Source organism: Pseudoalteromonas sp. SG44-1 (assembly GCF_014164315.1).
In the GTDB taxonomy this organism is placed as follows: domain Bacteria; phylum Pseudomonadota; class Gammaproteobacteria; order Enterobacterales; family Alteromonadaceae; genus Pseudoalteromonas; species Pseudoalteromonas rhizosphaerae.
The window spans coordinates 1-57,671 of the sequence record NZ_JACJEW010000021.1; the positions used below are offsets into that span (position 1 = coordinate 1).

The 57,671-nt window shown below is 40.7% G+C and carries 46 protein-coding genes (1 of these 46 running past the window's edge); 16 read left to right on the plus strand and 30 right to left on the minus strand.

Annotation, left to right across the window (positions count from 1 at the left end; genetic code table 11):
• Positions 1-692: 692 nt before the first annotated feature.
• Positions 693-1,550 (minus strand): tetratricopeptide repeat protein, encoded by an 858-nt coding sequence (locus tag H5187_RS11305; protein WP_145241107.1) that lies wholly within the window; start codon positions 1,548-1,550, stop codon positions 693-695.
• Positions 1,551-1,650: 100 nt separating this feature from the next.
• On the opposite strand from H5187_RS11305, the gene H5187_RS11310 reads away from it, so the two are divergent.
• Positions 1,651-2,961: a M20 family metallopeptidase gene (locus tag H5187_RS11310; RefSeq protein ID WP_182797885.1), complete on the plus strand. Its 1,311-nt coding sequence runs from the start codon at positions 1,651-1,653 to the stop codon at positions 2,959-2,961.
• Positions 2,962-2,977: 16 nt separating this feature from the next.
• Here the strand turns inward: H5187_RS11310 and H5187_RS11315 are convergent, their stop codons facing one another.
• From H5187_RS11315 to pomA, 4 genes are all read right to left on the minus strand, one after another.
• Positions 2,978-4,888 (minus strand): DNA topoisomerase III, encoded by a 1,911-nt coding sequence (locus H5187_RS11315; RefSeq protein ID WP_182761548.1) that lies wholly within the window; start codon positions 4,886-4,888, stop codon positions 2,978-2,980.
• Positions 4,889-4,960: 72 nt separating this feature from the next.
• Positions 4,961-5,443, minus strand: a complete 483-nt coding sequence (locus H5187_RS11320; protein WP_149981193.1) for a hypothetical protein — start codon at positions 5,441-5,443, stop codon at positions 4,961-4,963.
• Positions 5,444-5,590: 147 nt separating this feature from the next.
• A complete protein-coding gene (locus H5187_RS11325; protein WP_145241115.1) occupies positions 5,591-6,511 on the minus strand; it encodes a flagellar motor protein MotB in 921 nt (306 codons plus the stop codon).
• Positions 6,512-6,513: 2 nt separating this feature from the next.
• Entirely contained in the window at positions 6,514-7,281 is a 768-nt protein-coding gene (gene pomA / locus H5187_RS11330) for a flagellar motor protein PomA (protein ID WP_145241117.1), read from the minus strand.
• Between the two features lie 301 nt (positions 7,282-7,582).
• Between pomA and H5187_RS11335 the strand changes: the two genes are divergently transcribed.
• The 4 genes from H5187_RS11335 to H5187_RS11350 all read left to right on the plus strand — a co-directional run bounded on the left by H5187_RS11335 (position 7,583) and on the right by H5187_RS11350 (position 13,246).
• Positions 7,583-7,825, plus strand: a complete 243-nt coding sequence (locus tag H5187_RS11335) for an exodeoxyribonuclease VII small subunit (protein ID WP_145241119.1) — start codon at positions 7,583-7,585, stop codon at positions 7,823-7,825.
• Positions 7,826-7,828: 3 nt separating this feature from the next.
• Complete coding sequence (ispA, locus tag H5187_RS11340) at positions 7,829-8,716, plus strand: (2E,6E)-farnesyl diphosphate synthase (protein WP_182718318.1); 888 nt, start codon at positions 7,829-7,831, stop codon at positions 8,714-8,716.
• A gap of 105 nt (positions 8,717-8,821) precedes the next feature.
• Positions 8,822-10,687: a 1-deoxy-D-xylulose-5-phosphate synthase gene (gene dxs / locus H5187_RS11345; protein WP_145241123.1), complete on the plus strand. Its 1,866-nt coding sequence runs from the start codon at positions 8,822-8,824 to the stop codon at positions 10,685-10,687.
• A gap of 396 nt (positions 10,688-11,083) precedes the next feature.
• Entirely contained in the window at positions 11,084-13,246 is a 2,163-nt protein-coding gene (locus H5187_RS11350; RefSeq protein ID WP_179959160.1) for a hypothetical protein, read from the plus strand.
• Positions 13,247-13,370: 124 nt separating this feature from the next.
• Here H5187_RS11350 and H5187_RS11355 read toward each other — a convergent pair whose 3' ends face one another.
• The 14 genes from H5187_RS11355 to H5187_RS11420 form a co-directional block, all read right to left on the minus strand.
• The gene (locus H5187_RS11355; protein WP_149981195.1) at positions 13,371-16,457 is read right to left on the minus strand and encodes a ligand-binding sensor domain-containing diguanylate cyclase; all 3,087 of its coding nucleotides are present in this window, start codon (positions 16,455-16,457) and stop codon (positions 13,371-13,373) included.
• A gap of 29 nt (positions 16,458-16,486) precedes the next feature.
• Positions 16,487-16,972 (minus strand): phosphatidylglycerophosphatase A, encoded by a 486-nt coding sequence (locus H5187_RS11360; protein ID WP_145241127.1) that lies wholly within the window; start codon positions 16,970-16,972, stop codon positions 16,487-16,489.
• Complete coding sequence (gene thiL / locus H5187_RS11365) at positions 16,969-17,943, minus strand: thiamine-phosphate kinase (protein ID WP_182739780.1); 975 nt, start codon at positions 17,941-17,943, stop codon at positions 16,969-16,971. The genes H5187_RS11360 and thiL overlap by 4 nt, the downstream gene beginning before the upstream one ends.
• Positions 17,944-17,987: 44 nt before the next feature.
• On the minus strand, positions 17,988-18,398 hold the full coding sequence (nusB, locus tag H5187_RS11370) for a transcription antitermination factor NusB (protein ID WP_145241131.1): 411 nt from the start codon (positions 18,396-18,398) through the stop codon (positions 17,988-17,990).
• A 15-nt stretch (positions 18,399-18,413) separates the two neighbouring features.
• Positions 18,414-18,878, minus strand: coding sequence for a 6,7-dimethyl-8-ribityllumazine synthase (gene ribE, locus H5187_RS11375; RefSeq protein ID WP_145241133.1), 465 nt, complete (start codon positions 18,876-18,878; stop codon positions 18,414-18,416).
• 101 nt (positions 18,879-18,979) lie between these two features.
• A complete protein-coding gene (gene ribBA, locus H5187_RS11380; RefSeq protein WP_145241135.1) occupies positions 18,980-20,092 on the minus strand; it encodes a bifunctional 3,4-dihydroxy-2-butanone-4-phosphate synthase/GTP cyclohydrolase II in 1,113 nt (370 codons plus the stop codon).
• A 29-nt stretch (positions 20,093-20,121) separates the two neighbouring features.
• On the minus strand, positions 20,122-20,775 hold the full coding sequence (locus H5187_RS11385; RefSeq protein WP_182718316.1) for a riboflavin synthase: 654 nt from the start codon (positions 20,773-20,775) through the stop codon (positions 20,122-20,124).
• Between the two features lie 12 nt (positions 20,776-20,787).
• Positions 20,788-21,930: a bifunctional diaminohydroxyphosphoribosylaminopyrimidine deaminase/5-amino-6-(5-phosphoribosylamino)uracil reductase RibD gene (ribD, locus tag H5187_RS11390; protein WP_182797886.1), complete on the minus strand. Its 1,143-nt coding sequence runs from the start codon at positions 21,928-21,930 to the stop codon at positions 20,788-20,790.
• A gap of 1 nt (position 21,931) precedes the next feature.
• A complete protein-coding gene (nrdR, locus tag H5187_RS11395; protein ID WP_016708083.1) occupies positions 21,932-22,381 on the minus strand; it encodes a transcriptional regulator NrdR in 450 nt (149 codons plus the stop codon).
• 102 nt (positions 22,382-22,483) lie between these two features.
• On the minus strand, positions 22,484-23,740 hold the full coding sequence (gene glyA, locus H5187_RS11400) for a serine hydroxymethyltransferase (protein ID WP_145241140.1): 1,257 nt from the start codon (positions 23,738-23,740) through the stop codon (positions 22,484-22,486).
• 735 nt (positions 23,741-24,475) lie between these two features.
• Positions 24,476-25,759: a threonine synthase gene (thrC, locus tag H5187_RS11405; RefSeq protein WP_182794703.1), complete on the minus strand. Its 1,284-nt coding sequence runs from the start codon at positions 25,757-25,759 to the stop codon at positions 24,476-24,478.
• A gap of 18 nt (positions 25,760-25,777) precedes the next feature.
• Entirely contained in the window at positions 25,778-26,704 is a 927-nt protein-coding gene (gene thrB, locus H5187_RS11410; RefSeq protein WP_182797887.1) for a homoserine kinase, read from the minus strand.
• 9 nt (positions 26,705-26,713) lie between these two features.
• Positions 26,714-29,131: a bifunctional aspartate kinase/homoserine dehydrogenase I gene (thrA, locus tag H5187_RS11415; RefSeq protein WP_182718312.1), complete on the minus strand. Its 2,418-nt coding sequence runs from the start codon at positions 29,129-29,131 to the stop codon at positions 26,714-26,716.
• 230 nt (positions 29,132-29,361) lie between these two features.
• Positions 29,362-29,727 carry a response regulator gene (locus H5187_RS11420; RefSeq protein ID WP_179959161.1) on the minus strand — a complete coding sequence of 122 codons (366 nt, stop codon included), beginning with the start codon at positions 29,725-29,727 and terminating at the stop codon, positions 29,362-29,364.
• Positions 29,728-30,008: 281 nt separating this feature from the next.
• Between H5187_RS11420 and H5187_RS11425 the strand changes: the two genes are divergently transcribed.
• On the plus strand, positions 30,009-31,772 hold the full coding sequence (locus H5187_RS11425) for a HAMP domain-containing sensor histidine kinase (protein WP_182797888.1): 1,764 nt from the start codon (positions 30,009-30,011) through the stop codon (positions 31,770-31,772).
• 121 nt (positions 31,773-31,893) lie between these two features.
• Complete coding sequence (gene rdgC, locus H5187_RS11430; RefSeq protein WP_145241151.1) at positions 31,894-32,805, plus strand: recombination-associated protein RdgC; 912 nt, start codon at positions 31,894-31,896, stop codon at positions 32,803-32,805.
• A 66-nt stretch (positions 32,806-32,871) separates the two neighbouring features.
• Here rdgC and H5187_RS11435 read toward each other — a convergent pair whose 3' ends face one another.
• The gene (locus H5187_RS11435) at positions 32,872-33,711 is read right to left on the minus strand and encodes an HDOD domain-containing protein (protein ID WP_149981203.1); all 840 of its coding nucleotides are present in this window, start codon (positions 33,709-33,711) and stop codon (positions 32,872-32,874) included.
• A 283-nt stretch (positions 33,712-33,994) separates the two neighbouring features.
• Here H5187_RS11435 and H5187_RS11440 point away from each other — a divergent pair, with 283 nt between their 5' ends.
• The gene (locus tag H5187_RS11440; RefSeq protein ID WP_149981204.1) at positions 33,995-35,695 is read left to right on the plus strand and encodes a dipeptidyl-peptidase 3 family protein; all 1,701 of its coding nucleotides are present in this window, start codon (positions 33,995-33,997) and stop codon (positions 35,693-35,695) included.
• A 96-nt stretch (positions 35,696-35,791) separates the two neighbouring features.
• Here H5187_RS11440 and H5187_RS11445 read toward each other — a convergent pair whose 3' ends face one another.
• Together H5187_RS11445 and H5187_RS11450 are read right to left on the minus strand one after the other, a co-directional pair.
• On the minus strand, positions 35,792-36,505 hold the full coding sequence (locus H5187_RS11445) for an ABC transporter substrate-binding protein (RefSeq protein ID WP_182797889.1): 714 nt from the start codon (positions 36,503-36,505) through the stop codon (positions 35,792-35,794).
• 135 nt (positions 36,506-36,640) lie between these two features.
• Positions 36,641-37,036 carry an HIT domain-containing protein gene (locus H5187_RS11450; protein ID WP_182718309.1) on the minus strand — a complete coding sequence of 132 codons (396 nt, stop codon included), beginning with the start codon at positions 37,034-37,036 and terminating at the stop codon, positions 36,641-36,643.
• A 116-nt stretch (positions 37,037-37,152) separates the two neighbouring features.
• Between H5187_RS11450 and H5187_RS11455 the strand changes: the two genes are divergently transcribed.
• Together H5187_RS11455 and H5187_RS11460 are read left to right on the plus strand one after the other, a co-directional pair.
• Positions 37,153-39,378, plus strand: coding sequence for a S9 family peptidase (locus H5187_RS11455; RefSeq protein WP_182718308.1), 2,226 nt, complete (start codon positions 37,153-37,155; stop codon positions 39,376-39,378).
• A 188-nt stretch (positions 39,379-39,566) separates the two neighbouring features.
• Entirely contained in the window at positions 39,567-41,204 is a 1,638-nt protein-coding gene (locus H5187_RS11460) for a methyl-accepting chemotaxis protein (RefSeq protein ID WP_182797890.1), read from the plus strand.
• A gap of 70 nt (positions 41,205-41,274) precedes the next feature.
• Here the strand turns inward: H5187_RS11460 and H5187_RS11465 are convergent, their stop codons facing one another.
• From H5187_RS11465 to H5187_RS11475, 3 genes are all read right to left on the minus strand, one after another.
• A complete protein-coding gene (locus H5187_RS11465; protein WP_182718306.1) occupies positions 41,275-42,798 on the minus strand; it encodes a leucyl aminopeptidase family protein in 1,524 nt (507 codons plus the stop codon).
• A gap of 175 nt (positions 42,799-42,973) precedes the next feature.
• Positions 42,974-44,026 (minus strand): DNA polymerase IV, encoded by a 1,053-nt coding sequence (dinB, locus tag H5187_RS11470; protein WP_182739787.1) that lies wholly within the window; start codon positions 44,024-44,026, stop codon positions 42,974-42,976.
• Positions 44,027-44,092: 66 nt separating this feature from the next.
• Positions 44,093-44,296 carry a hypothetical protein gene (locus H5187_RS11475; protein ID WP_259398497.1) on the minus strand — a complete coding sequence of 68 codons (204 nt, stop codon included), beginning with the start codon at positions 44,294-44,296 and terminating at the stop codon, positions 44,093-44,095.
• 146 nt (positions 44,297-44,442) lie between these two features.
• On the opposite strand from H5187_RS11475, the gene H5187_RS11480 reads away from it, so the two are divergent.
• The 3 genes from H5187_RS11480 to H5187_RS11490 all read left to right on the plus strand — a co-directional run bounded on the left by H5187_RS11480 (position 44,443) and on the right by H5187_RS11490 (position 47,093).
• On the plus strand, positions 44,443-44,874 hold the full coding sequence (locus tag H5187_RS11480; RefSeq protein ID WP_182718304.1) for a thioesterase family protein: 432 nt from the start codon (positions 44,443-44,445) through the stop codon (positions 44,872-44,874).
• A 15-nt stretch (positions 44,875-44,889) separates the two neighbouring features.
• Positions 44,890-45,942, plus strand: a complete 1,053-nt coding sequence (locus tag H5187_RS11485) for an aldo/keto reductase (protein ID WP_149981211.1) — start codon at positions 44,890-44,892, stop codon at positions 45,940-45,942.
• Between the two features lie 209 nt (positions 45,943-46,151).
• Positions 46,152-47,093, plus strand: a complete 942-nt coding sequence (locus H5187_RS11490) for an ABC transporter substrate-binding protein (RefSeq protein WP_182761539.1) — start codon at positions 46,152-46,154, stop codon at positions 47,091-47,093.
• Here the strand turns inward: H5187_RS11490 and H5187_RS11495 are convergent.
• The 3 genes from H5187_RS11495 to H5187_RS11505 form a co-directional block, all read right to left on the minus strand.
• The gene (locus tag H5187_RS11495) at positions 47,032-47,628 is read right to left on the minus strand and encodes a fumarylacetoacetate hydrolase family protein (protein WP_182784172.1); all 597 of its coding nucleotides are present in this window, start codon (positions 47,626-47,628) and stop codon (positions 47,032-47,034) included. The two genes, H5187_RS11490 and H5187_RS11495, sit on opposite strands and share 62 nt — an antisense overlap.
• Before the next feature lie 121 nt (positions 47,629-47,749).
• Complete coding sequence (locus tag H5187_RS11500; RefSeq protein WP_182784170.1) at positions 47,750-50,257, minus strand: exo 1,3/1,4-beta-D-glucan glucohydrolase; 2,508 nt, start codon at positions 50,255-50,257, stop codon at positions 47,750-47,752.
• 16 nt (positions 50,258-50,273) lie between these two features.
• Positions 50,274-51,488, minus strand: a complete 1,215-nt coding sequence (locus tag H5187_RS11505; protein WP_259398498.1) for a sugar MFS transporter — start codon at positions 51,486-51,488, stop codon at positions 50,274-50,276.
• A 278-nt stretch (positions 51,489-51,766) separates the two neighbouring features.
• Between H5187_RS11505 and H5187_RS11510 the strand changes: the two genes are divergently transcribed.
• The 3 genes from H5187_RS11510 to H5187_RS11520 are packed head-to-tail and all read left to right on the plus strand — an operon-like array spanning position 51,767 to position 55,481.
• A complete protein-coding gene (locus H5187_RS11510) occupies positions 51,767-53,113 on the plus strand; it encodes a GH1 family beta-glucosidase (protein WP_182784168.1) in 1,347 nt (448 codons plus the stop codon).
• 20 nt (positions 53,114-53,133) lie between these two features.
• A complete protein-coding gene (locus H5187_RS11515) occupies positions 53,134-54,465 on the plus strand; it encodes a glycoside-pentoside-hexuronide (GPH):cation symporter (RefSeq protein ID WP_182784166.1) in 1,332 nt (443 codons plus the stop codon).
• A gap of 11 nt (positions 54,466-54,476) precedes the next feature.
• Positions 54,477-55,481 carry a LacI family DNA-binding transcriptional regulator gene (locus H5187_RS11520; RefSeq protein ID WP_182718297.1) on the plus strand — a complete coding sequence of 335 codons (1,005 nt, stop codon included), beginning with the start codon at positions 54,477-54,479 and terminating at the stop codon, positions 55,479-55,481.
• On the opposite strand, the gene H5187_RS11525 is transcribed toward H5187_RS11520, so the two are convergent.
• Together H5187_RS11525 and H5187_RS11530 are read right to left on the minus strand one after the other, a co-directional pair.
• Entirely contained in the window at positions 55,468-57,429 is a 1,962-nt protein-coding gene (locus H5187_RS11525) for a hybrid sensor histidine kinase/response regulator (protein ID WP_182718296.1), read from the minus strand. The genes H5187_RS11520 and H5187_RS11525 overlap by 14 nt on opposite strands.
• Before the next feature lie 19 nt (positions 57,430-57,448).
• Positions 57,449-57,671, minus strand: partial view of a response regulator gene (locus H5187_RS11530; RefSeq protein ID WP_145241192.1) — the end only. 239 nt of this gene lie beyond the right edge of the window; the window shows 223 of its 462 coding nt (coding positions 240-462); its start codon lies off the right edge, out of view; the stop codon is at positions 57,449-57,451.

The following is a 57,671-nucleotide window of genomic DNA, read 5'->3' on the forward strand; positions in this document are numbered from 1 at the left end:
CCGCCAGCGTTCAATCTGAGCCATGATCAAACTCTTCAATTAAAAGTTTTTTGTCTTTCGACAGCTCAATGAATTCTGAATTTATTTAATATCTTTCGATATTGAATTGACTGTGCCGAAGCAACCTATAAATAAGTTACTTCTGTTGGTCACTCAGCTTCTCTTTCGAGAAATCACATTGAGACTCTAAATTTTTTGCCTTGCTTAGCGAACTAAGCTCGGCTGTTAGAACTCAATCTGTACGAGTGCCCACACAGATGATTGCTTTATATTGTTAAAGAACGTTGCGGTTAAAGTTAAACTTTATCTCGCTAGGGCTGCGCATACTACGCTTTCCTATTTTTTTGTCAACACTTAATTTTAAACTTTCTTAAAAATCTAAACTTAAGTTTTACTCGACTAACTGATTAACTCTTGCAGCTTAAGCGTTGCTGTCTGCCGTCTCAGTGGGGTCGCATTATAGGGCGCGGCGAATTTTACGCAAGCGTTTTTTAAAGAAAACTTGAAATAAAGTGCTGTTCGTTCAATTTACGCGCTAAACACGCTAAAACCCCTAGTCAACTGTACAAAATAACAACGACTTTTCCCTGAAAGGATCTTCAGTATTATCTATTATCGATATTTCGCAAGTTTTTGGCATAAAAAAAGCGCCATTAACTTCGGCGCTTTCCATAAAACAAAATAAAAAAGTGTTAATAGAGGATACTGTAAAGCTTTCTTCTATATTTAGCCGCTAAACTATCACCATCCGGTAAAGAGGCAATAATAGCTAAATAACTTACCTTGGCATCGGCAAAATTCAAATCTTTTTTCAACACTGTAAATAGTAACTCTAACGCTTGCTCTTTTTTGCCTGCTTGGTCGTATGCTGCACTTAGTTCAACTTTTAACTCAAGATCGTTAGGATACTTTTCAACTTTCGCTTGTAATGCTTTTAGCTCTGGCGATTCTTGTGCTTGAAGTGCTTGTGCGCACTTTGCTTGAATATTTGTAAAGTATGCATCTTGCTCATTTTCATTTACTGAAGCTAACAAAGCTTGCGCGTCATCCAGTTTATGAATTTGAATGCATATATCTGCCAATACTAATTTTATACGCGCATTTGTATTGTCTAATTCGTAAGCCTGCTTGGCAAAATTAAACGCTTGATTTAAATCCTGAGCGATCAGTGCTTGCTTGGCTTGTTCTAACAACATTTCATGAGGCTGCGGTAAATGTTTACTTAATGCTTCTCTGATTTGAGTCTCAGCTTGTGCACCGGCTAACACATCAACAGGTGCTGAGTCTTTTAATAGCACTAAGGTTGGTAATGTTTGTAGTCCAACTTGCTGTGCTAGTTGTGCTGCGAGTGCTTGCTCTAAATCACAATCTAATGTGGCAACTAATATATAGTCACCATAATCTTTGGCTATTGTCTGTAAAATAGCGGCTTGAGATTGACACTCTGGACTTTGTGCTGAAAAGAAACTTAACAGGACTAGTTTTTGTTGTGATGTTTCACCCAGCACTTGTTGAAGATTTTGCGGATTAACATTTACCATATTATTCATTGCTATTGATTGCCATATCAGACTATTTAGGGTTTTATATGGAGGCAAACATAATAATTACAAGCCCAGAATCACAAGCCATAAATCAAAAAGGTCTTTTATGAAATTTCATAGTCTATACGCTGCACTTATACTGCTTAGTCCATTAGCAAGCTCAACAACCTTGGAGCTGAAGTTAGATAAAACGATGCCTGCCATTGAAAAGTTTTACTTAGATTTACACCAGTCCCCAGAACTTTCATACCATGAGCAAGAAACGGGAGAAAAGCTTGCCACCAAATTACGTGCGCTTGGCTATGAGGTGACCGACAATGTGGGTGGCTTTGGTGTAGTAGGCTTATATAAAAATGGTGATGGCCCGACAATAATGATCCGTACTGATACAGACGGCTTACCAATCATAGAACAAACTGGTAAATCATATGCTTCAACAGTCACTGTTATGAATGATGAAGGAGCAAACGTTGGTGTGATGCACGGATGTGGTCATGATATTCATATGAGTTCATTTATTGGTACTGCGCAACAATTAATGCTACATAAAGATTCATGGCAAGGAACCTTAATGATGGTGGCACAACCTGCAGAAGAGGTGGGAGGCGGTGCAAAAGCGATGCTCAAAGAAGGTTTATTTAGTAAATATCCGACTCCTGATCACGTTATCGCTTTGCATGTTAGTGCGAGTGTTCCTGCAGGACAAGTCAGTATGAAAAATGAGTACACCATGGCCAGTGTGGATTCAGTAGATATTACGGTTAAAGGTAAAGGTGGTCATGGTGCTTACCCACATATGACTATTGACCCTGTTGTTATCGCATCACGGATCGTGTTGGCACTGCAAACAATTACCAGTCGCGAATTATCACCTCTTGAACCCTCAGTAATTACAGTGGGTTCAATTCACGGTGGAGCTAAACATAATGTAATTTCGAATGAAGTAAAGCTACAGCTGACACTTAGAAGTTATAATCCTAAAATTCGCGAGCAACAAATTGCAGCAATAAAACGTATAACTAAAGGCATTGCATTAAGTGCAGGATTGGATGAAAGCTTAATACCTGTGGTTTATGTACATGAAGATGAGTCAATCCCATCTACATATAACGACCCTGCACAAACTAATATTGTACGTAGTGCGATTAGCTCGGCGATTGGACAAAGTAATGTGCTTGAAACCGAAGCGGTTATGGCAGGGGAAGATTTTGGTTTATATGGCCGCACAGATAAAAACATCCCTATCACCTTATTTTGGTTAGGTGGTGTAGAGCAAGCTCAATATCAAGCGGCACAAACATCAGGGGCAACTTTACCTTCACTACATTCAAGTAAATTTGCACCTGACTATAAAGTTGCAATCCCCACAGGTATCACTGCAATGAGTAACGCTGCGGTGGCTTTGTTTAATCAATAATCTTAGCAATGGATGACTAAGTCGATTTTGTTTTTGGTTTAGTTTTTCTTGTAAAACGCCGCTTTTGCGGCGTTTTTGGTAATTGTGCAAATACGTTGCTATCACAATTTTTGGCAAGTTCCACAAAAGCCGCTAAATCCACTAATAAAGGATTTAAAAATTGTTGATAACTCATTTGTTGTTCTGCTATGTCGCCCAACGATGCTTCCCATTTTGCGGTTAGGTCTGGGCTGGCTAAACCATGCGGTAACGCACTGATCAATGCTTTACCTGTATCGGTTGCTAAAATGAGTTTACCTTGACGTCTTAAAAATTGTCTTCTAAATAATAACTCTAAAATACCCGCTCTGGTTGCTTCGGTTCCTAAGCCATCTGTTTCTTTGAGTATTTTTTTGATTTCTGGATCTTTAACGTACCGACTAATACCTGTCATTGCACTAAGCAGCGTTGCATCATTGAAATGAGCTGGCGGGCTGGTCATTTTATCAATTACTTCACCGCGTTCACACTGCAACTGTTGCCCTTTAATTAATGGCGGCAATATCTGCTCATCTTTTAATGCGGTTTTTCCCATTAACGCTTTAAAGCCTAAACTTACATCTTGTTTTGCGTTGGCTTTAAAAATACCACCATTAATTGTTATTTCAGCCTTTGTTTCATTATAAATGTAGTCTGGATAAAACTGGATCAGATAATGACGGCTAATAAGACCATACACTTTACCTTCTTCAACGCTCAAACTTGCTGACTTTTGCTGCTTAGCGGTAGGAATAATGGCATGATGCGCAGCTACCTTAGCGTCGTTAAAACACTTACTGCGTTTACTCACATCTGCGCCTTGGCAATGAGTGTCATTTTGCCCGCCATTGATGGCAATTGCCTTTATTATACTGGCTGCTTCTTGGTGATGATCTTTGGGCAAGTAACGATTGTCTGAACGTGGATAGGTAATTAGCTTGTGACGCTCATATAAATTTTGACAAATATCCAATACCTTTTGTGCAGGCATTGAAAAAGCTTTCGCAGCATCAATTTGTAACGCTGACAAATTATACGGCAAAGGTGCTTGTTGCTTTTTCTGCTTTTGTTCAAGCGCCGTAACTTCACCTGATTGATTAGAAATTCGCGACGCAACATTCTCAGCAAGGCCTCGATGGAGCACTCGCCCCTCTTCATCTTGATAAGGTTCACACGCTTTGCTTGGTTGCCACTTTGCTGTAAACGGCTCTTTATTTTCGGTACTTAAATGAGCTAATACTTCATAAAAAGGTTTTGGCACAAAATTAGCAATCTCGTTATCACGCTGGACAACCAATCCTAATATCGGTGTTTGTACACGCCCTACTGATAATACATTACCAAACCCTGCTTTTTGACCTGCAAGCGTATAGGCGCGCGTTAAATTCATACCAAACAGCCAATCAGCTCGCGAACGCGCCAAAGCAGATACACTAAGTGGAATAAATTCACGGTTAGAGCGAACGTTTTGCAGCGACTTTTTAACCGCGCTAACATTCAAATCACTGATCAATAAACGTTGAATTTGCTGTTTTTTGGCTTGGCTAAGTTTAACTTGCTCAATCACCTCATCAACAAGTAATTGCCCTTCTCGGTCTGGATCACCAGCATGAACAAGTTGATCAGCTTGTTTGATTAACTTTTTAAGTACCGTAAGTTGCTTACGAGTTTTAGATTTTGCTTTTAACTGCCATTGCTGTGGGATAATCGGTAAGTCATCAAAGCGCCATTTTTTATATTGCTCATTATAATCATCAGGCTCTGCCTGCTCGAGCAAGTGACCTATACACCAAGAAACACAATCGCCATTAGCCACTTCAATATAGCCATCATGTTTTTTATGAGGCTTTGGTAGCGCATCAGCAATGGCACGACCTAAAGATGGCTTCTCGGCTATATAAAGTTTCATAGGGCACTATCAACAACTGGTTATTTACACAGTAGTTTAGCACACGTAATTTAATCTACAAATAGTTAATGATTAGCTCTTTAAACTGCGATTTTTTCGCATAAATAAATACAACAGAGGAAGGTAGCACACAACGACAGTGCCAATATTGATTAAAGGTAATAACGTTTTATATAGCATAGTGCTATACGATAAATCCCAAAGGTGGCGATCCACTAATCTAAATAATTGTAAGATAGGCGCACTAATTACAACCAACTGACCGATCACACTTTGCCAAAGATACACTTTATCTTTAATAGCCCAGTAAGCAATCAAAGCCATCCAAGCAATATCATTAAAAGCCCAAACTACATAACGCCAAATATAAGGGTCATCTAACTCTCTAAGGCTTGAATAAATCACAGCGCCATACAAGAAGAAAACAGCTGTAATCAAGACAAAGCGTAATGCCAACCAATCCTTACGTATGTAAAATACAAAAATAGCTGGGAGTAAAAATAACACCCAGCTATATTCAAGTATAAAAATTAAATTGTTCACCCAATTAGGCATTGACGTTACTTAACATTCTTCTCTTCATCATCGCCACCAGAACCATTGCCCGGCATATAGCTATATTTATCAACGTTTTTCATCAGACACTCCGTTACACTTGTTAAAAAACTACTTTAAGCTAAATTAGGTACTTTGCCAAGCATCTTAACGAACATCTATCGGATCTGATTCCTTAGCCTTGCCTTGCATTATTGAAATTTCCACGCGGCGATTACGTCGTCTATCCGCATCAGAATCATTTGGAACAAGTGGTCGAGTTTCGGCATGACCGACAACAACCATTCTGGTTTTATCAAAGCCTTGCGCTTTTTGCATTTCAGTTGCAACCGCAACTGCACGCTTCGATGATAAGTCCCAGTTATTGGTATACAGCTCATTCGAAACTTGAAAATCATCAGTATGACCAGACACCGTAATTTCACCTGGCACATCTTTTAGTAACGCAGCTATATCACGAATGATTGGTTTAAACTTAGGTTGTAAAAATGCACTCCCAGATGGAAATGAACCATTTTCACGAATACGAATAATAATTTGCTGACCTAATGATTCCAACTCAACAGCACCATCCATGATTTGTTGTTCCAATTGCTGGGCTATCTTTTTAACTAACTCATTAACCTGCTCTTGATCAGCTGCAGAAATAGATTGTTCTGATGCTTGTTGTTGCGCTGTACTTTGTGACTCACCGCCACGCTTATTACCGCGTTGCTCTTGACGACCGCCAGCTGAGCTTTCATCACCAGCCTGAAACTCAAGCATTTGCTGGGTCATTTCGACAGTTTGCTGTTGAATGGTTTCGATTGGAGTAGGTTCAGGTTTACCTGGGGTGAACTCCATCGCGATAACGGATGTTCCTTTGGGAATATCTTTTACTTCTATTTTATTTTGTACACCAAAGGCAAACTTCATTGAGCCTGCGATTTGTTTAAATTTAAGTACATCCATTTCTGAAAACGCGAGTAAAAGTACAAAGAAGCACATCAATAGTGACATCAAATCCGCGAAGGTACCCATCCATGCTGGTAACCCGGGTGGTGGACACTTGCACTCTTGATCTGACATGCTTACTCCTCAGTATCCACTTTTCGTTTTGATTCAGCGAGGTAGTTTTTCAAAATACCTTCGATGACTTTTGGATTTTGGCCATCTTGTATACCTAATACCGCATCTAAAATTAGCCGCTGATTCATTGCTTCTTCGTCTTTACGCAATTCCAATTTTACTTGGATAGGAATTGCCACCACGTTTGCTAAAAACGCACCATATAATGTTGTTAAAAGCGCTACCGCCATCGCAGGACCAATCGCTTTAGGGTCATCCATATTCGACAACATCGCAACTAGACCAATCAAAGTACCTATCATACCCATCGCAGGCGCAATATCGGCAAGCGCTTTAAACAAACCGGCCCCCGATTCATGACGAGTAGAAGTAAGAGAAATATCTTTTTGCAAGGTGGCACGAACAACATCAGCGTCATGACCGTCAACAAGCATATCAACCCCTTTACGCATAAACGCATTGGGTATTTCTGCTTCCTCAAGTGCTAAAAATCCGCCTTTACGGGCCGAGTCTGCAAGTTCAACTGCTTTTTCGATAAGCTCTTCAGGTGACTCTATTTTGAACATGAAGGCTTTAGCCGCGACTTTACCGATACCGAGGAATTGACTCATCGTATAGTTTGATAACACTATAAAAATCGAACCACCGAAAACAATAACCACCGATGGCGTGTTATAAAACATAGCCACTTCGCCGCCACTACTTAGTACCATTGACATAGCAATAAGACCAATAGCTCCGAGAATACCTATAATGGTTGCTAAATCCACTTACCCCTCCAGAGGAATCGATGCTTTGTTGCTACCAGCAACAAATTTTTATTATTAACAGCTTATCGGCAATCTATTGAATTACTTAAACCATTTAATGAAAAAAATGAAATGAAAGTTTTCAACCCTGTTTAGCATTTTAAGCTACCATTGATAACCTGCAAGGCTTAAGTAAAGGTATAAATAATTAAAAGTGGCAAGAAAACAATTAATTATTCAAAAAAAATGCATCACCCTTTGACCTAGTTTAGCATTCCCCCTAAAATTGGCCTCACATTTCTATCATCTAAGTTAAATCAGTATGGCGACGAAAAAACCAGAGAACCTAAGCTTCGAGCAAGCGCTTGATGAATTATCCTTAATCGTCACAGAAATGGAGCAAGGAGAGCTTTCCCTTGAGCAATCATTAAAACAGTTTGAACGCGGTATTGCTTTAGCCGGCGCATCTTCAAGTAAGTTACAACAAGCTGAACAAAAAGTAGCTATTTTAATGGGTAGTGATAGTCAGTCACCACTTACTAACTTTGATAATGATTTGGAATAACGGGTGTTAATAACAGAGCAAATAAAATGTGCTCAACAAGATGTTGAAGCCACTCTCAATCGGTATTTTGAGCAACCGCTCGATACCGAGCACAGCATCAAACAAGCCACCCACTACAGCGTTTTAAATGGCGGTAAACGATTACGACCATTTTTAGTGTATGCCACGGGAAAAATGCTTGGCGCAAATAAACAAGATTTAGACGTGTTGGCTGCTGCTATTGAATGTATTCATAGTTATTCGTTAGTTCATGATGATTTACCCGCGATGGATGACGACGACCTGCGACGTGGTAGACCGACTTGCCATATTGTCTATGGCGAAGCTCATGCTATTTTAGCCGGTGATGCGCTGCAAACATTAGCGTTTGATTTAATTGCTAACCATTCATTTAACGTTCCTGCACAGCAACAGTTAAAAATGATTGCAGCACTTGCCAAAGCATCGGGTATTGAAGGTATGGTCGGTGGTCAAGCACTGGATATTGCAGCGACTGACAAATTAGTCAATTTAGCTGAGCTCGAACGTATCCATAAATTAAAAACAGGTGCTTTGTTAAATTGTGCAATTACTTTAGGTGCATTATGCGCAGCTGATACAAATCAACAAACATTATTACAATTAAAACAGTTTGGTGATGCAATTGGGCTGGCTTTTCAGGTGCAAGACGATATTCTTGATATCGAAGGTGATACCCAAGTCTTAGGTAAACCACAAGGCTCCGATGTTGCAGCAAATAAAGCGACCTACCCTGCTCTACTTGGGCTTACAGGTGCAAAACAAAAAGCACAATCATTACTAAAATGCGCACTCGATGCGTTAGCAGCAATAGATGCTGACACTTCTGAGCTAGAAAACTTGGCAAAATATATTGTTGAACGCGATTATTAATTCTAGGCTCTAGCTTGAGCAAGTAATGATGTACAAAATAACTAAAGAATCAGAGTAATATTACGCTATAATGACCTCTGGTTAGCGAAGGATGTATTAAAAATCATGACACTTGATAGTAGCAAGTATCCATTATTAGGTTTGGTTGACGAACCAGCCCAGTTGCGTGATTTAGCGCAAGACAAATTACCTGCTTTTAGTAATGAGTTACGTGATTACTTACTAAACTCAGTCTCGCAAAGTAGTGGTCACTTAGCATCAGGTTTAGGCACAGTTGAGCTTACTGTAGCGCTTCATTATGTATATAACACCCCTGAAGATCGCTTAGTATGGGATGTAGGCCATCAAGCATACCCACATAAAATTCTCACAGGGCGCCGTGATCAAATGCACACGATCCGCCAAAAAGACGGTTTACATCCGTTTCCATTTCGTGAAGAAAGCCACTACGACACTTTTAGTGTTGGCCATTCAAGCACCTCGATTTCTGCTGCTTTAGGCATGTCAATTGCGGCGCAAAAAGAAGGCAAAGGACGAAAAACAGTAGCGGTTATTGGTGATGGTGCGATTACCGCGGGCATGGCGTTTGAAGCAATGAATCACTTAGGTGATGTTAAATCTGACATGCTGATCATATTAAACGATAACGAAATGTCGATTTCTGAAAATGTCGGTGCACTAACTAATCATTTCGCTCGTATCTTATCAGGCAGTTTTTACACTAACATTCGTGAAGGTAGTAAAAAGCTGCTATCTGGCGTGCCACCAGTAAAAGAATTAGCCAGCCGCATGGAAGAGCACTTAAAAGGCATGGTTATCCCAGGCACCTTTTTTGAAGAGTTAGGCTTAAATTACATTGGCCCAATTGATGGTCATGATGTAAACATGTTGGTTGATACACTGCGCAATATGCGTAACCTAAAAGGGCCGCAGTTACTGCATATCAAAACCCAGAAAGGTAAAGGCTATAAACCAGCAGAAGCAGATCCAATAGGCTATCACGGCGTACCTAAGTTCGACCCTGCGATTTCCAGCCTACCAAAATCAAAACCAGGCGCTGCGACTTTTTCTAAAGTATTTGGCGATTGGTTGTGTGACATGGCAAGTCAAGATGAAAAGCTTATGGCAATCACCCCGGCTATGCGTGAAGGCTCAGGCATGGTGCGTTTTTCAAAAGAATACCCTGAGCAATATTTTGATGTTGCCATTGCCGAGCAACACGCGGTTACTTTAGCCGCAGGTTTTGCCTGCGAAGGCTTAAAACCAGTTGTCGCTATTTATTCAAGCTTTTTACAACGTGCCTACGATCAGCTTATTCACGATGTTGCTCTGCAAAACTTACCCGTGTTATTTGCAATTGACCGTGCTGGTATTGTTGGTGCTGATGGCGAAACTCATCAAGGCGCATACGATTTAAGCTTTATCCGTTGTATCCCCAATATGATTATCATGGCACCGAGTGATACTAATGAATGTCGTCAAATGCTGTACACTGGTTATCGTTGTAACAGCCCTGTTGCAGTTCGTTATCCTCGTGGTAGTGCTGGCACAACTGAAATCTGCGAGCAAATGACTGAGCTTGAAATTGGTAAAGGTCGTGTGATTAAACAAGGCGCTAAAATCGCAGTTTTATCCTTTGGTACTTTACTTGAAAACGCTCAACTGGCAGTCAATGAATTAAATGCTAGCCTCGTTGATATGCGTTTTGTTAAACCTCTTGATAGCGCACTAATCGACACTTTATTAGCCGATCATGACGTCATTGTAACCCTTGAAGATAACGCGATTGTTGGTGGTGCAGGCTCTGCTGTTAATGAATATTTAGCAGCTATAAAAGCAACAGTAAGCATCCTTAATTTAGGTATTCCTGATGAGTTCATCAAGCATGGCACGCAAGAACAAATGCATGATGAAATGGGCTTAGGCTCACAAGGTATACTCGATAGCATAAAAAACTTTATTACTAAGTAACCAAAGTTTAAGTTAATAAAATAACAAAGGAGCGTAGGCTCCTTTGTTATTTATTTTCAAACATTTAAAAAAATCTCACTTTTTTTCAACTTTCTTGCATCCAATTATTTCCCTGCCACGTTTATTCACTGAGGTTAGCTCGTGAGCAAAGTGTTCACGCTTTTATATAATACCAATCGACTTAAATATTTAGCCTTTCTAGCGTGCTAAATAAAGCGCTAACGGCGTTATGAATTTTTCATGTAGAACAACTACATATAAAAATTTATGCCTTGTTATCACTCTATTTATCCGTCGCTATAAATGACTAACAACTTAACACGATTGGTATAAGCTGTTTTAAGCCAAGCTCTTTGTATGTTCACATTTGATGGAATATTTAAGAAGGTACAAGTTATGAAAACGTTAAAATCAGGCGAAAGCACCAAATCTATTCACGCACAATTAATGACCAGTAAACTTTGTTTGTCTGCGCTTACTCTAGCAATTTTGATTGGCTTAACCGGCTGTAGTGGCGATGATGGAAAAGATGGCGCTGTAGGCCCGCAAGGTGAAATGGGCATGGACGGCGTCGATGGTAGTAATGGCGCTGATGGGACAAATGGTAGCGATGGCACGAATGGATCAGATGGTACTCCAGGATTTGCAGCAGCAACTTTTATTTTGGCTAATAATGGTGCTGATAATGCAGGCACCGTTGATTTGATTAATCAAAATGCTGCAAAGTTAAAAACATTTAATAGTGGTGCAAATGAAGGTGTTGCATTTGATAGCTTAGGTAATTTAATTCAAGCCAGCGATTCTGGTAATGGCGCTCTTAGCACCGTTTGCCAAGTATTAAGCCGTGCCGATGGGGGTATGTTTGACAGTAATCGTGATCGTACCATTACCGGCAGCAACACTACGTTAGTCAATCCCAAAGGTATTCATATATCAAATAAGCGCGGACTCATTTTTGCCGCTGACTTTAATGCCATGCAGATCACTGTCTTTGGTGCTACCGCCGCAGGAAATGCAGCGCCTTTAGCTAGTACAGTTACAGACGCAAAACCGTGGGATGTAACATACGATGATATAAACGATCGCTTATATGTGGCACTCACTAATGGTGATGTTGCAGTATACGATAATTATGTAGATGGTGGCTTTACCGCTATGGCAACTCGTACAATCACACCCAGTGATGCAAGCGGTAACAAAGTTTCCGTTAATATTCATGGTATCGTTTATGATGCTGATACAAATAAATTAGTACTTTCTGACGTCGGCAGTGCCAGTGATGCAACCGACGGCGCATTATTTGTGATCAACAACGCATCCCTTGCTACTGGCAATACCACGGTTGCTCGCAGTATCGCTGGCCCTGCTACTATGCTTGGTAACCCTGTGGATATCAGCCTGACTGGTAGCGACTTACGCGTTGCAGAAAAATCTAATGATGCAATTCTGGTATTTAGCAATATCTTTAATGGCGTCAGTGGTGACATTAGTCCAGATAGCGTCACCGCAACGATTAAGCCAGAGTCAATAACCGCAACAGTGATGCATAATGATATGCCTGATGTATCTGACAGTTATATGACTAATATGCCATTGATGGGTATTGCTGTAAGTAGTAATCCAAGCGCGGCAGGCCCTACAACAGGACAAATTTCACGTCTAAATGCACAGTTAACAAGTGAAATTGGCAGTTATAATGCAAGTCAAACAATCGAAAGTGTTGCCTTTGATAAAGCCGGTAACAGCTATGCGAGCTTTGATAACAGCACAACCTCTGTAGGTGGAATTGTTATTTCCAATAAAGTCGCGATGCACCGTGATGGCGAGGTATTTACACTAAGCCAAGATTCTATCATCAGCGGCAGTAATACCGGCCTAATCTCGCCAAAAGGTATTGATGTAGCATCAGACAGTGGGATGATTTTTGTCGCTGAAAACAATGCCACAACACCGGGAATATTAATATTCTCAACATGTACTACGGGTGATGTAACGCCCCTTTTGACGCTCACAGCAAGCGGTGGTGCACGTCCATGGGATGTTGACTATGATGTCACTACTGATAGAGCATTTGTGGCATTAACCAATGGGACTATTGCTGTTTTTGATGAAGTTAAAAGCAAGCTAATGGCGGGTATGAGCACTGTAACCGGGGAAGATCGCTTAATTACACCCGCAACAGCAGGAGTCGCATTCCCAGCCCCTACCAATATACATGGCATTGATTACGATCCACTAAGTGACTCATTAATTGTCTCAGATGTAGGCAGTGCCGCTGACGCCACTGATGGTAAATTATTTGTATTAAATAATGCAGGAACCGGATCAGGTTTGAACAATGTCAGTGTCAATATCGCCGGACCTGCAACCATGCTCGGTAATCCTGTCGATATTATGTTTACCGGCAATCATTTATACGTAGCCGAAAAATCAAATGGCTTAGTCATGCGGTTTGATAATATTCTCAATAGCCCCAGCGGTGATATTGCAGCCAGCGTAAGCTACTCATTCACAGCTCCTGAGTCTGTTGCTATTTTACCAAGCTGGCTAAATCGCTAACCATCAAGGACAGTTAAATTAACTGCCTTTAGTTGGCCTCCCAATGCCTTAACTTTTCGAGTTAAGGCATTTCTTATCTTTAACTAACAGCAGTCTTAGAATAAGCAAACGCATAATTAGCCAATTAGCGCATCCACACTTTGATATCTGCTAAACCATTAGCTTGTAATACACTCAGTTGTTGCTCAACATTGTTGGTTTGCTCAAACTCAAAGGCATCTAATTGTTCATCAAAGGTGATGTTTGCAACACCATCGCCACCGCGCTTTTTAACTTGATGTAGCGCGATATCCGCTAAGTTGACAGAGGTTTCCCAACCAATAACCTGACCACCTAATAATGGTAATGGGTAAAATGAAAAGCCAATCGATGCGGTCAAGTTTATACTGTCACCACTGGGCAACTTAAATGTGTGATCAGCGATTACTTTACATAGCTGCGCAACATAACTATCGATTGCAGTGCGTTTAAAGTCACGTAGCAGTAACAAGAATTCATCACCACTCCAACGGGCAACATAATCAGATCCTTGGGTACGAGAGTTAAGCAATGCAGCCATTTGCTGCAAACAACTATCACCACCAATCGGTCCATAAGCGTCATTAATGCGGCTAAAATTATCAAAATTAATGATTAGCAACACCAAGGATTTTCCCTGCGCTTGTAATGATTGTGAGTTACGCTGAAAGTGCTCTATATCTTTTGGTAGTTGATCAAATAAGAAGCGACGACTTCTCAGCCCAGTAAGCTCATCTGAGTGACTCATAAGCTTTAGCTGTGAGTTAACTTGATTTAGCTTATCATTAGCTTGTCGCAGCTCCCCGGTGCGCTCCGTGATCAGACTTTCAAGCGCGGTTTGCTTACGGCGCTCTTGCTTTCTAAATACCCAAAACACTAAATAAAATAATAAAATAAAACTACCAGTGATCAACAACCGAAAATAAATTGTTTCATCAAACCGTCTTGGTACCACAAATGAATATTCCGTACGTTGCGCCTTCTGCCAGCCTTCACCTTGTCGTTTAGCCTCAAGTTGAAACAAAAATGCACCAGGCGGTAAATTGGTATAAATAGCTTCACGACGGGTATTAGCATAACGCCAATCGCTGTCTAAACCAGTTAAACGATAGCGAAACTCAATACTGGTCGGTGCATAATAGTCTATCGCTGTATATTTAAGGGTGATATCACGTTCATCGATTTCTAATTCAGGATTACGCCCTAATGCAGCTGTTGCAAGTTTACGTATCCCAGTATTTAAACTCTCAACCTTTGGCTGTAATGGTTTAACGCCAAACAGCTCAATATCCTTAGGGATCTCCACGACCCCCTGTAGGCTCGGATACCACATTGAATTACCTAACTCCGCCACAGCGTCATGGCCAAGGCCGGTACAACACTGGCTGGCCTTACCGTCAAGTTGACGATCGTATGACGAAATAACCTGCTCTACTTTTAAGCTTTCAATATCGGTACTAAACTGTTCAACCGGCATTCGGTAGACACCTTTCATGGTACTAACCCATATGCGCTTGAGCTTTTCATCATAACGTAAACTAAAAATAGAACCGTAAGGTAAGCCATTGGTAGCATCTAACTGACGCCAATGCCCTTGTGTGCTTCGATAAAATAAACCATCATTTAATGAGCCGATTAATATACCAACTCCATCAATGTTTAAGATGCTTGTAACATAAGCACCTTCAAGACTCGTTTGATCGCCAATTTTTTCAATACCACGATCGGTAAAGTAGTAAGCGCCTTTGCTAGTGCCAATTAAACCAAAATTAGCTTCATCAACGACATAAGTAATAAACTTACTGCCTAAAAATGCGTTATAAGCAAATGGGGTTAAACCACCGTAACTAAGCCGATACATACCCCGGCCAGTACCAAGCCAAAAGCCTCCTTTGCTGGAGCGACTAATCGCAAACACCGGGTTATCTTTTAAAGCGCGTCCAGGGACAGTGAACAAGGTGTTGTTTTCATAAATATACACACCACGTCCAGTGGCGATATATAAACGTGAGCCATCAAACTGTAAATCATGCACGGCTGCACGTCCGTATTGATTACTTGGGATTTGATTGATAAAGTTTTTATCTAAATCAAAGTAGCCTACACCACTGCGGTTAGCGACCCACAATCTCCCATCGGGCGCTTGGCTAATGGCCATAACCGCTTCGGTCATTTGTGATATAGCTGAGTGACGTTCTATTCGGCCTTCGTGCGCAAGCCATAATCCTTCACTAAAACTCGCAAGCCAAATATTATTATCATTATCGCGATATAAATCAGCAAACCAAATACTTTGGTCAAGTTGGCTCGGTTCAACCCATTGCCAATCGCCGGAGTTGTCTCGAAACAGTAAGCGCCCATAGGTCGAAATCCACAGTGCTCCATTTGAGTCACTCATAAATTTATAAACCGCTGAGTTATTCGCATTGGGCAGTGGAAAGGGCCTTAACTCGTCATCTAAATCTAAAAAGTAAGCACCGAGCTCTGACGCTAAATATAAGTTGCCTTCCAGCCATGCTAAATCGTGAATAATCGTTTGTGCTAAACGCTCAGGTATAGATACCTTAGCAGTTAGTTCTAAGCGTAATTTTGCAAAATCAGAGGAGGAATTAGTTAACCGTAGCAAGTATCGTTCATTCACCAGCCAGATCCCTTCTGGCGATAATGCCAGCTGACTGACAGTACCAACAATCTGCTTTACTGAACTGGCACTCATCACAGGGACTAGTAAGTCATGCACTGCGCTGACATTGATCTGATTGCGAGATACAAAGTACAGGCCATTCGCTGCTATCCAAATACTGCCTTTCGCATCTTCGATAACATCGCGTACAGGGCCTTTTACACTAAACTCTTGCGCTGCCATAGTGGTGGGATCGATGACCACAATACCATCTTTAGTACCAATCCATAAATAGCCTTCGCTATCGACTAGTAATTTATTAATGCCGTTACTGGGTAAGAAATTACTATTTAAGGTGTTGTAATTAGTGAATGTATTGCCATCAAAGCGACTGAGGCCAAACTGAGTTCCCAGCCACATATAGCCTTGCTTATCTTGCACGACACTTTTAAGTGACTGCGATGGTAAGCCATTTTGCATATTCCATTGTTTTACAACATAGTCGGTAATTGACGCCTTACTTGGCATACTGCAGAACAGCACAATAATAACCAATAAAAATCGCATCATAACGTCAATACCTCGTTGCAAAACTAAGGTTAAAAGGGCAAATAACCCATTTTAAACAATGCCTGAACACAAATTAAAGAAAATATACCAGCTAAAACATCATCCGCCATAATACCTACACCACCATGAACCCGCTTATCAAGAAAGCGAATAGGACCTGGTTTAGCGATATCAAAAAAACGAAATAACAAAAAACCCACTAACAAAGACTGCCAACTTAATGCAGCTCCGATCATGGTAATGTAAAATCCGGCAACTTCATCCCATACAATCGCGGGATGATCATGTACTCCCAGATCATCAGCGGTTTTGCCACATGCCCATATACCAAAAATACTAATAACTACCGCAAATACAATTTGTAACCACAGCGGGAAATACATAGTAGTAAAAATAAACGGTAGCGCAGCAAAGGTACCAAACGTACCCGGCGCTTTAGGCGCTAACCCTAAACCAAAGCCCAAACCAAAAAATTGATGAGGGCGCTTTAAATTAAATAATGCAGGTTTATTCAAACCGACTCCTTGGTGAAGTGTTCAAAACCAGCATCATCATATGCTAATTTTTCGCCATCGAGCATCAGCTCAACCTCGCCTTCACCACTTTTTATTTGTCCAATGCAGGCTGCATCTACACCATACTGGCGCAATTTCATTTCCAGCATACTTTTATTGCTATCAGGTACCGTAAATAACAACTCATAGTCATCGCCATAATTGAGGATAAACGGCAGTTGTTGATCTCGTTCTAAAGTAGCACGCAATGCATCCGAGGTTGGTATTTTATTCACATCAATACAAGCGCTAACTTGCGACAGAGCTAAAATATGCCCAAGATCTGCCAATAGACCATCTGAGATATCAATCGCTGATGATGCTAAACCGCGTAATACTTGCCCCGCAGCAACACGCGGAGTTGGGTAATCAAATCGTTGATTAACGTACCTTAAGTGCTCTGGAGCAATCTTAATCTCTTGCTTACGAGCTTCAATCGCAAGCCCGGCATCACCTAGCGGCCCTGTAACATAAACCCAGTCACCTACTTTAGCACCGCTTCGGCGCAGTGCTTTACCTGCAGGCACTGTACCTTTAGCACAAATAGTAATTGTTAACGGCCCTTGCGTGGTATCGCCACCAATGATTTGCACATTAAAATACTCTGCGATTTCATGCATGCCTTCGGTGAATTCTTCCAGCCACTCAACATCAATATTTGGCAACGTTAAAGCAACCGAAACCCACGTAGGCTCAGCCCCCATAGCAGCTAAATCACTTAAGTTTACGGCAAGAGCACGATGGCCTAATGCACGCGGATCGATGTCATCAAAAAAGTGTACGCCTGCTACCAGTGTATCGGTGGTAATCGCTAACTGACAATTTTCAGGAACAGTAACCAATGCACAATCGTCACCAATCCCTAAATTAACATCGCGACGAATTATGCCACGACCTTTAAAGTAGCGATTTATTAATTCAAATTCCTTCATACACAAAAAAGCCGGCCTATGCCGGCTCTCCTTTTACGGTCGCATTACTTACGTAAATGCTTTACCGCTTTATCAAGTACACCATTAACAAATTTATGGCTGTCTTCAGCGCCAAATATCTTAGCAAGCTCAATACCTTCGTTGATAGCAACTTTATAAGGTACATCTTCACGGAATTTCAGCTCATAGCTGCTTAAACGTAAAATAGCGCGTTCAACTTGGTCTAACTCGTTAAATGGACGAGTTAAATGTGGCGATACTGCTTCGTCTAGTTGCTTATGATTTATAGCAACACCACGCGAAAGATCTTTAAAGTATTCAACATCAATTTTAGTCACATCGTTTTCGATCAACATTTGTTGTTCGATATCGGCAATGGCATTGCCACTTAATTGCCAAGAATAAACGGCTTGAAGTGCTAAGATACGTGCTTTACGTCTTGCTGCTGGTTTCACAAAAATTCCTTAAACTTAAATTTTATCTAACACATTAACCATTTCAAGTGCGCCTAAAGCAGCTTCGCCGCCTTTGTTGCCCATTTTAGTGCCAGCGCGTTCAATCGCTTGCTCAATGCTTTCAGTGGTTAATACGCCAAATGCAATCGGGATATCATACTCAAGCGACACTTGCGCTAAGCCTTTATTTGATTCGCCAGCGACAAGATCAAAATGTGGTGTACCACCTCTGATCACAACGCCTAAAGCGATGATTGCATCATACTCTTTTTTTGCTGCAACGCGTTTCGCCGCTAAAGGTAATTCTACCGCACCTGGTACATAAACTACGGTAATATCATCATCAGATACACCACCAGTACGTTTTAATTCATCAACAGCACCAGCTAATAGGCTGCTACCAATAAAGTCATTAAAACGAGAAATAACGATAGCGAATTTCTTGCCAGGAGCGTATTTATTACCTTCAATAATTTTCATTCGATAACCCTAAAAAATAAGTTCAAGCGGTTGCGATTGCGCAAAAATTGCTGCGTATCATACCATATAAATAAAATAATAGCCTAGTTTAAGCGTTGTGCTTATTGTGGCTCTACGTAGTCAACCACTTCTAAGTGAAAGCCCGATAACGCATGGTACTTTTTAGGCAAGCTCATCAAACGCATTTTTTCAATGCCCAAGTCAGCTAAAATTTGTGACCCTACGCCTACGGTGCGTGAAGTACCTTGGAATTTACGATGCGCGACCGTCTCACCAGCATCTTCTGCAGCAAACGCTTTGACTGTCGCTTCTAGTTCTTCGGTGCATTCTTGCTTACCTAGAATAACTAACACACCTTGATGCTTTGCAATATAAGCCATCGCATCTGACAAGCCCCAGCTTCTATCGGCACTGCGATCAGATAACAAAATATCATTGAAGGTACTTTTTAAATGAACCCGTACTAAGGTTGGTTCATTCGTTTTAACCTCACCATTTAACAGCGCATAATGTAACTGGCCGTCAATGGTATCTTTATAAGTAACTAAATCAAACTCACCATGTACGGTTGGCAACTTACATTTTGCCACTTGCTCAATGGTGGTTTCATTCATGTTACGGTATTCAATTAAATCAGCAATAGTGCCAATTTTGATATTATGTTGCTCAGCAAATACTTCTAAATCAGGACGACGCGCCATGGTGCCATCAGCATTAAGAATTTCCACAATTACTGATGAAGGCTCTAAACCGGCTAAGCGGGCTAAATCACAACCGGCTTCAGTGTGACCGGCACGCGTTAATACGCCACCTGGTTGTGCCATAATAGGAAAGATATGCCCAGGTTGAACGATATCACTTGGTACAGCACCTTTGGCAATCGCAGCTTGCACAGTACGAGCGCGATCAGCAGCAGAAATCCCCGTAGTCACACCTTTCGATGCTTCAATCGACATCGTAAAGTTAGTCGAAAATGCCGCACCATTGTTTTTTACCATTAATGGTAAATCAAGTTGCTCACAGCGCTCTTGAGTCATTGTTAGGCAAATTAAGCCGCGACCATGAGTGGCCATAAAATTGATCGCTTCAGCACTAATGTGCTCGGCTGCGATAATTAAATCGCCTTCATTTTCTCTGTCTTCATCATCCATTAAAATAACCATTTTACCGGCTTTAATGTCATCAATAATTTCTTGTGCGCTGTGTAAATTCATAATCTGCTCGTGTAAGTTGTGGAGTGCGTTTATTTAATAAAACCGGCTTGGGCGAGTAAACTCATCGAAATATCTGAACTAGCTGGCTGCTCTGCCCCTTTGATCAAACGCTCTAAATAACGCGCGATTTGATCTACTTCTAAGTTCACTTGCGTGCCTACTTTAAAATCAGCAATAGTTGTTTGCTCACTAGTGTGCGGCACAATTGTCAGTTTAAATTTATTATCTGCTACTGCATTTACTGTTAGGCTAATACCATCAATGCATACCGAGCCTTTATAAGGAATATATTTCATTAGTTCTACATCGGTGCTTAACCAGTACTCAACGGCACGCGCATTAGGCGTAATTGCGGTAATAGTCGCGATGCCATCAACATGCCCTGAAACTAAGTGACCACCTAAACGAGATACTGGCTGCATGGCTTTCTCAAGGTTTACAGTTTGCCCTTGTTTATAGTGAGCAAATCCCGTTAAACTGATCGTCTCATTTGATAAGTCAGCGCTAAATCCATCACTGTGCTTGGCCACAACCGTTAAGCAAACCCCATTAGTTGCAATGCTATCGCCTAAATTTACATCGGCCATATCAAGGTTATTACTTTTAATGCGGATAGCTAAATCGCCTTGCTTTTGTTGTAACTCGCTAATAGTGCCCGTCGCTTCGATGATCCCAGTAAACATAGTGGTTACTCTTTAATTATTTGGTTTAGATGAGGCTTTGCGTGGTGTCGCCGTGATACGAATATCGTCACCGATACACACACACTCATTAATTGATAAATTAACAACGTCTTGCATACTTGTCAGCTCTGTAAAGTTTAGTAAGCTTTTGCCGTCATTCCCTAACAACTTCGGCGCCAGATAAACAATATATTCATCAATTAAATTACATTCAGTCATTTGGCCCGCTAAGGTTGCCCCTGCCTCTAACCAAATATGATTAAACTGTTGCTGCGCTAGAAGTTTCATGGCAGCCACTAAATCAACTTTATTATTTTTTTCTGGTACTACAATATGGCTTACGTAATGAGGCCATTGCTGTGATTTATCAAGTTCAGTGGTAATAATAATTACTTCACTGGCAATGCTAAATAATGCTAGCTCAGGTGTTAAACGATTTTGTGAATCAATAATAATACGTACAGGTTGGCGTACAGGTAATTGCGTTGGTAACGGCTCTGGCAGCTCATCAACACGAACATTGAGTTTTGCATTATCAACTAATACTGTGTCCGCGCCGGTTAAAATAGCGCAGCTTTGTGCGCGCTGTAGTTGCACATCTTGGCGAGCCTTAGGGCCAGTTATCCACTTACTTTGACCGTTTTTAAGTGCCGTTTTACCATCAAGGCTTGCGGCCATTTTGCAGGTAATAAATGGCATACCTTGCTCCATGCGCTTTAAAAAGCCACGGTTTAACAGCCTTGCTTGTTGTTCTAACAAACCTGACGCAACCTCAATGCCCGCGTCCGCTAAAATAGCTAAACCTTTACCGGCCACCTGCGGGTTTGGATCAACCATAGCAGCAATTACTTTTACCACGCCAGCAGCTTTTAAACCTTCGGCACACGGCGGTGTGCGACCAAAATGGCTACAAGGTTCAAGCGTGACATAAGCAGTTGCACCAAAGGCTTGGCTACCCGCCATTGCTAATGCATTCACTTCAGCATGGCCTTGGCCGGCAACTTGATGAAAACCTTCACCAACAATAACGTCATTTTTTACTAATACACAGCCAACGTTTGGGTTTGGGGTGGTAGTAAAGCATCCTTGTTTGGCAAGCTCAATCGCTCGGGTCATATAAGAGAAATCTTGTTCGCTAAACTGATATTGGTTCATATCACTCTCCCAAACGGGCAATTTCTTCACCAAATTCACGAATATCTTCGAATGAACGGTATACCGATGCAAATCTGACGTAAGCGACTTTATCGAGTTTTTTCAGCGCTTCCATAATGCATTCGCCAATCAGGTGACTGGAAATCTCACGCTCGCCGGTGGCACGTAATTGCGATTTAATAATATTGACCACTTCATCAACTTGCTCGGTACTGACGGGGCGTTTTTCTAATGCACGGTGTAGACCATTAAGGAGTTTATCTTCATTGAAAGGTTCACGGCTACCGTCTTGTTTGATCACCCGAGGCATTACAAGTTCTGCGCCTTCAAAGGTAGTAAAGCGTTCATGACATTCATTGCATTCACGGCGTCGCCTTACTTGGTGGCCACCTCCCACTAAACGCGAGTCAATCACTTTGGTATCTTTTGCGGTGCAAAATGGACAATGCATAGGTATCAGCTTCCGTTAAAAACAAAAAAGGCCGCTTTTAGGCGGCCTTTATAATAGCAAAAAACTAAGCTATTGTGATCTAAATTACTGTTTGTAACTCAATTAAGCGTAAACAGGTAATTTTTTACAGATTGCTTTAACTTTCTCTTTTACTTGTGCTTGTACTGACTCATCGTTGATGTTGTCTAGTACGTCACAGATCCAGCCAGCAAGCTCTTTAGACTCTGCTTCTTTAAAACCACGGCGTGTGATTGCCGGTGAACCAATACGTAAACCAGACGTTACAAACGGTGAACGTGGGTCATTTGGTACTGAGTTTTTATTTACGGTGATATTAGCATTACCTAAAGCCGCATCTGCGTCTTTACCAGTGATGTCTTTATCAATTAGATCAAGTAAGAACAAGTGGTTTTCTGTTTTATCAGATACGATCTTATAACCGCGCTCTTGCATTACTGCAACCATAGCTTTAGCATTTTTCACAACTTGAGTTTGGTATACTTTAAACTCTGGTTGTAATGCTTCTTTAAATGCCACTGCTTTGGCAGCGATAATGTGACATAAAGGACCACCTTGACCACCAGGGAATACTGCACTGTTAAGCTTTTTATAAATAGCTTCGTCGCCACAAGCAGAAATAATCAAACCACCACGAGGGCCAGCTAATGTCTTATGCGTAGTTGTAGTAACAACGTGTGCATGTGGTACTGGGCTTGGGTAAACACCAGCAGCAATAAGACCTGCAACGTGAGCCATATCAACAAACAAGTAAGCGCCTACTTTGTCAGCGATTTCACGGAATTTAGCCCAATCAACAATACCTGAGTATGCTGAGAAACCACCGATGATCATTTTTGGTTTGTGCTCAAGTGCAAGTGCTTCAACTTGTGCGTAATCAATCTCGCCAGTCGCTTCGTCAAGTCCGTATTGGATTGCGTTATAAAGCTTACCAGAGAAGCTTACATGTGAACCATGCGTTAAGTGACCACCATGAGCTAAGCTCATACCTAACACTGTATCGCCAGCATCTAATAAAGCTAAGAACACAGCAGCATTTGCTTGTGAACCTGCGTGAGGCTGAACGTTAGCATAATCTGAACCAAACAATTCGTTTGCACGGTCAATCGCTAGTTGTTCAACCACGTCAACATGCTCACAACCACCGTAGTAACGCTTGCCCGGATAACCTTCAGCATATTTGTTTGTTAGCTGTGAACCCTGCGCTTCTAGTACGCGTGGGCTACAGTAGTTCTCAGATGCGATAAGCTCGATGTGTTCTTCTTGGCGAGCAGTCTCTTTAGTGATTGCTTCAAATAACTCTGGATCGAAATCCGAAATATTCATGCTACGTTCTAACATGGGGGCTCCTAGGGCAACGTGTATGGTATTTTGAAGGCTGAATTATACGCTGAAAACGTCAATTTGCCTATGGTGTAAAGATGAACATATTTAAACAGGGATTGAATTTAATTCACAGTGTTTTTGTAATGATATTTTTTTATTAAAGCATCAGAAATTTTAATGAATAAAAGCAAATAACATTTACATTATTTATACCTTAATCTGTTGCATTCGCGATTGTTTACACTATTATGATACCAATGTAATCATGGATGATGAACTAATTTACTATGCTAGCTAAACCTATCTACGAATCAATTCCTTATTGTTATGTCATTGTTGGCGGACTTTGCATTTTACTTTTCAGCACTGTTTTACCAACAGCCATTGGTATTTTTTTATTCTTCAATGGTGCCAATATTTGGCGATTACGCTCAAATTCACGGCGTAAAGATCATAAAGTAAATCGCATTAAAGTTAACAAACACTTTTATTATTATGAATTTAAACCATTTATTTTATTTATGTGCGGATTACTCCTAATCCATTGGGTAGCGAATGAATTAGTTATACTTGCAGGGATTATGATCTGCCTTATAGCCATTTTAATTTTTTGTTTACGAGTGCTAAACCGCCGTTCACGTTCAATAGTTTAATTTTCCATTACTGCTATTAAGTACAATTTAAAGCAATAAAAAACGACATTGCTTTCACATATGCCGTTTATTTTTAGTTTTACTTAGCGGGTAAAAACTAACCTAGTTTAGCTAATAATATTTCACGCAGGATATCGTAATCATCTGCGATATCCTCGGCTAAGCATGGTTTAGCTAATGCATCAGCTAGTGGTTTTGGCATTTCAAGTTCAATATTTAAAATCTCTTCAACACTTTCTTTAAACTTAGCCGGATGCGCTGTTGCCAGAAAAATACCAGCAGAATCAGTTGCTAAGTTAGCTTTTAGGCCCTGATAAGCAATCGCTGTATGTGGTTCTGCAACATAGCCTGTTTGATGAATTTTTTTCATCACTGCTTGGGTATCATTTTCATCAACACTAGTTGAATAAAAATCATCATAACTAAACCATTTGTTATCAAGCATGGTTTGTACACGTGGCCAATTATTAGGTTTACTCACATCCATGGCATTAGACAATGACTCGATTGTGGCATTAGGCGCCCAGTTTTTATCAAGGATAAAGCGCGGTACAGTGTCATTTTGATTGGTTGTAGCGCTAAGTTTAGCGACCGGTAAACCAATCACCGCACCGATCATCGCCGCACATACATTACCAAAGTTACCACTAGGTATTGAGATATGTGCTTTGGCGCGCTGCTCTTTTGGTAATTGCGCTATTGCTTCAAAGTAATAACATACTTGTGCAACAAGGCGACTTATATTGATAGAATTAGCTGAATTTAAACCTAAGCGAGATTTAACTTCATCATCTAAAAAGGCATTTTTAACCATCGCTTGGCAATCATCAAAGCTACCATCTACAGCGTAGCAATGGATATTATTACCCAAAGTAGTAAACAATTTTTGCTGTGCTAATGAGATTTTACCTTTTGGAAACAGGATAACCACATCAATATTTGGCTTGTTATAGAACGCATGCGCAACAGCTGCCCCAGTGTCCCCTGAGGTTGCTGTGAGTATTGTGGTTTTTTCACCTTGGCTAAATTGTGCCAAGCACTCAGCCATAAAGCGACCGCCAAAGTCTTTGAATGCAAGCGTTGGCCCATGGAACAACTCTAAACAATAAATATTGTCTTCAACTTCAACTAATTTAACAGGAAAGTTAAAGGCATTTTGCACCATTTGTGCAACCGTATCAGCAGGTAATTCATCACCAATCAAATGCGATAAAATCTTACTGCTACGAGTAACAAAGTCCATATCGAGTAAACTATCAACATCAGCTAAAGGCGCGAGCGATTCAGGGAAAAATACTCCTTGATTACGTCCTAAACCTGTTTTAACCGCTTCAACAAACGACACTTTTTGAGAATCATCTTTTAAATTATGTAATTGCATTATTAGTTCCTTAAATTCTTATAGCTGACGCGTGCCGGCGTTATCGAGTTTACAAATGTGGCAGAAGCCTTGCTCATTAATATAGTTTTGTTCAAGCCACTGTGCGCATTGCTGTGCAGCTTCAAGCGTTTTGCACACGGTAAATAATGTAGGACCAGCACCTGAGATACTGACAATCTCAGCACCAAACTCTGGCAGCGCCGCTTTAGCTTCACTAAAACCGTTGATCAGTGGCGCACGATGCGGCTCCGCTATTTCATCACTCATGATTGAGAGTGCTTCATCAAATCGGCTAGTTAACAATAAAGTACTAAACGCTGATAAGCGCTGCGCAAATTCAACGCTCGCATGCATACTTAGCTGTTTTGGTAACACTGAACGCGCTTTAGCGGTATTAAGTGAAAAACCAGGAAAAGCCGCTACGTAATACCAACGCTCATCAACCGGTAAAGCAATTGATTTATTTGGAATTAAATCACCAGTAAGCTGCAAACCACCCAAGTAACACGGAGTGATATTGTCGTAATGACGACCGCCACTGACAATCGCTTCAAAATCAGCCATTAATTCAATTAACTGCACTTGGCTCAGTGCAGTACCTGCAAACTGATCCAGCGCCGCAAATGTGGCTACTACAGAGCAAGCACTTGAACCAAGACCCGAGCCAATTGGTAAGTTCTTTTTTAATTCCAGTTTAACGCTTGGCATGGTTGGCGCTACATGTTCACGAAAATTCACTAAACACTGATACGCTAAATTTTCACTGGCATCGCTTGGTAGTTTATCTGCGTAATCGCCAGAGCATATAAATTCGTCAAGCTCGCTAGGACTTACCGCAACAACATCACCTAATAACGTGCCATCAATAGGAGCAAGCGCAGCACCTAAGGCATCAAAACCAACTGCAAAATTACCGATTGAGGCTGGAGCATATACTTCGATCATTATACTCTCCTAGCGCGATAACGTTTTTAAAATGTCAGCAAATACCCCGGCCGCAGTCACTGCTGAGCCGGCACCATAACCACGAATAACAAATGGACGTGGTTGATAGTATGCACTCAAAATTGCTAAGGCATTTTCGCCATCACGAATAACAGCCAGAGCATGCTTTTCATCTACCGCTTCAATACCTACTTTGCAGTGGCCTTGTTTGATAGTACCGACATAACGCAACACTTTGCCTTCACTTGCGGCACTTTGAATACGGTCATTAAACGCAGCATCTAAACTTGGCAATTTAGCCATAAATTCGTCAACGTTATCACCTTGGGCAAAACCCGGAGGAAGCACTGATTCAACTTCGATATCGCTCAACTCTAATTTCATACCTGCTTCGCGGGCAATAATTAATAACTTACGCGCGACATCAGTGCCCGATAAATCATCACGTGGATCTGGCTCAGTAAAACCACTTTCTTTGGCTTTAATGGTTGCCTCAGACAGTGATAAACCATCTTGCAATGCGCCAAACATATATGACAATGAACCGGATAAAATTCCGCTAAATTCAAGTAACTCATCGCCAGCACCAAACAGTGACTGTAAGTTATCGATTACAGGAAGACCTGCACCGACATTTGTTTCGTATAAAAACTTACGATTATTTTTTTGCGTTGCTGTAATTAAATCTTGGTAATAAGCATATGAACTTGTATTGGCTTTTTTATTTGCAGCCACAACGTGGAAACCGGCATTCAAAAAGTCTACATACTGAGCCGCTAAAACATCTGAAGACGTACAATCAACTAGTACTGGATTGATTAAATGATTTTGCCTAACAAATTGTTCAACCAGTTTGAGGTCAAACGGTTGTTCTGATGCTGCCAACTTTTGCTGCCAATCGTCAAAAGCAATTCCTTCGCTATCAAGATGTAATTGACGTGAATTAGCAACACCATATAAGTTTAGTTTGATATTACGTTTTTCAAGCCATGCTTGCTGACGCTCTAACTGCTTAATAAGTTCTTGGCCAACTAAACCACAGCCTAATAAAAATACATCAATTGATGGGATATGAGTGAAGAAATTTTCGTGACACACTTTTACAGCATCATTACACAGCTCGCCGTCAATCACTGCTGAAATTGCACTTTCAGTTGAATCCTGGGCAATAGCGACAATGTTAACTTGTGCTTGGGCGAGTGATGCGAAAAATTTAGCAGCTAAGCCTTTATGAGCGCGCATATTATCACCCACTAAAGTAACGATTGCTAAATTACGCTGCACTTGTACAGGTTCAATTAGTCCCGCCTGTGATTCAAGCTCAAACGCAGTTTGCAATGCCTCAAGAGCCAATGGCAAATCTGATTCATGGACACAGAAGCTGATACTAAATTCACATGACGATTGAGTGATCAGTACAATCGAAACATTATCGTGAGCAAGGGCATTAAAAACTTTTGATGCCATGCCTACTTTACCTTTCATGCCGGGGCCTGAAACCGTTAGCATCGCAAGATTTTGTAAACTAGATAACGCTTTTACCGGCTCCGATGACACATTATCATTACTGATCAGTGATCCTTGTGCATCCGGATTATGGGTATTTTTAATTTCACACGGCACGCCAGCTTTAGCGCACGGTAGAATTGTTTTAGGATGGAGAACTTTGGCACCAAAGTAAGAAAGCTCCATCGCTTCTTTATATGATAAAAAATCAACTTTAGAGGCTTTTTTGATATAACGCGGATCAGCACTGTACACACCATCAACGTCAGTCCAAATTTGACATACTTGCGCTTCTAAACACGCTGCTGCAATTGCGGCTGAATAATCTGAGCCATTACGTCCCAGTGTAGTTAGCTGGCCTTGTTCGTTGCTAGCTGTAAAGCCAGGCATAATATAAATAGTCGCAGGATTAGCTTTTAAAGCCGTTTGAAAACGAATTTTACTCGCCACTAGATCAGCTTCCGCATCAATATGACCATTAGTTGATACAATGCAATCGGTTGCTTCGAGGTAGTGGGCGTTATGTGAGCTTAATAAACACTGCATCAGTGATACACTGATGCGCTCACCAAAACTAATAACATAAGCACGCACTTGATCTGGACAACATTGGATGAGTTTGACACCCGCTAGCTTATTTTGCAGTTCGTTTAAATCAGGCCAGTTTTGAACACTACCATATTCAGCTTCTACGGCTGCTTTTAAGCTTTGGCAACGCTCAATTAATGCGTGCCACTGTGTATCATAATCAAGTCCTTGTTCAGCAGCGCTTGCCAGTGCAACCAATGAATCGGTCATGCCACCTGGAGCGGATAGCACCAATAACATTTCGTCTTTTAATTGTGCTTTAACTAACTGTGCTACCTGTTGTAGGCAGGCAAAGTCAGCAAGTGACGACCCACCAAATTTTAATACTCGCATTTTTTATGTTTCCTCATCCCATAAAACGAAAAAAGGCCTGTGTTCGTTGTGAACACAGGCCTTTAAATTTGTTGCACCGACCTATGCCACTATCCAGTAAGAATGGTGGTTGTAATAATAATGGTCAATGCGTGATTATTTGTTTTCATAGCCCTTAGACTGCCTTAAACAGGCCTATTCTGTCAACCCCAAATAAAAAGATAAATTATGCTTTTTGATTATAAAGAAATCTAATGAATGCCGAATTTATGCAGTATTTCATTTAATCTTGTTTTATCTATCGGCTTATCAACGAAGGCTATAGCTCCCAACTTAGCGACACGTTGTTTCATTTCAAGTTGAATATCTGCCGAGATAACCAGCACAAAGCATTCAATCTTTTGTGCTTTAATACTCTCAAGAACTTGTACTCCATCGACTTCGGGCATAGTTAAGTCAAGACACAGTAAATCGAAGTTATGTATATGCATTAACTCCAACGCTTCACGGCCATTTTTTGCTTGCATAATATCTGCTGCGATACACTCATTTAAACAGCGTATAACTTGTTTGCGTGCTACTGTTGAATCATCACACACCAGTACGGAAAAATTCATAATATAGACAACTAAAATACGTATAATAGATTACTGAGTAGACAACAAATCACTCAGTAAATAATAATGTTATAATACTGTTGTGATTTTATAACACAAAAATTTAACAGCGATAAGCTTAAGTTTTTGCTGAAAAAAGAAAATTAACAATGTTTGTACTGTTAAATAAGATTATTTTATTTATTTTTAAACATTTATTAGCTAACTTTAGTACTGAGTGTACTCGTTGCTAGGGTATTAATTAAGCTTTGTGAAAAAAATAAAGGAGCTATAGGCCACCGATGCTACAAAAAAGCCTATCAAAAAAGCTACTTACCAGCGTGTTATCCGTCTACTTTTTATTAACTTTTGTAGTCACGTGCGGGCAAGTTATTGCAGAATATGTAAACACGAAAGATTATATACGTGACGAACTGACGACCTTACAAAAAACATTTAGTCGTAGTTTAACCCGTGCTATTTGGGAGCTAAACACTAAACAAACCATCACCACAGCAGAAGGCTTATTAGCAATTCCAATGATTGAAGGTATTATTGTGCGTGACGATAGCGGCGAAATAATCTCACAATTAGGTCGCTCACTCGATATTCGCGAGCTATACAGCCAACAATTAGTACAAGAAGAAGCCATTATCGAAGATACTCCATCTGGCTTATTCGGTTATACCTTTCCATTGATCTTTGAATTTTCTGGCCGCGCCACCCAAGTTGGTGATGTCACGCTATTTTCGAGCCGAGAAGTGGTATTTAGTCGCATTATGATCTCAATTTATTTTTTAATTGGCAATGCGATGATCAAAACTACATTTTTAATCATCTTATTCTTAATGGCATTTAGAAAACTACTCACAGAACCTCTAGCACAACTAACAGAGCAAATTGAAGATCTTCAATTAGATGACCTCGAAGGTCAACATATCGAAATTGAAACAACTGAGCACAACGAATTAAAAGTAATGGAGCAATCATTCAATAAGTTGATCGATAAAGTTGTGCAATACCGCAAAGAGCTTGAACAAACTCAAAAAGCATTAATAATAAGTAACGAAAAGCTCGATCAGCAAAATCTACAACTTGAACAAGAAGTGGCACGTAAAACATCAAATTTAAGTCAAGCTATGATGGATTTACAGCAACAAAAATACGAGTTGGAAAAACAAAAACTAACGCTCACCGAAGAAGTTGATTTGCGTCGCCATACTGAACAAGAGCTGCTCACCAAACACACTGAAATGCAACGCTATGTTGATGAACTCAATATGGCGCAAGAGCGTTTAGTCAGCTCAGAAAAAATGGCTGCTTTAGGTGGTTTAGTCGCCGGTATTACCCACGATATAAATACCCCGGTCGGTATTGGAGTTACAGCCTCATCCTTTTTGCAAGAGCGCCTAATACAAATTGAAAATGCTTACAAAGATAAAACACTCTCGCCTAAAGCACTTGAAGAGTTTATCAATGATGCCAAACAAAGTACTAGCCTATTAACCACTAACCTAGACCGTGCTTCAGAGCTGGTTGCCAGCTTTAAGCAAATTGCGGTTGATCAAGCCAGTGAAGCCGTGCGCACAATCAACCTAAAAGAATACCTTGGTGAAATTATTCGTTCGTTACACCCTAAGATAAAAAATACCAGCCATCATATAAATTTAGATTGCCCGGTAGACTTAACCTTAAATCTACCTGCTGGTGCTATCAGTCAAATATTTACCAACTTGATTATGAATTCATTGATCCACGGCTTTGATGGTGTCAGCAATGGCATTATAGACATTGCTATTAAAGATGAAGATGACCAAGTAATTATCGACTTTAAAGATAATGGTAATGGCGTTACCGAACAGCAACTTGAAAAACTATTTGACCCATTTTTTACGACTAAACGCGATCAAGGCGGCAGTGGTCTGGGCACACACATTACTTTCAATTTGGTTAAGCAAACCTTGAGCGGCGAAATCGATGCGACAAGCTCACCGGGGAACGGCTTGCATTATCATATTAGTTTCCCTAAAGACATGCCAAAACCTTTGTCTATATTTAATAACTAATGCGCCGAGACTGTTTGCCTAACACTTTGCTTAATTGCTAAACGTTTGGCCAATCAGTCATTTGCGCATCAGCTTTTTATTGTTATGATTGGGCAAATTTACCGAATGGATCAATCTCCCTATGTGGTTTAGTAACCTTATTTGTTACCGCTTTAAGCAAGACGTGTCGTACACCCAAGAAGACTTTGAGAAAGCCTTAGAGCAAGATTTATTTCGCCCTTGCGGTAGTCAAGATTTAAGTACATTTGGCTGGACCAAAGCCTTTGGTAAACATGGTGATACCCTTTCTCATTTCTCACAAAAGAGTATTTTGGTTTGTGCTAAACGTGAAGAAAAAGTACTTCCTGCATCCGTTATCAACGACATGGTTGCTGAAAAAATAGAACTTATCGAAGCCGAAGAAAATCGCCCTGTTAAGAAAAAAGAAAAAGACGAGCTCAAAGAAAATATCCTCCATAGCTTATTACCGCAAGCCTTTAAAAAGTCGAGTTTACAGTTTGCCTTTATTGACCAAGAAAATGGCTGGGTAGTCGTTAACAGTGGTAGTTTTAATAAAGCAGAAGAGTTACTGGCACTACTGCGCAAATCATTGGGTACATTGCCGGTAGTTCCTGCATTTGCAAACTATGATTTAGATGTGTTTTTAACGGACTGGTTAACTAACTTCAGTACACCTGAAGGCTTTGCTATAGGCTCTGACGCAGAGCTTGAAGAAGCAGACGATAGCGGTGCTCAAGTTAAGCTTAAAGGCCATGATTTAGCTTGTGATGAAGTTAAATCGCACCTTGAAAGCGGTAAACGCGTAACTAAACTTGCACTAGATTGGCAAGAGCGCCTGAAGTTCATGCTGCAAAATGATGGCTCTATTAAGCGCTTAAGCTACTCTGAAACATTAAAAGAAGAAAACGCCGACATCCCTAAAGAAGATATGTTAGTCAAACTTGATGCTGACTTTATTCTCGCTTCTGAAGAAATTAAGCTAATGCTAGAAGAACTTACGGCTGGTTTAGGTGACGTTGAAGATTTAGCCTAAATTTTGACTAAGTTTTAAATACTAAAAAAGCGCCCTATTGGCGCTTTTTTTAACTGACGACTTAGCTTAATTAAATACTGATTTCACATCATCAAGCATATCGTTGTATTCATCACTTGAGAAAATATCCAGTGATGGGATCACACCTTTATCAATGTAAGTTTGTAATGCCGCTGACTTATCTGAAACTTGTAAAATACCTTCCATAATCGCACCGATACGAATGAAATCAACATAGCTAATATGTTCTGGACGATAGTTAGGATTGGCCCAGCTTTCTGCTACTTCAACAAATTCATCAGTAAACTCCCAAGCGCGCATGATGGCTCCCCCTACTTTACCGCTAAGCTTTTGAATCGCATGCGCTAAAAAGCTTGGATTGGCAAATACTTCTGGGTGACGTTCCGCTTCCGTCAAAATAGGCAATACACCAATGTTATAAACCAATGATGCGAGTGTAATGGTGTCACGATTCAATGAGGTCTGCTTGTTTTTCTTAAGGAAAAACTCCATCACAGTAATTGAGTGACATGCTACTTTTAAAGTTTTCTGCCATGCCTTATCCATATAACCTTTGATCAGCTCATTATTTGAAACAAATAGTTGCTCCATCGCCATTGCTGTTGCGATATTTTTGATCTGACGCAGACCAATTCTCGTTACCGCTTGATTTATATTAGAAACTTTAACTGTGCGCCCCATAAAAGCACTATTTGCGACTTTTATCATCCGTGCTGCTAATGCCGGATCATGAGAGATCACATCAGCCATTTGCGCTAAATTTACATCTGGATTATCGGCAGCTTGACGTACACGAACCGCAACCTCAGGCAAGGTTGGTAAAACTAACGTGTCATTATTAATACGATCAACCAAAATGGTCAGTAGTGCGTTTTCTGTTGACATAAATGTGCCATCCTTTTGTATTGATTTTTTAATACATCCAAACCATGGAGTGTTTATTTCTTATAGATACAGTATTGTCTAAGTTACCGCTAAAGTTAAGGAAATTATAGAAATTATGTTAGTTTATTTTTCTACTACAGTTTATATCCCTTCGCTTAGACCATCGCAACACAGGAAACTTGCTATTTGCGCATAAGATTTGCTTTAATGCTGGCATAACAAGGAAGCGAAATACCCTCTCAAGGGTATCTATAATTAAACTTACTTTTTAACAGGCAATATAATGACTCTCAATAAAATTAGCCAAGCACTTATTCTTACCGGTGCCGTTTTTCTTAGTGCATGTTCTGATCAAGCCAGCGCACCTAAAGCGTCAAATGCTGCTGCAGCCCCTACAAAGCAAGTACAAGATAGCGGCCCACAACTTATTAACGCTGACACTAGTCGCCTTGATATCTATACCGATTTTAGTTTAACCACTGATTTATCACATTTAAGCGACAACCAAAAAGCGTTAATAGCAAAACTTATTGATGCGTCTAAAATTATGGATGATCTATTCTGGCGCCAAGCATTTGGTGAAGATAAAGCGGCATTTTTAGCCAAAATCAATGATCCTAAAGTACAAAAATTTGCCGATATTAACTATGGACCATGGGATAGATTAAATGGCGATCAAGTCTTTTTGTCAGGCTATGAAGATAAAACAGCCGGAGCTCAATTTTATCCAGCCGATATCACTAAAGAAGAGCTAAACAAGGCTGACGTAGCAGATAAAAATGGTCTGTATTCAGTAATTAAGCGAGATGAACAAGGCAAGCTGTATAGCGTTGCCTATTCGGTTGAATATGCTAAAGCGCTTGAAAAAGCAGCTAACTTATTACGTGAGGCGAGCAAGCTTGCCGATGATAAAGAGTTTGCTAGTTACCTGAACTTACGTGCAGATGCACTACAAAACGATGATTATCAAGCATCAGACTTTGCTTGGATGGACATGAAGAACAACCCCATCGATATCGTTATTGGTCCAATCGAAACCTATGAAGATCAATTGTTCGGCTCTCGCGCAGCCTTTGAATCGTATGTCTTAGTGAAAGATTTAGCATGGTCAGAGCGCCTTGCTAAATTTGCAGCATTTTTACCAGAGCTACAAAAAGGCCTCCCTGTTGATGCCAAATACAAACAAGAAGTGCCTGGCTCTGATGCGGACTTAAATGCATATGATGTTGTTTACTACGCAGGTCATTCTAATGCTGGCAGTAAAACTATTGCCATTAACTTACCAAATGACGAACAAGTACAACTTGAAAAAGGCACTCGCCGTTTACAACTGAAAAATGCTATGCGCGCTAAGTTTGATAAAATATTGGTGCCAATCGCTGAGCAGTTAATTGTTCCTGAGCAACGTAAACACATTACTTTCGATGCATTTTTTGCCAATACCATGTTCCACGAAGTCGCTCATGGTTTAGGGATAAAAAATACTATCACAGATAAAGGCACTGTTCGTCAGTCTTTACAAGAACATGCCAGTGCTTTAGAAGAAGGCAAAGCCGATATCTTAGGCTTGTACATGGTTGAGCAGTTACTCAAAAAAGGTGAGATAACAGAGGGAACACTTGAAGATTATTACATCACTTTTATGGCCGGTATTTTCCGCTCAGTGCGTTTTGGCGCATCAAGTGCCCATGGTAAAGCAAATATGATCCGCTTTAACTTTTTCGCAGAAGAAGGTGCATTCTCTAAAAATGAGCAAGGCCTTTACAGCGTAAATATGGAAAAAATGGGCCAAGCAATGGCCAAGCTATCTGGTTTGATCTTAACCTTACAAGGTGATGGTGATTATGAGAAAGTTGATCAACTGATTGCCACACATGGTGATATCAAAGTGGAACTTGCTAAAGATTTAGAAAAACTAAGCCAAGCTAATATCCCTGTAGATGTCACCTTTAAACAAGGTAAGAAAGAGTTAGGTTTAGAGTAATATAATTAATACTAAAAAGGCGTTTTAGGGGCTCACCTAAAACGCCTTTTTTAATTCAATATTGCTATTACGGGAATGCTAAACCATATTTTTCACTCATTTTTTTACTTCACCATTAGCAATCATATTATTTAATTCTTTATCGAATAAGGTAATAAACTCATTTAAATTACGTTTTTTTGAAAAACCAAAGTAGCCTTTATTAACAATTAATGGCGGCTGTAACTGTTTCACTTGATTGGCTAAACTTAACTGCTTAATAACGGGCTGTGCGGCTCTTGGATGAGTCACTATAATATCGACACGGTCATGAATTAATTGCAAAAAACTGGCTTCAACAGTGCCCACTTCAGAAATTTCTAACTGACTTTTATATCGCTCAAAATCGTCACTATAGTTCCAACCTCGGGTTAACCCTATCGATAACTCTTTTAATGTCTCTAAATTATTATGCCACTGAAATTCATTACTATTTTTGACATAAAAAACCAGCGGGTCTTGATAGAAAGCAGCCTCACTATAAACCATATACTGCTCTCTAATAGCCGACTTATAAGGACCTATAAATGCATCAGCCTTACCAAGCTCAACCATTTTTAGCGCCCGTTTAAAAGGCAAAATATCAATTTTAATTTGGCAACCTAAACGCAGGCAAATTTCACCTGCGATGTCGGCGCCTAAGCCTTCTATTTGACCTTGTTCATTTTTTTCAAGTACCGACGGAAAGGTGGTACCAACAAAGTAAAATGTATTTGCAGCACTGTGATGCGAAAATACACTTAGCAAGGTAAACAATACAAAAGCTTTCATCAGTTAGTTTGCAATCCCTATATACTGAGTGTAATAAACAGCCACGATTTAGTGACCCTAAGCATAGTCTATTTTTACCCAACGAAAAATCATAATACTGTGATCAAACTCTATTATGTAAACACTCAACCACGATTAAAAATGTGTTTTTAAACGTGCCAATTGCTCTTCACTATAAGGCACTGCGGGATATTTACCCCATACTGGCGCAGGCCATGCGACATCGGTTTTATAGCGAGCAATATGATGAATATGTAACTGTGGAACCATGTTACCAAGCGCTGCGACATTAAGTTTATCTGGGTTAAGTACCTCTTTGAGTAGCCGACTTAACTTCGCTGACTCTTGCATTAGCAATACCTGTTCAGACTCGCTTAGATCAATGCTCTCTTTTAAATTAGCTTTACGAGGCACTAAAATAAACCACGGGTATTGACTATCATTCATAAGTAACACTTTGCATAATGGCCAATCGGCCAGTTCAATACAATCACGTACAAGTTCTGGAGCTAAAGAGAATTCAACGGTCATTTTTATTCCTTACAAATTAAGTGCATTACATTTTCGCTACTTTATAGCATTTAGTTGCAGTTGCCCACGCTTGGCTTTACCATCGTTGCAGTTTTTATTCGAGCGAAGGTAAACACGTGTTAAAAAAAATTAAACACCTCTCATACTTGCTACCTTTGGTGGCAACAGCCATCACAGTGCAAGCGAAGCCTCTTACTTTAGAACGTATTTTTGATGATCCAAGTTTAGCGGGTAAAGCACCTGTACAGCTTAAGTTTTCACCAGACGGTAGCCGAGTTACCTACCTGCAAGGTAAAAGCGACGATTACAACCGTTATGATTTGTGGGAATATAATTTAAAAGATAACAAAAATCGTATTTTAGTCGACTCTGCCAAACTTTTTTCAGGCCCTGAAAACCTCTCTGACGAAGAAAAAGCACGCCGTGAGCGCCAACGTATTTTTGGTAAAGGTATTTTAGAATACAAATGGTCTAAAGACGGTAAAGCCTTGTTATTTCCACTTAATGGTGACCTCTATTATTACGAGCTAGGAGCAGGAAAAAGCCGTAAACTGACCGATACTGAGGCATTTGAAACCGACGCACGCTTTTCACCAAAAGGAAACTTTGTCTCGTTTGTCCGTGAACAAAATCTTTATGCGCTAAATCTTAAATCAGGTAAAGAAATTCAGCTGAGTAAAGATGGCGGCGGTGTGATCAAAAACGCCATGGCGGAGTTTGTCGCGCAAGAAGAAATGGGCCGAATGACAGGTTATTGGTGGTCTGGTGATGAATCAAAAATAGCCTTCACTCGCATTGACGAAAGCCCAGTTAAAGAAGCTATCCGCAATGAAATTTACGCTGATGAAGTGAAACTGTTTAACCAACGCTACCCATTTACCGGCACTAATAATGTAAAAATTCAACTTGGTGTGGTTAAGCTTGATAATCAAAAAACTGATTGGGTTGATTTAGGTAAAGATGAAGACATTTACATTGCCCGTGCAAAATGGTTAGAAGATGATAAAACGCTATCGTATCAGTGGCAAAACCGCTCACAGCACAACTTAGAATTGCGCTTTTATAACAGCGAAACTACAGAGCAAAAAGTAGCCTTAACAGAAACTAGTGATAGCTGGATCAACTTACATTTTGATCTACAGTTTTTGAAAGATAAAAAACATTTTGTTTGGGCCTCTGAGCGCAATGGCTTTAAGCATTTATATCTATATCGTACCAATGGTAAGTTAGTGCGTCAGATCACCGATGGTGACTGGGTGGTTGATAGCTTAAAAGGTATTGATGAGAAAAAAGGCATTGTCTACTTTGCCGGACGCAAAGACACGCCTTTGGAAAGCCAGCTATACAGTGTTCCACTGTTTAAAAAGGGCGATATTAAACGTATCACGGAGCAAGGTGCTTATCACAATGTGGTAATGGCAAAAGACAGTAAAACTTTTATTGATAACAGTTCATCGGTTAACAAACCAAACTCAGCGGCACTGCGTAAAGTAAACGGTGAATTTGTTACTTGGTTAGAGCAAAATAAACTTGATGAAAACCATCCACTGACCCCTTATCTTGCTGATCTAGCTGAGCCTGAATATGGCACTTTGACTGCTGATGATGGTCAAGTGATGCACTATCGTTTATTTAAACCTGCAACGGTAAATGATGGTAAAAAGCACCCTGTTCTTGTCAATGTCTATGGCGGCCCACATGCACAACGCGTAACCAATAGTTGGCGCAGCAAAAACTTATATTTCCAATATATGGCACAGCAAGGTTATGTGGTATTCCAATTAGATAATCGTGGTTCGTATAATCGTGGTAAAAAGTTTGAAGATGCCATTTACAAACATTTAGGTGTGGTTGAAGTGGCTGATCAAATAAAAGGCGTCGAATTTTTACGTACGCTTGATTATGTTGACCCACAACGCATTGGTATTTATGGTCACAGTTACGGTGGCTATATGGCATTAATGACCATGTTTAAAGCTGGTGATTATTTTCAAGCAGGCGTATCTGGAGCGCCAGTGACTGATTGGGCACTGTATGATACTCACTATACCGAGCGTTATTTAGGACATCCTGATACAAATGCCAAAGGCTATGCAGACAGTGCGGTATTTCCATACGCAGATGGCTTGAAAGGGCCATTAATGATCTACCATGGTATGGCCGACGATAACGTATTGTTTACCCATGCCACTAAGTTATTCAAACAATTGCAAGATAACGAAAAGCAATTTGAAATGATGACTTACCCAGGTTCCAAGCACAGCTTACGGGGTAAACAAGTGCAAACTCACTTGCATCAAACAATCACTAACTTCTTTAATCGTCATTTTGATGTAGAGTAAGTCAGTATTGACTCCCCAAGTTAGACTAAAGGCTGATTGAAAAATCGGCCTTTTTTTTGACTTAATGATAATCCTATTTATTTAAAATAATTTAGACCAAAACAAGGGACAGTTAACTAGATTTTAAAGTAATATTTACTACGCTTAATATATGCGCGCCTACTGCGAGCACTTCTAAAGGATTTTTTATGTCGCACCTACGCCGTTTTACTATTTTTCAGCGCTTAGCTATCTTGGTAAGTTTGGTCGTTGTTGGTTTACTTTTTTTAAGTATTACCAGTTTAACTCAGCAATATAGTTCACTCAAAGCAGGCCAATATACGAAAACAAAAAATCTGGTTGAAGCTGCTTATAGTGTTATTACCCATTATCATTCATTACAACAAAGCGGCGAACTCACCGAGCAACAAGCCCAACAAGGTGCACTAACTACGATAGCTAGTATTCGCTATGACAATGACAATTACTTCTGGATCAATGATTTTCAGCCAGCCATGGTTATGCACCCTTTTAAACCAGAGTTAAACGGTAAATCACTCAGCAACAGTAAAGACCCCGATGGCGTACCGTTATTTGTTGAAATGGTTAAAATAGTTAAGCAAAGTGGTGAAGGTTTTATCCCTTACAAATGGCCTAAACCAGGCAAAGATCAGCCAGTTGATAAAATAGCCTATGTGAAAGGTTTTACCCCATGGCAATGGATAGTCGGTTCAGGTGTCTATATTGATACTATTGATGAGGCTTTTGCCAGCTTACGGAATTTAGTTATTCTCAATGCCGCAGTGATTATTTTGCTATTAATTAGTTTAAGTTACTTAATCGCCAGAAGTATTTTATTACCAACTCGGCTTGCTGCAAATATGATGAAAAGTATCTCTCAAGGTGAAGGGGATTTAACCCAAACCTTAGATGAAAATGGTAATGATGAGGTATCACGGTTATCTCGCCACTTTAATTTATTTACTACCAAAATGCGTGAGTCACTTAAACAAGTGGCAAATAATGCCAATGATGTTAACCAGCATGCCCAAACAGTGGATGATGCGAGTAAAACCAATCATTCTTTTATTGAACTGCAAAACGATAGCTCAACGCAAGTCGCTGCAGCAATGGAGCAAATGACCCACCAAATTCATGATGTAAGTCGCAATGCCGAAGCGGCTGAACAAGCCGCTAACCAAGCCGCGGTGAATGCATCTGAAGGTAAAGAAGTCGTTGCTAAAACAATTCAAGCCATAGAAACACTGTCCAAAAATATTGAGATTGTGAGTCAAGTTACCGCTGATTTAGCTCAAGAAAGTAATAATATAGGATCGGTACTAGACGTGATACGCGGTATTGCGGAGCAAACCAATTTACTGGCACTCAATGCTGCAATCGAAGCGGCACGTGCTGGCGAACAAGGCCGGGGGTTTGCCGTTGTAGCTGATGAAGTACGCACTCTTGCAAGTCGCACAGGCAAGAGTACAGACGAAATTCAGGCGATGATAGCCAAATTACAAAAAGGCGCAAAGGCGGCCGTAGAGGCGGTAACAGCTAGCCAACAATTATCCACCAGCACAGTACAACAAGCCGGATCTGCCAATACCTCATTAACTGAAATTGAACGTCTGGTGTCAGTGATCACCGATATGAATGGTCAAATAGCCCGTGCGACTGAGCAACAATCAAGTGCTGCGGATGAAGTCAATTTGCGAATTAATGAACTATCGCAATCAACCGAACAGTCTCTGGCCAATACATCACAACTTTCTGGTGCGAGCGATAATCTTAAACACAGTAGCCAACAGCTAACTGATGTGGTTAATCGCTTTAAATTAGATTAATTAACAAAAACAAATTACAAAAAAGCCCCGTCATTTTATATGACGGGGCTGTTGTATTTAATACTGCTTATTATAAGCAGTAACGAGCAAATAAACTGCTTAGGCCTGCTGCAGTTGGTTTACCGTGCTGCCAATCACCACCTTCAACACCACTACCGGCAATATCCATATGCACATAAGGTAAAGGCTGTGCTGACTCACAACCATGCTTATCAAGGCCACCAACAATAGCTAAAAATGCCATAGGGAACTGATGACCACGTGCGGTAACTGCTGATGCTGCATTGTTACTTGATAATACGTCATCAGCTAAAGTACGCGGTTTAATAAAATCATAGTCTTCGCGACGGCTGCGAGAAACTTCTGCACCATCAGCCCATAAGTCACCACTGTCAGCCAGCTTACGAGAAATATTAGCCGCACGTGCAGGGCCATTTTCAACGTATGCACTGTAAGGTCCCATTGCACGAGCTGCATGTCCGGTTAACGTTGCGACCGTAAAGATTTCAGGATTAACTTCTCCTTTTGCTAAATCTTTCATCTCGCTGAGTAAATCCCCCATAGCTAAGCGCCCTTCTGCATCCGTATTACCGATGCGAACACGTACGCCCTCACGGCTAGTAATAATTTCATCTGGTACAAAACAATCAGAACCAATTGAGTTACGAACTACTGCTAAGTAAGCAATAACTTTAACGCCTTGTGGTTGAAAGTCTGCCACTGATTTCATAAAACCAGCAACAGAGGCTGCGCCGCCTTTATCACGGCTCATACCGGCCATATGCCCGCCCACTTTTAAATCGGCACCACCGGTGTCATATACTAAGCCTTTACCGACAAACATTAAGGTACGTGTTACTTCGCCCTCTGGTACATATTCAAGTTTTACAACCCGAGGGTGATGACGCTCAACCGCATATGAAGCGCGAGCTACGGTACTCATCATCGGGTACTCTTTATCAATCGTGGCAATATCTGCAATCACTGCAACATTGACCTTGCTGCCTTTAAATAAATCTACACAGTAATCAGCAAAACGTGGTGGCGCCATACGCTCAGGCTCAGTGCCACATAAATCACGAGCAGCATACTGCCCTGCGGCAATGGCATTCACCGCTTTAATTGTTTGCTCATTAGCACCAAACAAGGCTATTTGAGTGATCGGTTCAATGCTTTCACCATGAAACTCGCGTGCCTCAAGCGGCTGCCACAACGCTTGGCAAGCACCAAGATAAGCAACTTCTAAGGCATACTGATAACGGCTATCTTGGCTTGCTTGTGGTAAGTAAATAGCAGGTTTTGTACTGCCTGATGCTTTAGCTTCATTGATAGCCAATTTAGCTGCATCAAAATAACGACGTACATCGTCATAATCACGATTTAATGGACCTGTCGGCGCTAAAATTACCCGTTTAGAATCAACAACAAGCAGCGTGACTTGCTTACCAATACGTGCATCAACCGCCATTTGCGCTTTAATAGCTTGGCTTAGATTCGGATCGTCTAACTCAGAAAAATTATCGGCAATAATAATAAGCGCATCATGTTTTGCGTTATCTAATTGCGGGGCTGCAACTGCGTGAGGATATGCCATAAAAAAAGGTCCTGTTGTCAAAATACGTAGGAGCTTATTATCATTGATTTAAATAGCTATTGCCAGCAATGTACGACGAGCTAACATAACGCTGGCAACTTGGAGTTACAGTGTAAAATACAGCAGTTACTCACTGCCCACTTATCATTTATTGAAGCAAATAGCGCGCAGTATCTTAATCTAATATACTCAGCTGTAGATGTTGCTGCGGTTCATTTTTAACACCGACTCCTACACCGAGTAACCGCACTGGCTGCTGCAAGCCACGTTGATATGCTTTGCTCAGCAGCTCAGCCAAGATAGTTTCATCAAGTCGGTGGCAAGTTTGATCGGCCGATGTCACCACAAAATTAGCAAACTTCACTTTGACACTGAGTTTATTTATACGTTGCTCTAATTGCTGTTTTGTTAATCGACGTTGAAGCTCAGCCAATAATATTGGCAATTGATCTAAACACGCTTGTAAGCTGGTTTTATTATATTCATAGGTATGCTCAACACTGAGCGATTTACGGGTACGTTCTGTGGATACTTTACCAATATGTAAACCGGCACATTTTTGATACAGCGAGACCCCAAAGTTACCAACGTGTTGCTGCATCCAATTAACCCCTTTAGCGCGCACATCAGCACCGGTGTATAAGCCTTTTAAATTGAGTTTTTCAAGGGTAACCTTACCGACCCCGGGTATTTTACCCAAAGGTAATTGCGCTAAAAAGTCATCCACTTGCTCAGGCAATACTACAAATTGACCATTCGGTTTATTTTCATCACTGGCAATTTTGGCAATAAATTTTATCGGCGCAATTCCAGCCGAAGCAGTTAAACCGGTGGCTGCAAAAATATCGGCGCGGATCTGCTCTGCCATTAAGGTCGCACTACCATGGCATGCATTACTGTCAGTCACATCAAGGTAAGCTTCATCTAAAGAAAGAGGCTCTATAAGATCGGTATAGTGCTTAAATACAGCACGAATTTGCGAAGAGGCTTGTTTATAAACTTGCATACGCCCTGGTACAATCACTAAATCTGGGCATAATTGTTTAGCACGGTAGTTAGACATCGCAGATCGCACACCGTATTCGCGGGCGATGTAATTTGCTGTAGAGAGCACTCCACGGCGACTATTGCCACCAATTGCCAAAGGTACATTAGCAAGCGCGGGGTTATCGCGCATTTCGACCGCTGCGTAAAAGCAATCCATGTCAATATGAATAAACTTTTTCATTCCTCAAACCAAGCACTGTACAAATGAACAGTTATTATTCATTAAGTTTGATTTATTAGCAAGTCATCAGCTCGATGATTCTTGCTGTGAAGATTTTTTACGATTAAATAACCTCGCACCGAATAACCAAAAAGCACCTTCTAAAATAAAACCAACTACGATTAGTATCACCATCCCAGAAGCATTGCCCATCGCATAACAAACTAATGCCAAACAGATCACCACCAGTAGCGCTAAGCGTTTCATTATTTTTGCTGTCACTGTATTCATAATTAGCTCCTTTAAATCAGATTAAAGTATTCATTTACGTAACCGTGAACTACTAAAACTAGCACATTTTCACTGTTTTCCTAATTATCTTGAGCTAAACAGCACCAATTGCTAATCTACGTTTTTACTTTAAAGAGCTGTCGAATATGCAATCATTCATAGAACAACATCCTATCCATACAGCAATTAATGTTGCTTGGGGAGAAATGGATGCCTTACAACATGTCAATAATGTGGTGTATTTTCGTTATTTTGAAACTGCTCGAATTGATTTTTTTAATCAAATAAATTTACTCGAAGATTTACAAACAACAGGTATTGGTCCTGTGATCAGTGAAAATAACGCGCGTTATAAACGCCCTGTCACATTTCCTGATACAGTGTTGGTAGGCGTTACCATCAGTGATATTCAAAAAGACCGTTTTATGATGCACTACAGAGTATTTAGCCAAGCGCAAAATGCCTTGACTACATTAGGGTCATCGCAAGTGGTGATGTTTAATTTTAAAACGGGTAAGAAAGCACAATTAAGTGAGCCATTATTGGCTGCATTACATAAGTACAGCCGAGAATCATAAAAGTAAGGAATCATTATGCGTTACAACCCACTTGGTAGCAGTGGTCTCAATGTGTCTCGTGTATGCTTAGGCAGCATGACGTGGGGCGTACAAAATAATCAAGCAGATGCTGATGAGCAAATTGCTTATGCCTTAGAGCATGGCGTAAACTTCATTGATACTGCAGAAATGTATGCCATCCCTCCCACTCCAGATACGTACGGAAAAACAGAGCAAATTATCGGTAATTGGTTAGCGCGTAATCCAAGTAAGCGAGACGATATTGTGCTCGCCACTAAAATTGCTGGCAATGGCCTAGCTTGGATACGCGATGGCGGCGATATTACTCGTCAAGCAGTCGTTCATGCAGTTGACGAGTCATTAAAACGCCTACAAACCGATGTAATTGATTTATACCAACTACATTGGCCGAATCGTCAATCACCGCACTTTAGCAAACAATGGCCAGGTATGATCCGTTTTAGTGACGCCAATACAGAGCAACACACAGCGGGTATGCTCGATATTCTTGAAGGTTTAAACGACTGTGTTAAAGCTGGTAAAATTAAACATTGTGGTCTCTCTGACGACACGCCATGGGGTATTAGCCAATTTTTACGATTAAGTGAACAACACAATTTACCGCGCATGGTCTCTATTCAAAATGAATTTAGTTTATTACACGCTAAAGATTGGCCTTATCTAATAGAGCAATGTATTCACGAAGATATTGCTTATTTACCTTGGTCACCCTTAGCAGGCGGTATGTTAAGTGGAAAATATTTAAATGGCGCACGTCCCGATGGTAGCCGCTGGACACTGGTGCAGCGTAATGGTTTATTCCGTGACACAGCACAATCGCAACAAGCAATCAGCCACTATGTTGAAATTGCCCAGCAATACCAAATAACCCCAGCACAATTAGCGCTTGCATGGTGTGACCAAGTTGATGGTGTTACTTCTTCAATTATTGGTGCAACCAGCTTAGTACAACTAAAAGATGACATTGCCGCGTTCAACATCGAATTAAGCGAACAAGCTTTAACTGATATTGGTAATGTATTTAAGCAATACCCAATGCCATTTTAATCAATAAAGCCCAATCATTATCAATGCTTGGGCTTTCCACCAGATTAAAACACTTGAAAAACAACCTACTCACAAATAGTGAATCAAAAAAACACCACTAAAGCATTAAAAAATTAACTTAATGCAATAATTTACCATCCTTTAGTAGCGCAAAATATTAGTTATTGTATACTCGATTTAAATTGTTAGCGGATAAAGTAAATATAGCTATGCGTATTGTCTATTACTTCGTTACATTATTCTCTTTTTTTTCAAGCACCTATGTACTTGCTAATAATACCGATGAAGTAACTCACATAACTTGGCTCCAAAGTGATGCGGCGCCTTTTCATCTGGCTAAAACAGCGCAAACTCCAGATGGAGGCTTATGTGATTACTTAGTGGAACAGCTCATCATTGAGTTACCCGATATAGAGCATACCCGCGAAATGTTGCCGCAAAAACGTATAGGCAAGTACCTCGATGAAGGTCAACAAGCATGTTACCCTTGTATGATCCACCGTAAAGTTAACACCCCGCGAGTGATCTATTCGGTGCCAACAACGGTGTACCCACCATTTGCTATCATTGCCTCAGCTAAAACAGCGAAAGTAATTAGCCAACAACACAGTTCACCGATAAATTTAGTTAAACTACTGACAGATAATAAATTTATTTTTGGCCAATCCGCTGCGCGTAAATTTACTCCAGAGTTAAATACCATCGCTCGAAATACTAAAAGCGACCAACATACATCATTAAGTTGGAACAGTGAAAACGAAAGCAGCTCGGTGATCAATCGGCTCAATCATGGGTATATTGATTACACTATCGACTATCCTTTTTTAGCCGATTACTACAACCGCTTCAGCGAATTTGATAATGTAGTAACCTTACCTATTGCCGATCACGCCGATAAGCTGGTTTTAGGTGCGATTGGCTGCTCAACCAATGCCCCTAATAATTTTGCTAATAATGCCTTAAAAAAAATAAATCGAGTGCTAACAAATAGCATACTGCCGTCTGCAAAGTACCAGCAAACACAGCGTGTATTGCTTGAAAATACCTTTGCGGATTTTGATCAACAATATCAACAACAGATATTAAAACTTACTCAGCCAACCACTCTTGCTGAACCAATAAGTCTGAGCCCAAGTGTAACTGAGCAATAAATGTACTTCCTGCGTTCACAGCTCCTACTCCTGCAGGTGTGCCAGTCATAATAATATCGCCATCAATTAAAGTCATAAACTCACTAACTTGGGCTGAAATAACCGTGGGTTTATAAAGCATTAACTCAACGCCGCCTTGTTGTCGCACCTTATTATCTATCAGTAAGGTTAAGCTTAAATGCTCAATAGCTTGTTCGTCTATTTGTACAAACTCACTAAACAATGCAGAGCCATCAAAGGCTTTCGCGCGTTCCCACGGTAAACCGCTGGCTTTTAATTTACTCTGTAAATCTCGCTTAGTTAAATCCAGTCCCACCGCCACAGCAGCTAAACAGCCATTGTTAACTTGAAAACAAATTTCAGTCTCAAAATGTAATTGCTCATCCTTATGAGTACATATTAAGGTATTTGTTATCGCGCTTGGCGGCTTTAAAAACACCACCATTTCGTCAGCCTCTTGATTACCAAGCTCAGCAATATGCGCAGCATAGTTACGACCAATACAAATGACTTTTGATGGATTCACTGGTTTCATTTCGATCTTTCCTATTCAATAAAAAGCAGCCTAGACTACTTTTTATGACGTTTATTGGCAATTAATTTCGTATTGCTATTTATCTAGATCGATGTCAGTGGTGTTAAGCCTAACAAAGGCATTACTGGCATGAAATAACCTCAGTAGATACATGCTCGCTGGTGATGTTGAGTTTCGCAATCGATACCTGCCATGGCGCAGCTGTACTTAACTGCCAAGGTGAGAATACTTGCCCTAAATTAACACCTTGCTGTGAAAAACACCGTAAATCAATGCTTAAAGTCTGCCATTCATTGGTTGCATTTAGCTGCTTAGCAATATCCAATTTACCTTGGCAATCATCACCACATTGCATACCAAGCCAAAGCGGGGCATCGGCACTTTGCTCAACCTTAATTTGCATTTGTAACTGCCCTGCTTTTTCAACAAACGAACGTAAATCAGATGGGAATGCCGCACTTAAACGCACTGCTGCTAGTTCATCGCCGCTGAAGGTAATTGCACGCGCATCTTCTTGAACGTCTTTATCAAAGGTTTTAACGCTAACAGCTCCGATTGATTCGCGACTACTTGCCATCACTTTTTGCTGCTCACCACTTTGTAAATGCAGACTCCATGGCGCTTTAACCGCGCGCTCAAACAAGACTAAATCATCAAGCTGTTGTGACGTTCCCATTTGTTCAACAAGATCATCTTGTAAGGTGTTTTTATCTGAATAAGTTAAGCCAAAACCATACGGTAATAATGGCGAATAATCTTTATCACCACGATTTTCGTTATCAACTGGGTTATTCGGCCAAGAAAACGACAGCTTGCCTTTAAAATCATGATTTACTGAGCCATCTACATTTGCAAATAACACATCGCTAATTGCATCCCCTTCGCTACCTGGCAACCACGTCGCAACAAACGCATCACTGGCATTAAGCTCTGCGTTTACCCACATTGGGCGGCCGCTAATAAATAACGATACAACGGGAATACCGGCTTGCTTGAATTTTCGCAGTAGCGCTAAATCCGTTTTATTACCCCGCTGATATTCAAGATTATCTAAATCCCCATTGCCTTCTGCGTAAGGTTGCTCACCAAATACTACAATAGCGACATCTGGAGATGTATTGAACTCACCGTTTAAGTCATACTGAACTTGCCCGCCCGCTTGCTTAACAGTGTGTTCAATACCATCCAAAATCGACGTGCCACCTGGGAAATCGCTATTTTGATTCCCCGTACCTTGCCAAGTAATGCTCCAACCGCCAGATTGCATACCGATATTATCAGCACCTAGACCGGCTACTAACACATTTGCTTTTGGCGAAAGCGGCAGTAACTGTTGTTTGTTTTTTAGGAGTACTAAAGATTCGCGAACTGCTTGTTTTGCGATTTTACGATGTTCAGCACTACCAATGACCTCTGTTTTTCCTGAAAGTGGACGATTTGCAGGACTTGGTTTATCAAATAAACCCGCACGCATTTTTACTCTCAGAATACGCGTTACCGCATCATCAATTCGTGATTGCGCAATTGTGCCATTGTTAACTTGTGCGATAAGGTTTTCATAAAGTGGCTTCCATGCATCAGTAGGCACCATGTATACATCAAGGCCGGCATTAGCGGCTTGTGCACAGTTTCCATTGGTACAACCAGGAATTTGTCCATGACCATTCCAATCACCCACAACAAAGCCATCAAAACCCATTTTGCCTTTTAGCACATCAGTTAAGAGATATTTACTGCCATGGATTTTTTCGCCATGCCAGCTATTAAACGACGCCATAACTGTTTGTGCTCCAGCACCTAAGCCTCCCACATAACCTTGCGCATGAATGGTAAATAACTCTGCTTCGCTGGTAATATTATTACCTTGGTCATCACCGCCTTGTGTACCACCATCACCAATAAAATGCTTAACCGTACTGATCACCCGTTTATCTGATAAAAAGTCTTGATCAACTGCGCCTTGTAAGCCTTTTACTATTGCGGCTGAGTAATCTCTAACAATTTGTGGATCTTCTGAATACCCTTCATAAGTGCGGCCCCAGCGGTCATCTCGTACCACAGCAACGGTAGGTGCAAACACCCAATCAATACCGGTTACCATCACTTCTTGGGCGGTCGCTGCAGCAATTTTTTCAATCAACTGTGGATTGTTAGCCGCACCTAAACCGATATTGTGCGGAAATAACGTCGCACCAATAACATTATTATGACCATGAACTGCATCGGTTCCCCACATAGTTGGGATACGGCTACCATCAAGGGAATCATCTACTGATGCTTGGTACATTTTTTCGGCTAGTTCAATCCAATCAGCAGCCGTGGCATGTTTATTATTATTAGGAAAAGCCCCACCGCCATTAAGGTAAGAACCAAAACCATATTGACGCATATCTTCCACTGTAATATCGCGAATTTCAGGTTGGATCATCTGGGCTACTTTTTGCTCTAAGCTCATTGAGCCGAGCAAGTCAGCAATTTTTTGCTCCATATTGGCATCGTCTTTAACACCGCTTTTGATCATCGGCCAAATCTCATTGGTCGCTGCTGTTTGTTCTGATTGCGAACAGCCATTCATCGCCATTGCTGCAATCATCATTACCAAAAGAGTACGTGGTTTTGTTATTGTCATGTTGTCCACCTAGTTATCAATGACGAGTTGAAGTTGTTACTTTTGAGCCAAATAGCGCAAAGTAAGTAATATATAAATAGCAGCCGATCGGCAGTAATAGTGCTAATTGCACACCAAAATTGTCAGCTAGGACGCCTTGTAATAATGGAATAATTGCACCACCGACAATGGCTAAGCATAAAATACCTGAACCCTGAGAGGTATATTTGCCAAGGCCTTGTAGGGCTAAACTGAAGATGGTTGGGAACATAATTGAGTTACATAGTCCGACCAACAAAATAGCCCACATTGCTAATGCCCCTTGTCCTGTCATCGCCATTAACACCAGTACCACGGCAAGTAATGCATGACATGCCAATACCTTACCTGCATTGAGTTTTTGCATGATGGCAGCACCAATAAAGCGTCCTATCATGGCGCCCGCGAAGTAATAACTAATATAATGTGCTGCTTGCTGTTCAGTAAAACCCGCAATATGGTCTAAGGTTAAAAAGCCCACTAAAAAACTGCCGATTGCGACTTCAGCACCGACATAAACAAAAATGCCAATGGCTCCTAAAATTAAATGGCGATACTGCCAAACACTACCTAAATCAATAAAGTTCTCAACATATTGATTTTCACTCTCAGCATCTGCTGCTTTGCCAAGTTTAGGTAATTTTAAAAAAGCAAAAATCCCCGCAAGTACCAGTAAGCTTGCTGAAAGCATTAAATAAGGAAGTTTAACTTGCTCTGCGGTTGCTTGGCTGACTTCAGTTAGAATAAGCCAGCCACCAAAGATTGGCGCAACCGTAGTACCTAACGAATTAAATGCTTGGGTCATGGTTAAACGCGACGACGCTGTTTTTGCAGCGCCAAGTACGCTTACGTATGGATTGGCTGACACTTGTAAGATGGTAATCCCCGAAGCCAGTACAAATAGCGCCAATAAAAACAGCTCATAAACATGCGCTACGGCTGCGGGATAGAATAATGCACAACCAACCGCGGCCACCACTAAGCCCACCACAATACCAAATTGATAACCTATTTTACTCACCAACTTACCAGCAGGTATCGACATCACAAAATAAGCCCCAAAGAAACAAAATTGGATTAGCATCGCTTGGGTATAATTGAGTGAAAACATCCCTTTTAAATAGGGGATCAGAATATCGTTCAGACACGTAATAAACCCCCACATAAAAAATAAGGTGGTCAACGACGTTAAAGCAAACGTTTGTTTGCCCATTGGTTGTAGGCTATGTTCATTCGTTGCCAAATTGTGTGTGACGTTTGCCATATTAAACTCTCTAATTATTTTAATTATCAGTTAGTTACGCTTATTTAAGTACTTTTTCACTACTTAAAAAAGCAAATAATAGTTGCAACATAAAATGTAAGCGCTTACATTTATATCATATAAATCGAAATTAGCAATTTATTTACAAACATTCTGTAAGCGCTTCCATTTTTAATGACTATGCTGTGCTTAATGTAAAAGTAATTGCCAAAACTGAATGTTAAAGGATGCACCTAATCGTGTTTAAAACTATTTCTCTACCGCCTAGCTCTGCGCTACTTAAACCTCAGTTTACCTTTGGTGTAGCCACAGCCTCATTTCAAATTGAGGGAGCTCGCAGCGCCCGCCTGACATCTATTTGGGATACTTTTTGTGACCAGCCAGGAGCTATCACCGACAATAGCAATGGCGATACAGCCTGTAACCATGTTGAACTATGGCAACAAGATATCGCAATGATTGCTGACTTAGCCGTTGATGCGTACCGATTATCAATTTCATGGCCGCGCGTATTGCATCAAGATGGCAGTATTAATCAGCAAGGCATTGGCTTTTATCGTGATTTATTAACGGCTTTAAAAGCACGCAATATCAAGACCTATGTCACCTTATATCACTGGGATCTACCCCAGCACTTGGAAGATAACGGTGGCTGGTTAAACCGTGACACCGCCTATGCATTTGCTCACTATACTGATTTAGTTACCAAGCAGTTGACAGGTTTAGTTGACTCTTATGCGACTTTAAATGAACCTTTTTGCAGTGCCTATTTAGGCTATGAAGTGGGTGTACATGCCCCCGGTATTAAAAGCCAACAAGCAGGTCGTCAGGCGGCTCATCATTTATTGTTAGCCCATGGTCTTGCCATGCAAGTACTGCGCGCCAATTGCCCTAATATAGAAGCTGGTATTGTTCTTAACTTCAGCCCAGCTTATCCACTGACAGAAAACGATACACAAGCAGCATTATTAGCCGATCAATATCACAATCAGTGGTATATCAAAGCAGTTTTAGAAGGTCTGTATCCGGCGCTTTTAAATAGCCTCAGTAGTGAAGTGCAACCCCATATAGCTGCTGATGATATGGCGATAATAAGTCAAAAAATCGACTTTATTGGCGTTAATTACTATACCCGCATACACTACAAAAACACTGATGATAACTGGTTTGCCGAAGCACAAATCGACAACATAGCTGTGACTGACATGGGCTGGGAAGTCTATCCACAAGGTTTAACTGAGTTGTTAGTATCATTAAATGAGCTATACCAACTACCTAAAGTTTATGTAACTGAAAATGGTGCGGCCATGGCAGATACACTACGAGATGGCCAAGTACTCGATACAGAGCGTGTTAGTTATTATCATACCCACCTCAATGCAGTGCATGACGCAGTTGAGCAAGGAGTTGATATACAAGGCTATTTTGCATGGAGCTTAATGGATAACTTTGAATGGGCATACGGCTATGAAAAACGCTTTGGTCTCGTTTATGTTGATTATGAAAACCAGCAACGCATACTAAAAGAGAGCGCAATACAATATCGCGCATTGCTCACACAGCGCAAAAAATAATAACAACATGAGTGCCAATTATGCTAACTAGAAAAGAAAAAATAGCCTATGGCTTAGGTGATACTGCAAGTAACATCATTTTTCAAACCGTGATGCTATTTTTAACTTTTTTCTATACCGATATATTTGGTATTTCTCCGGCCATCGTTGGTACTCTGTTCCTAGTGGTGCGAGTTATTGATGCAATCACCGATCCGTTAATGGGGGCGCTCACCGATGCAACCCGAACCAAATATGGTAGTTATCGGCCTTACCTATTGTGGCTCGCGATCCCGTTTGGGCTGGTTAGTGTAATTACTTTTACCACACCAGATTTAAACGCGACAGGAAAAGTCATCTACGCGTTTGTCACCTATACGCTATTAATGCTGGTTTATACCGCAATTAATATTCCTTATTCAGCTTTGGGTGGAGTACTAAGTCACGATCCGAGTGAACGCGTATCCATTCAATCTTATCGTTTTGTATTTGGTATGCTCGGTGGCTTACTCGTCAGTGCTTGCACATTGCCATTAGTAAGCTGGTTTGGTAAAGGCGATAATGCTCTTGGCTATCAGCTTACTATGATACTGATGAGCTGTTTCGGTGTGATATTATTTTTGTTCTGCTTTCGCTTTACTAAAGAACGCGTGGTTGCACCACAGCAACAAACCCTTAGCCTCAAAGCACAAATGGCAACGTTGTGGCAAAACGGTCCTTTTAAAATACTCTGTGGTGCTGCCATTATGCTGCTCACGAGTATGGTGCTGCGTACGACTTTAGCAATTTATTACGTAAAATATGTTCTTGGTGAAGCCGACTTAGTTACGCAATTTGTTACCTTGGGAATGATCGGTAATATTCTTGGCTGCGCCTGCGCACAACCACTGAGTAAACGGGTTGACAAAAAAGCAGCATATATATATCTCCAATACATCTCTGCGGCCATAAGCTGTTTTGCATTTTTCTTATCTGACGACCAATTAGTGCTCGCGTTTGCAGTCTATTTTTTATGGTGTTTTTTCACCCAAATGGCAACTCCATTGTTATGGGCAAAAATGGCAGATGCAATTGACTACGGACAATGGCAAAATGGCCATCGGCTAACTGGCTTGGTCTATGCAAGCGTGGTGTTCTTTATTAAACTAGGCCTGGCACTGGGCGGAGCTATTGCTGGTTGGTTACTGGCTTACTATGGCTATCAAGCTAACACTGAGCTTAATGAAGCAACTAAAGTCGGTATTTTAACCTCGTTTACACTGTTTCCTGCAATTGGTAGTGTACTTGTCGCGTTGATCATGAAAAGGTATATTCTTGATAATAATACCTTAGAGAAAATAAACGCTGATTTAGCCCAAAGAAGTAGTACTTAACAAGGAATATCATGGCGACCATTTATGAGGTGTCAAAACTTGCTGGGGTCTCATTAGCGACCGTTTCAAGGGTAATGAATAATAATACTAATGTCAGTGATGCAACGCGAAAAAAGGTAACCGTTGCGATGACACAGCTTGGTTACCGGCCTAATTCCATAGCACAATCTCTCGCATCTAATTGCTCGAATAGCGTAGGCTTGCTCGTTTCTGAGCTACACGGGCCATTTTATGGACCGATGATGAGCGACATTGAAAATGCGTTTCGTAATCAAGGTAAACACGTCATTATTACCGCAGGCCACAGTGATGCCGATCGTGAACAGCAAGGGATTGAGTTTTTAATTAGTCGCAATTGTGATGGCTTGATTTTACATGTTGAAGCCATCAGCGACGACTACTTGATAGAACTGAGTAAAGGCAGCACCCCCTTTGTACTGATCAACCGTTTGATCCCAGAGCTTGCCGATCGGTGTATCGTTTTAAATAATATCAAAGGTGGATATTTAGCAACCAAGTATGTCCTTGAGCAAGGCCATCGTGACATAGCTTACATTAGCGGGCCACTTTGGAAAAAAGATGCTCAGGATCGCTTAACCGGCCATAAACAGGCTCTCGCTGAATTTGACTTAGAATTTAATGAACAATTGCTTTATCAAGGCGATTTTATGGAAACCAGCGGCTCGGCAGGTTTTAAGTTATTCCATGAAAGTAACCACGCTTTTACAGCTTTAATTTGTGCTAATGATGAAATGGCCATTGGTGCAATGGCCACAGCCCGAGAATATAGCATTAAGCTTCCCGAACAATTGTCGATCATGGGTTATGACAACGTATTTTTTACCCGTCATATTTACCCGCCACTAACGACTATTAACTACCCAATTAATGATATAGGAAAAATGGCAGCAAAGTGGATTTTAAGCAAAGTTTACGGTAAGGGTGAATTACCGTTACAAACATTATTTGAGCCAGAACTGATCGTCCGTCAATCAATTATTACTAACCCTCAATAAGTTGGGTTAGTAATGCTAAATTAATCGGTTTAAGTAATACTTGCTCTATCTCAAGGAGTTCAATTTGCTTCGGTTCTGGCTGTATACCACTGACGATTACTCGCTTTAAATCTGGATAATACTGCTTTGTATAACGAGCTAAATCCAAGCCACTGCCATCAGGCAAATGCATATCTAATAACACTTTATCAAATTGAGAGTCATTTTTTAGAATTGCTAAAGTATGCTCATAACTAGTTGCAACAACGGTTTCAACCCCTAAACTTTCCAGTAATAACTGGGTGATTTGCGCCGCATCTGCATCATCTTCAACCAATAAAAAACGCGCACAACTTTTTACTCGCGCTGGTTGCGCTAATTTATCAACGGGCTTATTAGCCGCCATAGAGTAATTAGTTAAGCACTGATAAAGTAAGCTTGAATCAACAGGTTTGCCTATCACATCGTTAAAGCCCAGCGCCAATAACTCGCTATGTATACCTTTCATCGTGGCAGCAGTAAGCGCGATTACCGCACCCTTAAAACCCATTTTTCTAAGTTCAATCGTAGTTTCTTTGCCCCCCATCACCGGCATATGAATATCTAAAAATATAATGTCGTACGGATCACCTTGCTGTTGTGCTTTAGTTACTTTATCAAGTGCTTGCTTACCGTGTTCAGCATAATCAACCTTTGCACCAGCAGAAGAGATCATATGCCCAACTAACACCCGTAAATCTCGTAAATCATCAACCACCAATACTCGGCCACTGACTTTACAAGGGGCCATTTTTTGCTGCATATTAGGTGTCAAATCGAGCTTCAATACACTGCGCTCTACATATTGAATATTGCCCGGATACACTGAAATAGTAAATTCAGATCCATGACCAATAGCAGACTCTAATGTGATCCCGCCCTGCATACGACTCAACAATTCAGAGCAAATAGCTAAACCTAACCCCGCGCCGCCAACTGAGCGCGATTCTACATCGGCTATTTGTTCAAATGGTTTGAATATAAGTGCTTGTTTCTCAGGGGCAATACCCATTCCAGAATCTTTAATACTAAAAAACAGCATTTCACGGCCATCAATAACTTTTGTCCATGCGTGAACAATGATATCGCCTTGCTCGGTGAACTTAATCGCATTATTGATGATATTAATTAAAATTTGCCGAAACCGTGTCGCATCAATACTAATTACAAGAGGCAAAGGTTGTAATGACTCAAAACGCAGCGACAGCCCTTTATCCAGCGCAGATACTCGCATTAAGGTAAACACATCAGCCATTAAACTATCAAGGTTGACATCACTGCAGCTGAGCTCCAGTTTATCGGCAGCTATTTTTGATAAATCGAGAACATCATTTAACAAGCTAAGTAGATGCTTACCATTACGATAAATAACCCCTAACTCATTATTGGCATGATTGTTAAATTCACTTTGCATAAGCAACTCGGTATAGCCCAAGATTGACGATAACGGGGTGCGTAGCTCATGGCTTAAATGTGCTAAAAAGCGGTCTTTAGAACGATTCTCAGCCTCTGCTTTAAGTCGTTCAAGGCGTTCATCTTCAACATCGCGTCGGGCTAATGCGTAGCGAATAGAGCGGGCAAAGCGACTTGAGCTCATTTCACTTTTTACGAGGTAATCAACAGCTCCTGCATCCAAAGCGGCTAAATCAAGGGCGTCGTTTGATTGCCCGGTGAGCATAATGATAGGGCCATTAAAACCATTTTCTACAGCTTGTTTTAATACTGCTAAGCCGTCTGAAGCCCCTAAGCGGTAATCAAGCAGGCAAATATCATGATGATTTTTACTCAGCACCTTAACTGCCTGCTTGGGATCACTGATCCACTCTATATCAAATGTATGCGAACTCAGCTGCTCTAGATAATCACAGGTTAAAATATAATCATCTTCATCGTCTTCAACAAGTAACAGTCTGGTTGCCTTATCTAACATAGCGTCTCCAGTTTTTTATTTAGTCATTAAACGTACTAGGTAACTCTACAAACTCCACCCAGTACTTACCTAACGTTTTCATTAGTTCAACTAAGCCATCAAACGTAACTGGTTTAGTAATGTATGAAGCCGCGCCTAAATCGTAACCCTTAACCATGTCTTCCTCTTGCTTAGACGTGGTTAAAATAACTACAGGAATACCTTTTAAGTTTGAATTGCCTTTAATCGCTTGCAACGCTTCG

Excerpts from the sequence above, each read along its gene's own strand:
- H5187_RS11305 (WP_145241107.1), bottom strand. The coding sequence starts at position 1,550 with ATGAATAATATGGTAAATGTTAATCCGCAAAATCTTCAACAAGTGCTG.
- H5187_RS11310 (WP_182797885.1), top strand. The coding sequence starts at position 1,651 with ATGAAATTTCATAGTCTATACGCTGCACTTATACTGCTTAGTCCATTA.
- H5187_RS11315 (WP_182761548.1), bottom strand. The coding sequence starts at position 4,888 with ATGAAACTTTATATAGCCGAGAAGCCATCTTTAGGTCGTGCCATTGCT.
- H5187_RS11320 (WP_149981193.1), bottom strand. The coding sequence starts at position 5,443 with ATGCCTAATTGGGTGAACAATTTAATTTTTATACTTGAATATAGCTGG.
- H5187_RS11325 (WP_145241115.1), bottom strand. The coding sequence starts at position 6,511 with ATGTCAGATCAAGAGTGCAAGTGTCCACCACCCGGGTTACCAGCATGG.
- H5187_RS11335 (WP_145241119.1), top strand. The coding sequence starts at position 7,583 with ATGGCGACGAAAAAACCAGAGAACCTAAGCTTCGAGCAAGCGCTTGAT.
- dxs (WP_145241123.1), top strand. The coding sequence starts at position 8,822 with ATGACACTTGATAGTAGCAAGTATCCATTATTAGGTTTGGTTGACGAA.
- H5187_RS11350 (WP_179959160.1), top strand. The coding sequence starts at position 11,084 with ATGAAAACGTTAAAATCAGGCGAAAGCACCAAATCTATTCACGCACAA.
- H5187_RS11355 (WP_149981195.1), bottom strand. The coding sequence starts at position 16,457 with ATGATGCGATTTTTATTGGTTATTATTGTGCTGTTCTGCAGTATGCCA.
- thiL (WP_182739780.1), bottom strand. The coding sequence starts at position 17,943 with ATGAAGGAATTTGAATTAATAAATCGCTACTTTAAAGGTCGTGGCATA.
- ribE (WP_145241133.1), bottom strand. The coding sequence starts at position 18,878 with ATGAAAATTATTGAAGGTAATAAATACGCTCCTGGCAAGAAATTCGCT.
- ribBA (WP_145241135.1), bottom strand. The coding sequence starts at position 20,092 with ATGAATTTACACAGCGCACAAGAAATTATTGATGACATTAAAGCCGGT.
- H5187_RS11385 (WP_182718316.1), bottom strand. The coding sequence starts at position 20,775 with ATGTTTACTGGGATCATCGAAGCGACGGGCACTATTAGCGAGTTACAA.
- ribD (WP_182797886.1), bottom strand. The coding sequence starts at position 21,930 with ATGAACCAATATCAGTTTAGCGAACAAGATTTCTCTTATATGACCCGA.
- nrdR (WP_016708083.1), bottom strand. The coding sequence starts at position 22,381 with ATGCATTGTCCATTTTGCACCGCAAAAGATACCAAAGTGATTGACTCG.
- glyA (WP_145241140.1), bottom strand. The coding sequence starts at position 23,740 with ATGTTAGAACGTAGCATGAATATTTCGGATTTCGATCCAGAGTTATTT.
- thrC (WP_182794703.1), bottom strand. The coding sequence starts at position 25,759 with ATGCAATTACATAATTTAAAAGATGATTCTCAAAAAGTGTCGTTTGTT.
- thrB (WP_182797887.1), bottom strand. The coding sequence starts at position 26,704 with ATGATCGAAGTATATGCTCCAGCCTCAATCGGTAATTTTGCAGTTGGT.
- thrA (WP_182718312.1), bottom strand. The coding sequence starts at position 29,131 with ATGCGAGTATTAAAATTTGGTGGGTCGTCACTTGCTGACTTTGCCTGC.
- H5187_RS11420 (WP_179959161.1), bottom strand. The coding sequence starts at position 29,727 with ATGAATTTTTCCGTACTGGTGTGTGATGATTCAACAGTAGCACGCAAA.
- H5187_RS11425 (WP_182797888.1), top strand. The coding sequence starts at position 30,009 with ATGCTACAAAAAAGCCTATCAAAAAAGCTACTTACCAGCGTGTTATCC.
- rdgC (WP_145241151.1), top strand. The coding sequence starts at position 31,894 with ATGTGGTTTAGTAACCTTATTTGTTACCGCTTTAAGCAAGACGTGTCG.
- H5187_RS11435 (WP_149981203.1), bottom strand. The coding sequence starts at position 33,711 with ATGTCAACAGAAAACGCACTACTGACCATTTTGGTTGATCGTATTAAT.
- H5187_RS11440 (WP_149981204.1), top strand. The coding sequence starts at position 33,995 with ATGACTCTCAATAAAATTAGCCAAGCACTTATTCTTACCGGTGCCGTT.
- H5187_RS11445 (WP_182797889.1), bottom strand. The coding sequence starts at position 36,505 with ATGAAAGCTTTTGTATTGTTTACCTTGCTAAGTGTATTTTCGCATCAC.
- H5187_RS11450 (WP_182718309.1), bottom strand. The coding sequence starts at position 37,036 with ATGACCGTTGAATTCTCTTTAGCTCCAGAACTTGTACGTGATTGTATT.
- H5187_RS11460 (WP_182797890.1), top strand. The coding sequence starts at position 39,567 with ATGTCGCACCTACGCCGTTTTACTATTTTTCAGCGCTTAGCTATCTTG.
- H5187_RS11465 (WP_182718306.1), bottom strand. The coding sequence starts at position 42,798 with ATGGCATATCCTCACGCAGTTGCAGCCCCGCAATTAGATAACGCAAAA.
- dinB (WP_182739787.1), bottom strand. The coding sequence starts at position 44,026 with ATGAAAAAGTTTATTCATATTGACATGGATTGCTTTTACGCAGCGGTC.
- H5187_RS11475 (WP_259398497.1), bottom strand. The coding sequence starts at position 44,296 with ATGAATACAGTGACAGCAAAAATAATGAAACGCTTAGCGCTACTGGTG.
- H5187_RS11480 (WP_182718304.1), top strand. The coding sequence starts at position 44,443 with ATGCAATCATTCATAGAACAACATCCTATCCATACAGCAATTAATGTT.
- H5187_RS11485 (WP_149981211.1), top strand. The coding sequence starts at position 44,890 with ATGCGTTACAACCCACTTGGTAGCAGTGGTCTCAATGTGTCTCGTGTA.
- H5187_RS11490 (WP_182761539.1), top strand. The coding sequence starts at position 46,152 with ATGCGTATTGTCTATTACTTCGTTACATTATTCTCTTTTTTTTCAAGC.
- H5187_RS11495 (WP_182784172.1), bottom strand. The coding sequence starts at position 47,628 with ATGAAACCAGTGAATCCATCAAAAGTCATTTGTATTGGTCGTAACTAT.
- H5187_RS11500 (WP_182784170.1), bottom strand. The coding sequence starts at position 50,257 with ATGACAATAACAAAACCACGTACTCTTTTGGTAATGATGATTGCAGCA.
- H5187_RS11505 (WP_259398498.1), bottom strand. The coding sequence starts at position 51,488 with ATGGGCAAACAAACGTTTGCTTTAACGTCGTTGACCACCTTATTTTTT.
- H5187_RS11510 (WP_182784168.1), top strand. The coding sequence starts at position 51,767 with ATGCACCTAATCGTGTTTAAAACTATTTCTCTACCGCCTAGCTCTGCG.
- H5187_RS11515 (WP_182784166.1), top strand. The coding sequence starts at position 53,134 with ATGCTAACTAGAAAAGAAAAAATAGCCTATGGCTTAGGTGATACTGCA.
- H5187_RS11520 (WP_182718297.1), top strand. The coding sequence starts at position 54,477 with ATGGCGACCATTTATGAGGTGTCAAAACTTGCTGGGGTCTCATTAGCG.
- H5187_RS11525 (WP_182718296.1), bottom strand. The coding sequence starts at position 57,429 with ATGTTAGATAAGGCAACCAGACTGTTACTTGTTGAAGACGATGAAGAT.